Source organism: Nocardia sp. NPDC050435 (genome assembly GCF_040655395.1).
Lineage (GTDB): Bacteria > Actinomycetota > Actinomycetes > Mycobacteriales > Mycobacteriaceae > Nocardia.
Map to the genome: position 1 here is coordinate 1 of NZ_JBFAJW010000022.1, position 52,595 is coordinate 52,595.

Here is a 52,595-nt window from a genome sequence, read left to right on the forward strand (position 1 = left end):
GCGCCCGGCGGTCGCGAGCAAACGCGGCGGCACCGTGCGGGCTCGGGTCGGCGGCGGCGTCGGCGCCCGGATCCGCGACCTGGCCCCGGAACCGGCGCGCTTCGCGCGCCTGGGGTACGCCGCAAGCGGCGTACCGTGCGGGGTTGCTTCACGTTGCCGAGTTCCGACGCGCTAAAGCGCGTCTGCGCCAGCATGTTTGGTGCTACAGGCTTCGCCTGGCCCGTCACCCTGCGGGCGGCGGAGGCGGCACTACCCCGCTTCGCGGGGCGGGTTGCCTGATCATTGCTCATGCCTCCATAGTAGCATCCCGCTTCGCGGGATGCGCGCATATGGCGAATATGAAATCTGTTGCTGCGCAACAGATTGAGTTTCGGAACTATTACTAATCTCTTGTGGCACAACAGATCTAGTCGATGCGAATAAAATCCGTCGTGTACACGACGAATCGCCTTCCCCCTGGGGGCCACCCAACCGCCGGGCGGCCCCCAGGGGCACTGCCTACTGCTGTCCGGCATCCTCCGGCACGCAGTCCTCGCATTGGCAATGCATATCCCCGCAGTCGTCACTGGCCGCGTGACCTTCTATCCAGGCATCCGCGCCTGCCGCGCTGCCCAGGGCTCCCAGCAGGCCCGCCAGCGCTTCGGCTTCCAGGCAGGTGAGTGCGGGTCCCACCTCGAACGCCAGGGAACCGCAATCGAAGGTCTCCGTAAACACGGCCAGCGCGGACTCCCGGCCCTCGGGAAGCTGTGGCGTTGTCATCAACTACACCCCTTTCGTTGGGGCGGGTGCCGGGCATATATGAGATGCCCGAAACCCGCTGTGATGTGGGATTTCATCTCGCCGCCTCAACTCGGGGCGACATCGCCAACCTAACACGATTACACGATTTGTCGTATGAGCGTGTTAGCGTGTCGTCATCATCAATCCCGTTTGGCGACAGGAGACCCACCCCATGACTACTACTCACCCCATCCCCGAGGGCACCCGCGAATGGACCATCGACACCGACGCGACGGCCACCTACAAGGTGCGCCTGCCGCTGCATCGCTCTGCCGAGGACGCCCGCGCCGCGCTGGACGCCCATATGAACGGCGGCGCGCACGAATACCCCTGGGCCGAGGAAATCGACTCTCCTGTCGAGGAATCCGCCCACGTCGCGCTCAGCTGTGTGGCTCCCAAGCGCACCGGCCGCGCCGTCATCTCCGCGGATCCGGATGTCGATTTCGCCCCGTCCGCTGAGGACGGGTGCCTGATCGACCCCGAGTACGACGGCCGCCGCCTGGCCGATGCGTTGCGCCGCTACGACAGTGCCGCCAGCGACCACGCGCGGCTGGCAGCTGCCGAGGTGCTGGCCGAGGCGCTGCGCGTGTCCATGGTGGCCGAGCAGGCCGCCGCCGGCCTCACTACCGCCGGCGATTGGGCCCAAGCCCTGACCGAGGATGCCGACGCGTTCCACAACGCTGGGGACGGTGGGGACGCTGAGCACGAGGCCGCATGCGAGTTGGCCGCCACCGCCCGCGCGGCCGCCGAAGCGCTGGAGGCCCTGCCGGACCGCTATCTGGCGGCCGCGAATGCCGCCGTCGACCTGATCACCGACAGGTTCGATCTGGACTCCAACGCCGAGGATCTGCTGAACCTGCACGTCAACGCCATGGCGGTCCTGGTCGATCGGCCGGAGGCCACGCTGCCCGAGGTGATCACCGAGTCCTATCAGCCGATCGAAAACGCCGAGTCGTTCCTGGAGGACTTCATGCACTGACCCCGCCTACGACTCACCCCCGGAATGCATTGCGGGGGTGAGTCTTTCGATGTGAGTGTGCGGCACGGTGACCGTTCCGGAGCGCGGACCGACACGCCACCATGATCGTGTACACGATCTGTCGTACCGTCGTGTTATCGTTTCTTCGTAATCGAAACACTCCAGTTTGGCGACAGGAGACAGACATGAAGACCACCACGCTGACCCCCTCCGAGACCTGCGGGTTTAGCCATTACGCCGGGCCGGTGGAGGCCAGCCACCACCTGTACGGCCGCGATGGGATGTTCTTGCCCGCCTGCTACGCCCACACCGAGAAGTGGGGCAGCGCCTTCTGGCGGGTCACCGACCGCGCCCGCATGGTGACCAGCGAAACGGTCGGCACCGACGCGCTGCGCACCGGCGACATCGTGCAGTTCTACGGCGCGCGGCTGCTGCTGGATCGCGAGATCACGTCGTGGTCCGGGTCGATCGGCCAGCCCGTCTACGGCACGAGCGCCGCCGTGCAGAACTGGGATGAGCTGCTGGAGATCGCCCGGATCAACCCCGACTCCCCCGCCGCCTCCATCGTGCGCTGCGCGCCCGAGCGGCGCTGGGACATCCAGGGCAACGCCAGGGCGCGCTGGATCCGCGAGAAGGCCACCCAGCAGTAGCCCGGCCCCCTTCAGACCAGCCTTGCCGGGCGGTGGGCGACAGCGCCCGGCAAGGCCTCCCCGGGCGGCGGTGCCGCAACCGCGAACGCGGCACCGCCGCCCCACCAACCCGAAAGGACTACCCCCACACCATGAGCACCGAAACCACCTATCAGACCGGCGAGCACGTCGTGCTCGACTACCCCGGCATACCCGCCCACCTGCGCGGCGCGGTCTTCACCGTGACCAAGGTCCACAAGGTCAATATCGACCTGGCCCCGCTCAGCGCGGGCCAGTCGTGCCGGGCACCGAAGAACTACGTGCGGCGAGCCACCGAGGCCGAGCTGGCCACCGCCCGGACCGCCGCCACGTCCACGCCGCCGCTGCATCTGGGCTCGGTGGTCCGCAAGCGCGGCGCAGGCCAGCTCTTCGTCGTGATCGGCACCCCGGGCGGCAACAGCTCGCACTACCGAATCGTGGCCCTCGGTGGCGCGCTGAACGGCACCTACTACCGCAGCCCGCGCGCCCTGCTCGAGCTTGTGGAACTGAACCTCACCGACCCCGCCGCCGTCGCCTCGGTGTTCCCCCAGGCCGCCTGAAAACCTTCCGCCCACTACCCAGAGGAGATCATCATGAGCCGCTACGCCTACATCTATGAAGAGAGCGCCGAGGAGTTCTACGTCGTCGTGCTGGAGTCCAGGGCCGAGGCCGAGGAGTCGCGGGACGAGGCCGCCGTGAGCGAGATGCGCACCACGCCGATCGTGGAGTTTCGCGAAGACTGCGATTTCGAGGCGCTGGACGCCCTGGTGCGGGGAATCGCTGACCTGACCTGATTCATCGCGAAAGCCCCGGAAGCTCAAGGGCTTCCGGGGCCTTTCTAGGCGGGTTAGAGCACGTCCAGGTCCAGACCGGCCGCGAGGCCGGCATACGGGCCGGGGTTGTCGGTCAGCACCGGAAATCCCGTGATCTCGGCTTCCCAGGCCACCTGGGCGATATCGAGACCGACCGGGGCAGTAGCGGTTTGGGTGATCATGACCAGTCCGGCGACGATCGTGGCCGTGACCGGGGTGATCGCCCAGTCCGCGGCGTCGAAATCGGCCGGGTCGGCCCCGGCCAGGGCGGCGGTGTAGAGCGCGGCCGCAGGAATGATCAGCGGCCGGCCTTCGCGCACGCTGACATCGACAAGCGTGCGGGCGTAGAGACTGCGCGGCAGGGCGACCAGGGCGGAGGCGTCCAGGATGGTGCCTGCGGCGGTGGGCCTCACGCGGCGCCGGGGGCGCGGCGCTGGGCCAGGCGGGCATCGGCGCGGGCGAAGTGCTCACGCACCCGAGCCTCGGCGGCGGTTCGCTCGGCGGCGGTGCCGGTGCCGTGCTCGGCTCCCCAACGCTCGAGCATGGCGCTGATCGTGGTGCGGTGCTCGCCGCACCCGGCGGCGGCGGTGATGTAGGCGCTGACCGAGCGGGCCTGGCCGGCCTCCACGGCGGCCTCGGCGCGGTCCAGGAGATCGGCGGGCAGGGAGAGGCTGACCTTTCGAGTGCTCATAGCCGACTATCCTACCTTTGTCGCACCTCCGGATGGCAGGGAATCAAGGCCCCCTGACCAGGCTTTCCGCCTGACCGGCCGTGGTGTAGGTGTGGACATGAAATATTTCCCGGCCACTGCTACATGCTCGCGCAGCGCAGGTGCGCCGGCCTCGGACCGAGGGCAACGGAGGAGGTGCGATCGATGGCCCGATTCCAGGTGGAACAGCACGTCACCGTGCCCGGCTCGGGCGTCTTCGTCACCCGCCTGTCTTCCAACGATCTGGAGGAGCTGACCGAGGCGGCGCGCACTTGGGCGCTGAGCCTCGACCATCGGGCGCGCGTCGTGGTTCTGGATCGCTCGGTGGAGCTGTTCAGCGCGGAGGGCGAGCGCCGCCAGCTGGTCGACGCAATCGACCTGTGGGCGGCCGATCCGCCGCCGTTCTGTCCGGAGTGCGGGGAGATGATGCACGCGGCACGGATGCGTGGCGAATCGGTCTGGTGGTGCCACAGCTGCCATCACCGGGTGCAGATCGCGTAGAGCTTCGACTGCCGGATGGCGTGCGCGGCCGGGGGCCACACACGCCATCCGAATCCAGTGAACTGGACGCGCTATCCGGCCCAGATCGTGGCGCTGGTGGTCACCGTGCGGGACAGGATCACCGGCGTGTAGTCGGTGATTGCGCGGCGGTCCATCTCGGCGCGCAGCACCTTGACGGTTTCCTGGGCCTCTTCGATGGTGTCGTAGATCCGGTGCGGCATCCCCGCGTACACCGCGTCGCTGTCGCGGTAGAGCTGGCCGCCGGGCAACGCGATGGCCCATTCCTGGCGGCCCTCGGGGTGCGGCGCGGCGAAATCCGACGCGGGACCGCGACGCACGCAACGGTCGGGGAGGTCGGCCGGGCCGGTGACGCTGGCCAGATCGCCCAGGCGCGCGATCTGCCCGTGCCAGCCGATCAGGCCCAGCGCGGCCGTGTCCCGCTCGAGGCGCTCCAGATCGCGGGCGGCGTCGGACTGGCTGTAGAGCACCGGCCGCAGCAGCTCCAGGGAGTCCGCGGGCGCGTCGCCGTCGTCATAGAGGCGTCCACCGGGGCAGATGATGACGTAGCAGTCCAGCAGATAGGGCGCCTGCTCGCCGAGGGCGTGCAGGAGCTCGGCCACTTTGTCGCCGGTCAGGTTCGAACGGTCGACCAGTTCAGCCAGCGCGGTCTCCTGGTTGAGCAGCGTCGCGGTGTGATTTGCCATCGGGTGGTCCCTTCCTGAAAGGTTGGAAGGCGGGGACCGGGCATATATGAGATGCCCGGTCCCCCCTTCTGTTTCGGGTCCGCGTCCTCGGGGGTTCCGGTGACGCGAGACCCACCATACGCTTAATCGTGCAATCGTGTCTACGATTTAGCGTGTGTCGGTGTGTCGCGCCACGCGATCCGGCCGAGCGTGCGAGCCCCGCACCGCCGGGAACGGCCCGACCCCGTAGCATTCCCCCCGCAACACCCGACGTGCCTGCTACACAGCCCATCTCGCTGCCTGTAGCCCTCCCGGCACCACGCCCGCTATGCAGCCCTTTCGCTGCCTGGCCCAGGGCCGCCTCTCACCGCGCGCCGCTCCCTGGCCCACCTGCCACCGAGCCCCGATCGCGCACCCTCCGCACTTACTGCACCCGCCGCATCACCGCGCGCACTCCGGCGGGCCTGGCGGCGGTCGACCACTCGACACCACAGCCGATTACGCGACCTGGGAGGAACCATGAAAAAGCTGCTCGTGGCCACGGCCCTGACCCTGGCGGCGCTGAGCGCCACCACCGCCACCGCCGGAGCCTGGCCGTGGGACATCCTCAGCGACGACTGCAAGCAGCGCTGCGAAGATCTGCGCTACTGCTGCAAGCGCTGAGTTCCACTCGGCGCCGGCCTACCTTTCACCAACCTCGAACCGGCGGCAATCGTCGGTGGCCGGCGGCGTACGGATGACGTAGCCGCACTCGATGCAGGTATGCAGGCGATGGCTCCCATGCTCGGCTTGGCACGCCTGAGCGCCTACGAGAACCTGCCCCGGCCCCAGTTCGTGCCCGCGCGGGCACGCGGCCGGGGCAGGCTCGGCGTAGCCGCCCCGGACCCGGTACAGCCGGCCCGGCTGGACCTCTCGGCCGTCCAGGACGTACACCGGCCGCCAAGATTCATCGAACACAATTTCGATTTTTGCACGCCTGGTGGAGAAACCCCCTGCTACAGCGGCGGCGGTGAAATTCTGCCGGGCAACGGCCTGCGCCCAGCGTCATGGTGTGGCCTTAGGTTTCGGCCCATGAACCTGCCGCAGCCCCTCCGAACTCGGCGAGACCAGGGTGGAGAACCACCCTTTTATGGTCCCGACATGCAGAAATCGCACATCAGCGCCCCTGGGGGCGCGCTATGACCGCCCGCAACGGAATGCACGTGGTCCGCACCGATCAGCGTCCGGATCCGGCACCGAACTGGGTCGCCGAGATCGCCAGGGCGGCGGTGCTGATCACGATCCTGGTCCTGGTCGACCAGCACATCGATCCCGCAACGCCTGGGCACCAGGCGGCGGCCCTGCTGATCGCGGCGCTGGCCTCGGCGCGGATCGCACTCGCGCCGCTGCCCGCCGGCCTTCGTGGACGCGGCCGCGACGCCTTGGCTGGATGGCGGGGCGCCCCCGGGTCGCCGCGGCCTCCACTGGAGCCCTCGTGATCCATGGGCCGACTGAATTGCAAGGCAACCAGATCCACTTAGCTGCTGGACAACCACGCATCCAGGGTGGGCCGGGAGACCTTCGCCAAGGCTGCCAGGCGAGTCTTTGCGATCTCGCCCGCCGTCCAGCGCTGGCACACCGCCGCCCGCAGCCGCCCGCGCTCGAGCTCCTCGGCACTGGCAGGGCGGCCTGGCTTGGCTTCCGACCCCTCGGCCAGTTCGGCGATGAGCTGGTCACCGTGCATCACCCACCACGCTTGCCCCAGCTCAGGCTCGAACTGCGGCCACTGCATGCGCAACCAGCGCACGAGATGGCCGGAGCTCGCTTCGTCGCCCGGCTCAGCGGTCAGCCACTTCCCGATCAACCGGAACGGTTCGGCTTCTGCATGATCCAAGCCTGGCAGAAGACGCAACAGCAGCAGCCCCTCGGGAAATCGAATGTCGTTGTCACTGCTGGAAATCGCGTGCCCGATGCTGGGTTCACTCAGGGCCCACGCAGCCCGGTTGTCGCCGTGGCGGCGTTGATGCAGCCGAATCGCGTGAGCGGCCAAGCGCGCGGCCTCGGTCGGGCGGGGCCGCTGGAGGTTCGGGTACGGCTGACCGACGACATCGGGGTCCAGGCGACTGAGAGTCGCATTCAGCAGCGAGGTCCATTCGCCGCTGTAGAGCGGCGACACCGAAGCGGGCGCGGATTCGATCGCACAGGCCAAGCTGGTGCGCCGAGTGCTGGTCTCGGACATCGTGGCGATCTCCTAGACGTTCTGGATCTGCTGGTTCAGCGCGTAGAGCTGGCGCGCGCTGGTGCGCTCCCGAGGCTCGCTGTCCCCGTCGACGCCATCATCGGCACGCCACATCGCCAGCAGATCGCCCGCGAAACGCCGTGCGGCAACCCGGTTGCCTGGGTAGAGGACATCGGCCTGGGCCAGCGCATCCAGCTCGTCCTGGGCGCGGCGCTGGGTCAGGGCTGGCGGATTGCTGACCTCCACGGCGTAGCTGTCGCCCTGCGGGCCGATCGACCGATTTTCGGGGTCGTAGATCGCCACGACCTCCTGGCCGTCGCCGTCGAAGAACACTCGCCAGCCGCGGCTGTAGGTGTGCGCGGTGCGGACCATGCGCCGCGCAGGGGTGGTGATAGAGGGAAGGGTGATTGTCACGGGAAGCTCCCGAAAGTCGTAGCAGCCAAACCGAATACAGATAACATTACATCTCACATAGATGAGTGTAAAGTTTTTTGGGGTCTGCTCCGGCAGTCCCGACCGTGGCCGGTGGCAATTGCGCGCGACACCATTTCGGCGTCACACAGCTGAGGAAGACGATGGCACGCTGCCGCCCACCCGAGATTCGTCCAGCAGTGGAGCCCAGATCTGCCGGAGATGGTGCGCCCGGCGGGCCAGCCATTCCCGTACGGCGGGTTCGTCGTCTTCGGTCACCTCCACCGCCACCGACCAGTAGTCGCCCAGGCGTTGCAGCACATAGAACAGCGCCAGCTCGTCGGTCTCCCCTGGCTCGGCCCATTGGGGATCGGGCTTGAGCCAGTCCCAGCGCACCAGCAGGTTCTGGTCCAGGTCGTCACTGCGGCTCGATTCGGCGAACTCGGCCCACGAGGCGAATTTCTCGTGGTTGCCGCCCTTGGCTGGGGACACATGCCTGTGGCCCTGAAAGCTGTAGTACGGATGGTCGAACTCCCACAGATGCGTCACGGTATCCCCTTCAGGACCAGTCGATATCGAGTACGTCTACCTCAAGCATGTGCACCCCGGATTGGCTCTGCGCTCAGGGGCAGTGCGGATCACGCTACGTCCGAGCGTCGATGTAGGCCCTGACTGCGCGGCGCACCAGCTCGGCCCGGGAGATACCCTCTGCTTCTGCCGTGGCGTCAGCTCGGCTGGTCAGGTCCGTACCCAGCGCGATCGGCACTGTTTTGGTCCGGCCCGGCTCGCCGTCGACCGAGGGCCGGCCGCCGCGATCCAGAACGGCGCGAACCTCGAATTCGTGGGCTGTGGCCGCGCCGTCGATCCAGGTGTAGATCCCGACCAGATGCGCCCCACCGCCGAGGGCGCGGATGCTCGTGCCCGAATACGGTGTCGCGTTCGGTCGGTACTCGCCCGGCAGCAACCCCTGCTCGCGCAGGTGAGCAGCGTTTTCGAGCACCGCTTTCGCGGGATCGGTGGTGTGGCTGCGCATCTCGGCCTCCCCGCCCTCGGATCCGTGGCGCTTGATCGTCCAGGTCCGGCGGATCGGAGGCACGGTGTGCCTGCCCTCCAGGGTGGTGCGGCGCTGCCGACCGGGCTGCATATCGCCGAAGGTGCCCGTTTCCTCGGTGGTGATCACGACCCGCAGGTACCAGTCGGTGGCTTTGCCTTCATCGGTCACCGTGACATCGGTGACCGAGAATCCGCCGGGATGGCCCAGGGCGAGCTCGGAAGCGGTGAACCAGGGCGCCGCTTCTCGCACCGCGCTCTCGATAGTGTCGCCGGTCAATCTGCGCTCACACCACTGCCGATTGGCGTTCCTGCCCCGCACCCACAGATCCACTGCCTCGTTCATCGCCACACTCCCAATCGCTAATAGGTTTTCGATATCGCTTACCCTAGCCGCTGGCGCATAGGTAAGCAATATCGAAAACCTGACTCAGGGGAGCGCGTGCAGGTGTCTCTCAGGACCAGTCGATATCGAGCACGTCCACCTCAAGCAGGTGGACACCGGCGGCATCGGAGTAGTCGGCAAAGGTGCCGAAATCCGCAGTGAGGCCGGCCTCTACAAGTGCGGTGGCGCGCGGGTGGTCGCCGGTGCGCAGCGCCACGGCCAGATCCTCGGCGCCTGCGGCATCCAGGTGCAGCGAGAAGGTCCGCGAACCCCGGTACTCCTGGGAGACGATGCCCCCGCCACCGTAGGCACTGCGGTACTCCACCAGCGTGGACACCGAGATCCGCGCGCCGCGGATCGGGCGCTGCCCGGCGCGGTCGCGGGCGTCGTGCAGCTGGGCGCGCTGGAACGCACGGGTGGTAGTGCCCCGGAACCCTTCGGTCTTACCGCTCTGCCAGGACGAGACCGAGGCCGCCGAGGTACCCAGCGCGTCGGCGGCGTTCTTGACACCGCCGAGGCGGGCGACGAACGCGCGGCGCTGGGTCAACTCGTAGGTGCGGTCGTCGGGGATACGGCCCTGTTTGGACCAGCGGCTGACCGAGGACGCCGCGCGCGGGGCTCCGGCGTCGTGGGAGGCGGCCACGATGCCTTTACGGCCCAGCAGTTCCTGGGCCTCGCGCACGCTCACCTCGTCTTGGAGCGCGGCCAGCTCGGTCAGGCCCGCCGAGTCCGAGCCCTCCGCCGCCGAGGCCAGGGAGGCGGCGGCCTCGTCGGAGACGTGATGGCGCCAGCCGTCGATTTTCACCGGCACCGGCTTGGGAGAGGGTTCGTCCCCGGGTGCGGCTGGGCGGGGCCGGTATTGGGCCATCAGGCGCTCACCGCCGCGCGGGCCTGGGCCGTTTCGGTGAAGGCGGCGTCGACGGCGGCGGCGAACTCCTTGGCGGTGGTAGCGGCGAGCAGCGCGGCGCGGCCGGTTTCGGTGATGGGGATCTGGTGCTTGATGACGGTACGGCCCAGGTAGAACTTGCCGTCCGAATCGTCGTCGGCCAGCAGCGCGGCGTCCATTCCGGTCGGCACCAGGTACGTGCAGTCGTCGGTGTTGGCGCGCACCGGGTACACCGGCCCGTATCCGGCGGCCTCGGTGCGCGCGGCCGCGTCGGCGGCCTTGCGGCGCGTCCTGGCCGTGGTGAGCGCGTGAATCTGGTTGTACCAAATGCGCTGGCTGTGCCGGGCACGGTACTGACCCCATTGGTCTGGAGTCTGTGCCCAGCGACCGAAATAGCCCTTGTAGATGTCCCCGGTCAGCGCTTTCATCGCGCGGTCGCCCTCGGCGACGGCGGCGCGGTAGGCCGCCGACATCAGCGACTGCCACGGCTTGAGCGCCGGGCCGGCCTCGGGGTAGGTGATGCCCTCCAGGATCGGCACATGATCGCGGCACCACGCCAAGCCCAGCCCGCCCTTGTCCGGGTCGGCCGCCAAGGCGGCCAGGGTCTCGGTGGTCACCCACACCGCCGGATATGCCTGCGGGTCGGCTTGGCCTGTCTCCCACCAGGTTTGATGCAGCGGCGGCAGAACATCCCAGCCGGGCACCTCGGCCGGGGGCGGCAGCACCACCCGCCACAGCCCGCACGGCCAGCGCGCGGGCTTGTCCTCTCCGGAGAACCACAGCACCGCGTCCAAGTCCGCGGGCGCGACCGGGACCGGGTGCCCGAGCGCCAGTTTCGCGCCGCCACCGGCCAGGTGGGCGGCGCGCTGATCGGCGATCACGATCCGGTCGGCGCGCTCGATCTCCGCGTGGTCGGGCAGTCGCGCCCAGGACACCAGCGGTTCGATGTCGCCGGGGGGCGGCTCGGTCAGCGGAGGCAGGCCGCCGGGGCTGGTCGGGAACACCGAGGGCGCTTCCTTGGTGGTCTTGCCCGCGTCCAGCTTGGCCTGGATCTCGGCGTTGCGGTCCTCGGCGGCGCGCCAGATCCGTTCGGCGATCGCGGCACCGGTCGCGGAACCGGTCACCCCGGGCAGCATGCTCAGATGCTGCACACACCAGCTCATCCGGCGGCCGAGCTCCACCCGGGCGGCGTCCGGGTCGGTCTCGGTGTCGGGCAGGCCGGTGCCGTTGGCCTCTCCGCCGAGCAGGCCGAGCATTTCGCGCTCGTCGGCGTCGTGCACCGAGCCGCCGGTGGTCCAGGCGAAGGGCTCGAGCACCACGTCCACGCGCACCTTGCGCTCGGCGGGCGCGCCGCGGCCTCGCGGGCGTGAGCGCGGGCCGACCGGGAGCCGTTCCAGCCGTACGCGATAGCCGCCGGTCTCCCAGCCGCTGCGCAGCGTCCAGCCGCGCGCCTCGAGGGTGGGCAGCGCGGCCTGCACCGCCTCGGCCAGGCGCTCGCGGGTCTGGTCCTGGAGCTGGCGCATGGTCACGCCCTTGGCCTGCTGGCCGGGGTCGACCAGCCAGCCCAGCGCGTCCACCGCGTCCGTGCCCAGCACCCAGGCTTGGGCGATCGTGCCGTGAGTTTGCAGATAGCCGTGCTCGGTCAGCCAGGTCAGGCCCTGGCCGAGGTGATCGACCGAGGCGACCGGCCCCATCAGCGGCTCACCGCCGGCGCCGAACGGCGGACTGGAGGGCAGCCAGACACCGTGCGGGGCGATGATCACCGCGACCTGATCGGCCGGGGTTTGCGCGCGATGCGGTCGTGTCATCTATCCCGCCTCCTGTAGGTCGTGCCCACCATGCTGGCCTGGTCCGAGGTGCGCGGCGCGAGCGGGGCTCGGCAGCTCTCCGCGAGTATAACACGACCAGTCGTATTATCGCCTAGTCGTTCAGTCGTACTTCGGAGCCGTGGCCAGCAGCAGGCGCTAGCGCCGCCAGTCGGCTCCCGCGCCCTCCGGAAGAATCCGGGACAGCGCGTAATCGGCGGTGTCGCGGGTGTACAGCTCATAGGCCAGCGCGGCCAGCAGCGCGGGGAACTCGATACCCAGTTCCAGCGCGGTGCCGCAGGCCGGGCCCCACGTCGGGACGATGGGCTGACGAGTCAGCTCCTCCCATTCGGCCAGGCACGCGGCGGGATCTTCCAGATAGCGTTCCAGCGCAACGGAATCGGCGTACTTGCCGATCAATGCGCGGATCTGCTCGGCGGTGGGCTTGCTCATGTCGATCTCCGTCGTTCTGGTGGTGCTCGGGGTGGTGCGGCTTACGGCTTGACGCTGTAGGTGGTGATCTGCGCGGGGCGCGGTGTGCGGACCTGGACGCGGCCGGGCGTGGATTGGCGCACCACCACCTCCGCGACCTTCCAGGCGTTGGCGAGATGGGTGGCCTGGCGGCTGAAATCGTCGGCGCCGATGCCGAGCACGGTGGCGAATTCCATCGTGATTCCGGCCTGGTCGACGCGGATTCCGACCATCGGCGGAATGAGCACCTTCGTGGTGGCGGGCCCGCGCCCGCGCCGATCGGTGGTGGTGACGGTGTGGGCCAGGCCCAGGGCGTGGGCGGTGCGGGGCCAGGTGCGCCGGATGCGGGCGGCCTCGCGGATCGCGCTCCGGCGCAGCGGGTCTCGGGTCGCCCAGTAGGTGACGCCGAAACCCAGCCGGTCCACCACCACCCAGGCCAGGGCGCCGGCGAGTAGGCCCACCCATACCCAGATCGGAACGATGCTCATCTTGTTCTCCTTGGTCAGCCGGTCACGGTGTAGCTGGACAGCCGCCAGCCTTCGGGGGTTTCGGTCAGCGTGGCGGTGACGGTCAAGTCCCGCCAGGGCGTGCTGGTGGTGTTGTCGCGGTGCTGCACCAGCTGGCGCACCTGCGCGGCGGCGGTGGCCTGCCCGCCGGTCGGTGGGCTGGTGGCGGTGACGGTGACCAGCGCGGTCACGATGTCGCCGGCCGCGCGCCAGCCCGCCCATTCGGCCAGGGGCCGGATGCCGGTGGCCGGTGGTGCGGCGGCCTCGGCGGCCAGGTGCCCGGTCAGCCAGGGCGCGGCTCGGGTCAGGCCCGCGCCGGGGCTGGCGTCGGTGGCTGGCTGCCAGGAGAACATGGCGGTGAGCGCGTATTTCGCGGCCGCGCCCGCCTCGGCGCTCTCGGGTGTCGGTCCGAGGGGGCCGTGGTCGGTGCCGTGGGAATGCTCCTCGGAGCCGCCGGTGGTGAGCGCGAACGCCAGCACACCGGCCACGATGATCGCGGCCGCGCCGAGAGCCAGCCAGAGGCCGCGGGCTCGTGTGGTCTGCATAGGCTTGCTCCTCAGCTCAGGGTTTTCGAGAACGCGGCGGTGCCGGCAAGGATCTTGTCGACGTAGGGGCGGGTCTGGATCTCGTAATCGGGTGAGCCGGTGGGGAAGCCACCCGAGCGCAGCACCGCGCCCTCTCCGGCGTTGTAGGCGGCCAGGTACAGCTCGCGGCGGTCGCCGCTGTCGCGCACCGATCCGTCGCTGATCCAGCCGTCCACCGTGGCCGCGATCCGGCACATGTACTTGCCCTGGGCCATGATCGCGTCGCCTGGGTCGAACGGGCTGGTCCGGCCGTTGCCATCGGAGTCTTCGCCGTAGCCGGGCCAGGTGCCGGGCATGAACTGCGCGATCCCTTGCGCGCCGGCGGAACTGACCGCATCGGGGTTGAAGCCGCTCTCGGCTTTGCCCTGGGAGGCCAGCAGCGCCGCCGAGATCTGCGGGCACAGCTGACCGGCGCGGCGGTACCACTGCTCATACTCCGCGGGCACCGTGCCCTCGGCCAGGTCGTCCACCCCGCCACCGCCGGGTGTCATGGTGGTTCCCGGCAGGCAGGTGGCCGGGGGCGCGGCAACCGGCGGCGGACTGCTCGCGGTGGCGCCGGGGTCAGCGGCCGGGTCGGGGGCGGCGGTGACCGGCGGCGGTGTGGTGGTGGGCGCGGGGCCGCTCGGGGTGCCGGGCTGGCCGGCACCCTCGAGCCACCCCATCGGGTCGATCGGGCGCTGGCCGCCGTACCGGCCGCCGGGCCAGACCTCGAAATGCAAGTGCGTGCCGGTGGATTGACCGTTGGATCCGGCCAGGGCGATCTGCTGGCCCGCGCGCACGGCGTCACCGGCGGCCACCAGCACGCCGGAGGTGTACATGTGCCCGTAGACGGTGCCGACCACCTGGCCGTCGATGTTGTGGGCGAGCACGATCCACTGCCCGAATCCCGAGGCCGGGCCGGCCTCGGCGACGACGCCATCGGCGGCGGCATAGATCGGGGTGTCCTCGGCGGCGGCCATGTCCACGCCCTGGTGGTCCCCGCCGCGCGACCCGAAGACATCCGAGATCGTGAACGTTCCCGCCGCCATCGGCCACACCCGCGATCCGGCCGGAGCCGGTGACGCGGCCGGAGCGGCTGGGCCGGCGGGGGTGATCGGCGCGCACCGGATTTCGTCCTCGCCGAGCATCATGACGATCAGCAGGATCGGCAGGCCGAGCACCACCGAGGCCACAGCGGCCAAGGTGGTGCGCAGCGCGGCCGGGCTCACCTGCTCATCCCGCTTCCGGGGCGAGATTGTGCAGGCGGCTGGTCAGGCTCTGATTCAGTGCCTCGGCGGTCGCGAGGCGCTGGCGCAGCAGCGCGTTCTGGGCAGCCAAGTCGGCGACCTTGGGGATTCCCTCGGTGGGTAGGTCCTCGGCGTCGGCAAGCCAGTTCAGCACCGAATTATGGTGCACACCAAGGTTTCTGGCGACGGTCTTGGCGGCCGCGGTGCGCGAGAGTCCAGGATGTTCGCCCATGATGGCCAGCATCTGCTTGACGGCGGCCTCGCGGATCTCGGCGGTGACGACTCGGTAGCGACGAGACGACGACGACATTCAGGCCCTCCCAGAGGCGGCGGCGGTGTGGCGGCGTGTGCCGAATTCGCTGAACTTGCTTGATGTTTCGTGGATGCCGCTGGCCCGGTCGGTCGCGGTGAGCAGGAGAAGGAAGGGGATTCCGGGGGTCGCGTTCTCGGTGTACTTGAGTAGGAAATGCCCGGTGCCGGGCGCGACCGCCGCAGAGGCCGGCGGCGCGGCCTCGGCGTCCTCGTCCTCGAGGCGGGGCCGGCGGATCGGTTCCCCGGTCAGTGCTTGCGGGGCAGACCAGCCGGTGACCATGGTGGCCTCGGCGGCGGTCAGCTTGACCACGCGCGCCAAGGCGGCCAGCTCCTCCTCCGGCAGTGCGCCCAGGATTTTCACCCGCGCCCGCTCCAGGAAGCCGATCGCGCGATCCGCGGCCGCGCCGTGCAGCGATTTCAGGTCCCGGATGCTGTGGCTGATCAGGATCAGCGCCGCGCCGATGACGCGCTGGAGCCGGGTCAGCTCATCCACCCGGTCCACCATGAACTCCCCCAGCCCCAGCACCTGCCACAGCTCATCCATGACGACCTGGAAATTGCGTTGCCGCTCCAGGCCCACGGCGGCCAACGCGTTGGCGGCCTCGATGGAGGCGAACCCTGAATTCCAGGTCACGAGCATGACGGCGGCGCGCAGCTTGCGGTCGTCGGGCAGATGCGAGACATCCACGCACACCCCGACGCTGTCGATATCGATGCGGGTGGTGGTCTGGCCGTCGAACAGCGCGCCGTAGGGGCCTCGGGTCAGCGCGCGCAGCGAACGCAGCAGCGGGATCACCGCCGCCCGGTAGTCGGCCTCGGTGGCGGCCACCGCGTCCAGCATCAGATCCTCGGTGCCGGCGTCCAGGACGGCGGCCAGGTCCGACAGGATCGGCGCCTGGTCCTGGACGAACCCGTCGACGGCGCGTTCATCCAGCACCCGCAGCGCGGTCGCCACCAGGGTTTCCTCGTAGTCGGCGATGCGCTGCCCGCGCACCAGCTCGATCAGCCCACCCAAGATGTTGGTTTGGCGGGCGCGCAGCGCGATTCGCATCCGGGCGGCCTCTTCGGTGTGCCCGGCGTCCTCCAGGCGCGCGATCGCGGCACCCATCACGCCGGGGTCCAGCGGATTCCAGCGGCCGTGCCCGTATCCGAGGTCGATCACCTGACCGCCGCACCGGCCGATCAGATCTCGGTAGTCCGGTTTCACGTCGGCCAGGATCAGCGGGGTGACGCCCTGGGCGATGCCGCCCAGGACCAGTCGCCGCACCAGCGAGGATTTGCCGAACCCGTTGAGCGCCAGCACGAACAGGCTCGGCGCGGTGATGAACTTGCCGCGCGCGAACCAGTTGAGCGGGTCGAAACATACGGGTTCGCCGGTCTCGAGGTGCGGGCCCAGCGGGGTGCCCAGGATCGGCGCGCCCGCGCCGACGCACCAGGGCCACAGTCCCGCGACTTGGCTTGTGGTGCCGCGATATTCGGGCGGGACGGCGATCACACGGGAGCGCCCGCCGCCGGGCCCGGTGACGCCGGTGGGACTGACTTGCACCGCGCGCGCCACGGTGGCGGCCGTGGCGCCGGTGGCGCGTAAACCGGCGACGCGGCGGCGGTTGTCGTCGGTGCGCAGCCGGAAACGCGCCCACGCCGCGGCGAGCGGCCCGCCTGCGGCGGCGGTGGCGGCCAGGCGCTCGCGCTCGGCCTCGGTCAGCAGCGCGGTGCCGAACCCGCCCCCAGTGGCCGCAGTGTGTGCGGTATCGCGCCTGGTGGCAGCCTTCCCCGCGCGGGCCTTCGGTTTGGTGGTGGTCACGGGATCACCTTTCCGACGTGGGGGCCGGTGGCCATTTCGGGCAGCACGACGCCCGCGCCGAGGCCAGCGGCGAAGGTGGCCGACTGGTAGCGGTGACAGCGCCGGATCTTCAGCCGGGCCTGCACCGCCAGGTCGCGGGCGATCGCGTCGATAGAGGGCAGGTCGGCGGTCTCGCCGGCATGGTCGGGGGTGGTGATGGTGATCAGCACGCCGAACCGGGTGACGCCGTGCCCGCGCGCCTGCTCGTCGCGGGCCTGTTCGGCGGCGGCCACTCGCAGCGTGGCGTGCGCCGAGCCCAGGCCGTTGCGGCTGGCGTTCTGTCCGGTGAGCGCGTCGCGCAGATCGTCGTCCACGATCGCGGTGGCTTCACCAGCCGAGTGCGGCCGGTAGATCAGCGCGACCCGCTTGCGCGGCACGTCCGGGTTCGGTTCGAGCAGCCGCTGCAACACCCGCTCACGTACGGTGCCCATCGGGGCGGCCTTCATCTCCCATGTGACGCTGGCGGTTCCGTCGTGCCAGAGGTGATCGGCGGCCTCGCGGTAGGCGACCGGTCCGGCCTCGGCCCAGTCGATGCCGTGGGCCAGGCCGAGCTCGGCGGCGGTCTCCAGATCCGACTCGGCGGCCGGATCCCAGGCGCGGCGCAGCAGCGCGGTGATCTCGGCGGCGGTCATCGGCCGGGTGCGCACCCCGGCATCGGCCAGGGCCTTGCCGATGCCGGGCAGCCGGCGCCCGATCTCCACCGCTTGCTCCTCCGCGGATTTGCGGCGCGCCGGGGTCATGGCGCGGAAGGTGATCGAGATCCACGATTCCGAGCGCACCGAATCCGAGGGCAGCTCGGCGGCCAGCTCGTACATGATCTGGCGCGCCAGATCCGGCGCGGTCGGCACGGTCAGCCCTTCCACCTCGGCGGCCAAACGGTTGCCGGTTTCGGGCACAGTGTCGGTGACCGCAGCGATCTGCACGATGTCGGCCTGGCCGCCCAGGCTGGCGATGAATTGCCCCCAGGCCGCGACCCACTGATTGACCATCGGCTGATCCACCGCGCGAGCGCCCTGGGGCCAGGTGCGCAGCATCACCGTGTAGAGGTGCTGGCTCGGAATGTGGATCTGGCCGAAGCGCTCCCCCGCGCCGGTGACGAACTCCGAGAGTTCGGAGGCGGCCATGAGGCCGGGCAGCCGACAGGACCCCAGCCAGCTGAAAGCCCCGGAGCGGTACGTGGTTTCGCCACGGCGGCGTGCGCGCATCCAGGTGAGCACCATGGAAACCCTTTCGTAGGTGGTGCGGCCGTCGATGGAGATGGCGGCCGGGGCGAGCACCGCTATTTCGGTGATCGCCACGGTGATGCCGACAGTCGGGCCGGCCATGGCGAAACTCATGATGGCCAACACGATCGCGGCGAACCCGGCGAGCGTGACACCCCAGGTCAGGCCCCAGAGTCCTTCGCGGCGGGGCTTGGTCCACATGCCGTAGGTGCGGTCCTCCTCGGCCGCCAGGGGCGCACTCATCGCGGCACCGTCGATCGGCTACCGCCACGGCCGCCGCTCGGCGTCGACGGCGCGCCTTGGGGATTGGCGGCGGAATCGGTGGCCTGGTGCACCGTACGCACCCCGGCCCCGGCGGTATGGGCTGCCACGGCCGCGATGCCCAGGGCGGCGTTGCGGCCGCCGCCACCACGTGGGCCGGCACTTCCTCCGGGTCCGCGACCGCTGGCGCTTCCGGCGTGGGCGGCCTGACCGGGCACGGTGCGCGGGCGGTCGGCCTTGTGCATGGTGGACCCGCTCGGCGAAGGTGCGGCGGCGGCTCCGGTGGCGTTGGCGCCGGTGCGCACGGTGCCCGCGCCGCGGGCGTCGGTGGAGCCGGTGGCCACGCGGGCCCCGCCGCCGCGCATGGCGAGCGCGCCCATGACGGCGGCTCCGCCGCCGCCTCGGCTGGGGCTGGAGGTGGTGGTGATCGGGGAGGCCAGGCGCATGATCGCGGGCAGCAGAATGCCCGCGCAGCACAGCAGCACGATGCCGACCAGGGTGCGCTGGGCGCTGGCGGCGTCGGCGGGCATCTGCCCCACCGGTCCGCTGGTCTGGCCGGCCACGGTGAACGCGATCATGTAGACGATGGCCGCGATCGGCTTCCACAGCAGGAACGCGATCACCCAGGCCAGCAGCTTCTGATAGAACTGGCGGCCCATCCCGAACCCGGACCAGGCCGCCGCCAGCGGCAGCAGTCCGACCACCACGATCAGCAGGCCCTGGCGGATCACCGCGAATACCAGCTGTGCCAGCGCGCCGAGGATGCCGAGAATGGTGAGTATCAGTACCAGGCCGGGCGAAAACCCTTGCATCGCGGACACATTGATCATCGATTCCATGACGCCCTGGGCGTTGCCGCCGGTGGAGTCGTTGATCACCCACGCCGAGAACTCATCGCTGGCGCTGGTGGCCGCGACCAGGACCACGCTCAGCGCGGCGGTGGTGGCGGCCGCGCGCATGAGCACCTTGAACGACTCTTCGGCTTCCTCGGCGGCGGCCTGGCGGTGCGCGACCGCCAGGCGCACCCCGCACGCGATCACCGAGGCCATCAGCAGATACACCTGCGGTTCGTAGAGATAGTCTTTGACCTGGGCGAACAACGAGCCGCTGTCGGCCAAGGTCTCGTTGGGCAGCTTCAGCCAGAAGGTCAGCGACAGGATCAGCGCTTGGCCCAAACCCTTGACCAGCGAGTCCACCGCTTGGCCGAAGGTGGTGTCCCACGCGGCATCTTTGACCGCCGACCACGCCTCTCCGGGGTGGGAGGCGACGTTGCCGGCCTTGCACAGCGCGGCCGCGCCGTTGCCGATGTTGAACGGGCCCACGCCCAGATCCTCGAGCGCGTCGTGCAGCTGCTCGCAGGTGTCGTTGAATCCGTAGGTTCCGTCGTCCTGCTGGGCCAGGGCGGGAGCCGCGGAGGCGGTGAGCGCGAACAGGATCACCGCGACCGCACCCAGCAGCCGCCGCCACTGTGGGCGGGCGGGTCCGTGCGCCGCGCTCACCATGTCGTCCACCCGGACAGCGAGGCCAGCGCCTCCTGCGGCGGGTTTCCCCCGGCAGGCGGGCGCAGCTTCCAGGTGCCCTCGGTCCACACCATGGACACGGTGGTGCCCAGCCATCGCGCGGCCTGGGTGGCCTTGTCTGGTTCGTTGCGGGTGGCGAGCTTGAGCACGCACAGATCCGGTGCCCAGCTGACGATTTTGAACGCGTCGGAGGCCAGCAGCCAGCGCAGCAGCACCGCCGGGGCGCGGTCGGGGATCTTGCCCGCCGCCCGGTCGGCGTCGAATTTGGCCAGGTCGGCCGGGGTGGAGATCACCCCGCGCTCCCGGATCACCCGATCACCCATGCGCGCGTTGACTTCCCAGCTCAGGTAGGCCGCCGCGAGCGCGCAGCCCTGCGGGGTGTGCGCCCACCCGGTGGGCATGCCGTCGCGGATACCGGTGGGGCCGTCGGAGGTGGAGAACGGCACCACGGCACCGGTGACGCGCTGCCATCCGCCCTTGTCGCGGGTGCCCGCCGGCGCGGCGGTCAGCCATTCCGGATCCGCCGGGGTGCGCTGGGGTGCGGTCTGGGCCAGGGTTTGCCCGTACTCGGAATTCGGGATGTCGATGCGTCGGCCGAAATCGTCGGTCATCGGCAGGCTGAACCCCGGCGCGGCCGCGCCTGTGGAGGGCGCGGGCGCGGCGGTGGGCGAGCTCGGGGCGGGCCCGCTGCCGGCGGGCTGGTCGTCCTCGCGGGAGAGGAAGGCGGCGACGCCGCCGACCACGACCAGCCCGACCACGACCAGCGCCAGGATCAGGGTGGTGTGCCCGCGGCCGCCGCCGGGGCTCCCGGAATCGGTTGCGGGGGTATCGGTTCCGTGGTCGGTGCTCATCGGGGGGCCTCCAGGTGAACGGCGTTGGCGGGAACGGTGGCGATCGCGGAGTGGGCGACGGTTCCGGCGGCCGGGTCGGGCAGCACCAGCCGCCAGTCCCCGTAGGTCCAGGACACCGTGGTCAGGGTGGACAACAGCGAGTTGTCGGGATAGCTGGTGTAGACCGCGATTTCGGCGCGGTCGGGGGTCCAGGCGGTGATGGAGTAGCCGAGCACGCGCGGGGTGGCGGCGGCGTCCACGGGCCGGGTGATGGAGATCAGCGTGCGGTTGGTGACCCAGAAGTCTTTGCCCGGCCCCTCGGTCAGGGTGGTGCGCGCGATCACCGGCCAGGACGTATCCGGGGCGGTCGACAGGCGGATGCTGTGCTGGATCGCGGCCAGCGCCGCGCCTTGGGGGGTGCGCGTGTAGCCGGTGGCCGCGCCGGTGGAGGTCTTGGTGGGTCCGTCCGCGCCCGAGTGTGGCAGCTTGATGCCCTGCCAGGTTTCCCACCGCACGCCCGCTGGGGGACGGCTGGGATCGGGTGCGGCGGTGCTGGTGGCCGGCGTGGCTGATTCGTCGCGGTCGCTGCCGCAGCCCGCTCCCAGCCACACCACGACCGGCACCAGCGCCAGGGCCAGGCCGCCGCGCAGGTGACCGGATGCGCTGTTGGTGTTCATCGAATCCCTTTCCTGGGCAGCAATTTTCAGGATGTGGCCATGACCGCGACCGCGATCACGGTGCAGCTGGAGGCGATGATCGCGCCCCCCAGGACGCGGAACACTCCGGCGGCGGAGTCGGCGATGTCGCCGCCATCGCGGCGCGCGGTCCAGAAGTTGGTGGCGGCGATGATCAGCCAGATCAGGGAGATGATCATGGCCAGGCCCAGCCCCCAGCGCAGCAGCTGGGTGACCGGCTCGGTGACCGAGCTCGGCATTGTCTTGCCTTGGGCGAGAAGGTTTGTCAGCATCGGCGCGGCCCCGCTCAGGTCGGGATCACGGCGTTGAGGATGGCCGCGGAGCTGGAGGCGATGATGCCGCCGATCAGGGCGCCGGAGATCATGCGCGTGGAGGTGACCATGCCGCCGTTCCACTTCTCCCACGCGAACACCCCGCCTCCGAACACGATGGCGACCGCGCCGCCGAACAGCGAGAACCACAAGCCCCAGCGGGCCAGCTTGTACAGCGATTCGGAGATGGGCGGGTTCTCCGGGGTGATGGAGTCCACGGCCAGCCAGGTGTCATACAGGGTGCTGGTGATCATCGGAGGGTTCCTTTCGAGGTGGGTGCGGGTTGGGGTCCGTATTCGATGGCGCGTACCGCCGCGATCAGGGCGTCGCCGAGCTCGCGGACCGCGCCCATCGGGTCCGGGCCTTTGGACGGGGCAACATGATCGGGGGTCCAGGTGGGCAGATCCTCGAGCTGGGTGATGGGCCAATCGGCTTGCCATCCGATCCGCCAGCGCGCCGGGGCCAGAGTTTCGATCACCTCGAGGTAGCGGGTGATCGGCTTGGGCGCGGTCTTGGGCTGATGCGCGCAGGTGACCAGCCCGAGCAGATGCGCCCGGTGCCCGGCCTGGCCGCAATGCCATTGACGCAACAGATCGTGAGCGCGCGCGAGACCGTCGACGGTTTCGCGGGCCACCACCACGACGTAGGGGCTTTCGCCCTCCAGGACCGCCGGCCACCGCCGGTGGCAGTCCGCGGCCGGGGCCATGAGCTGGGCCAGGGTGGATACGCCCGCGCCGCCGTGCGCGCCGAGCAGCCACACCAGCGGCGGCGGGGTGCGCTCGTGCGGGACCGGGATGTGCCAGATCGGTGCGCGCCGTGCCGGATCCGGGGCGACGGCGGTGGCGTCCTGGGCGGCGGTGCGCAGGCTATCCAGGCGTGCCGCGCGCTGGCGGTCGCCGGGCCGCCAGCCCGGTGCGGGGTGGGGTGCGGCCGTGACGACGGCGCGGGCGGGGGCGCTGGGGGAATCCAACATTGCCATGGCCGCCTCCTTTCTTCGGGGCGAATCTGTGCGGGGTTACGCAGGGTTGGGGGTGGTGGTGATCGGGCGCGAGCTGCTGGGCGGGGTCACGGTGACCGAACTCGGAGCCGGGGCCGGGGTGGTGGTGCGCGGAGCGTTGGTGCTGGGCCGGGCCGGGCTGGTGGTGGCCTTGCCGGTCGCGGTGGCGGGGCGCGCGGCGGGAGTGGCGGCCACGTCGCGGGCGGCGGCGGTGAACCAGTCGGCCACCCAGGTCACCGCCGATCCCCCGGCCGGGGTCACCGGGTCGCTGACGTAGGAGCCGTGGCGGTTGATCACGTCGCTGTACTTCACCCAGGTCGTGGCGTTGAACATGTCCTGGTTGTCGGTGAGGTTCGTCGTGAACGCCGTGAAAACCTCTTGGACCCAGCGGATTCCGGTGGTCAGCGGGATCAGCTGAGCGAGGGAGGCCAGAAGCTTGCCGCCGAACACGGCCAGGCCCGCGATCGGGTCGGCCAGCCCCGCCACCCCGATCTCGGCGATATTGGCCGGGGTCAGCACCGAACGGCCCACGGTGATCGCGGCGTTCAGGCCGATGGTGCCGAGCTTGGCCAGCGCCGCGACCACCTGACCGGGGTTGACCGGAGTGGCCGGATCGGAGGCGTCGGCGATGCGCTGGCTGATCGATTTCTTCGGCGCCAGCGACAGCGAGGACAGGCTGGTGCCGCTCACATCCTGGGTCAGCACCGTGGAGGCGGTTTTGATGCTGGTGGTGGCCAGCGCGGTCGCGATCGCGCCGAGCGCTTGCAGCGGATCACCCGGGTTCTGCACCGTGGAGGCGACATTCGCCACGGCCTGGAGCAGCGGGGCGTGCGCGGGAGCGTCGCAGGACAGGTCACCGGCGGTGCAGAAGCTCGCGACCCGGCCCACCAGCTTGCCGAACTCGGCGGAGCGGGTGGAGGTGATGCCGGTGCCGGCGGGCGGGATCGGCACCAGCTCGTCGATGCCGGCCACCGCCTCGGCGGCCAGGCCCGGCGCGGCGGCCGGGCGCTGCGCGTTCGGTGCGCCGGGGAAGGTGGTCGCGCCGGTCGTGCGGGTCGGATCCCCGAACAGCGCGACACCAACCACCCGATCCGCGGCGATCGGCGCGCCGGTCTGCCCGATGCTCTGGGCCACCTGCGAGACCACGTGCGCGCCCTGGGAATAGCCGACAAGGGCGATCCGGGTGGTTCGGCATTCGCGGGCGATGTCGGAGATCCGGGTACGCAGCCGCTGCGCGCCGCCGGTCACCGAATCGGCGTAGCTGGTTTTCGAGGCCGACGCGATCGTGGACGCTGCGGCCTCGTATGGGATGTATTCGCGTTTGACCGCGACTTTCGCGGCGTCGGCGGCGGCCTGCAGCGGCACGAACACCGTGGACAGAAACCCGGTGTCGTCGGTGGTGGACGCACCAGGCGAGGACTGGCCGGTGCCCTGCACGCCGAGCGCGTACACGATCGGGCAGTCCGCCGAATCCGCCTGGGCGACAGCGGTTCCGGCAGTGAGGTAGGTGGCTGCCGCGAGCGCGGCGGCGGTGGCGCCGGACAGGACGCGCAGGGTGGTCATCGCAGGTCTCCCCACAGGAGTCGGTAGGCGGTGCGGGTCGCGCCGTCCAGGTCGCGCCAGCTGACGTGTCGGCCTCGGGCCAGGTGCGGATCGTGCGGGATCAGCGCGACCGCGCGCAGGTGCGCGCCGAGCCAGGCGCTGAGGTGTTGTACGGCGGCCGCGCCGGTGCCGGGGATCTGCTCGGTCACCACCAGCACCGCACGGCTGAGCAGGAATTCGCCGTGCGCGGTGTCCAGCGCGGCCAGCGCCGGTTGCAGCCGGTTGATCAGGTCCGGGCGCGCGCCGGTGACCAGCACCAGCGCCACCCGGGGATCGGCCAGCAAAGGGGCGGCCAGGCGCGAGCTGACCGGGGCTCCGCCGTCGTAGATCGGCAGGTGCCCGGCCTCGATCAGGTGGGAGTGGATCGAGAGCGCGGTTTCGCGGCGCGGCAACGGCTCCGGGCCGCGCGCCAAAATGCGGGCACCGGCCGAGCTGGCCCCGGTGCAGGACGCGACCGCCGAGGGCAGCGCGGGCCGCTCGGCTTCCAGCCAGGTCTGGGCGGTGCCGACCGGGGCCTGGGCATCGGCGCCGCGTTTGGCCAAATCGCCGCCGTAGGCGGTGATGTCCACGCAGACCGGGCGCAGGTCGGTGTCGTAGTCGGTGGCCGCCGCGCCTGCCAGTCCGAGCGCGGTGGTGCTCACCCCGGAGCCGCCGCACGCGCCGAGCACCAGCACCGGCGGGGCCGCCACCCAGCGCGCCGGACCGGCCGAGTTGAGCGAGGGCACCTCGGTGGGCGAGCCGGGCGCGGGCGCGGCGGTCAGGGCCGCATCCTCGGATTCGGTTGCGGAGCCGTCGATTTCACTCAGATCGAAAATCGTCATGTCAGTTGCTCCCTGCGGTGATCGCGGAAATGAGCACCTGGCCCTCGGGCCCGGTCGTGGTGGTGACGGTCTGCTGCCAGGTCGGGCTGGCACCGTCGGGGCGCTGCTCGCTGATCTGCACCGACCAGCGCGCGGGCCCGGCCGGGGTGATGGTCACGCAGTGCCGGGTGCCGGCCGGAATAGCGGCGATCGCGGCGCGGGTGGCCTCTTCGCTGGCGGCCAGGGCGTCGGGGGCGAACACGGAGCGCACCGCGGCTACGTCGCGCAGGACGTAGAGGGCGTGCTGTTGCAGCAGGATCACCCCGGGCCCGGAGGTGTGGTTGCCGGGGTCGGAGCCGACGACGAGTGTGTCGGTCGCGGTCGGTGCGCACCAGGCGGGCAGGCTGGGCGTGGCCACCGCCGCCGCCGGCACCATTGCCGGGGTCGGTGATGCTGTGGCCACGCCCGCCGCCGTGCTGGGGCTGTCACCGTTGACCGCCACCAGCGCGCCCCCACCCCCGGCCACGGCCACGAGCGCGGCGGCCACGCCGAGGACACGGCGGCTGCTCAGGCGGTGTCGCCGTGCCGCCTGCCGCCTGCGCATGTCCTCGACAATCGGCGCCATCGGATCGTCGTCCACGATCGGCGCGGGGGTGGGGGTAGTCGCCTCGGCCGTAGCCGAGATCGGTTCGGGGAGTGCGAGTTCGGGAGCTTCGCCCAGCCACTGACGCCACACCTCGGCGGGCGCGGGTCGCGGACGGGCCTGCGGTTCGGTGCGGGCGTCGGACTGGCTGGGCATCGCTACCTCCTCTTAGTTCGCCGGTGCCAGGACCGCGCCGACCAGATCGGCGGGCATCGGCGGCATGGCCGCGATCGCGTCGTGCAGCGTCGAGACCGCTTGGGTGACAACCGGATCGGCGGCCACGTACTCGGCGGCCTGGGTCACGGCGGCGCTCACCTGCGCGACGACCGGGGCGGCCGCCTCGGCCAGGGCCGCGACGCTGGGCATTTCGACCACCGGCGGCGGCAGTGCCGGCAGTTCGACAGCGGGCAGCGCGAGCGCGGGAGCCGCGGGCGCGACGGCGGGCACGTCCACCAGGGCGGGCAGCTCTTCGGAGGGCGGGGCCGTCATCGTGCCGCCGCCGAGCGCGTTGGCGGCCGCGCCGGCCAGCAGGCCACCGGCGGCCGCACCGGCCACGGCGGCGGGCACACCGGCGATCAGACCGCCGGCCGCGCATCCGACGATGCCGCCGACCACCGCGCCGCCCGGGGCGAGCGCACCGGCGGAAGGGATTCCGGCGATCGCGGCACCGGCGACACCGCCGACCACCGCGCCGACACCGCAGCCCACCAGCATCGGGATCGGGGTGGCCACCAGCGTGCCGGTGTAGGCCCCGGCCCCGGCCGCCACGATCGTGGAGGCCGCGCGCCGGTCGGACTCCTCACGGCTGAACCCGGCGCGGTCGTAGCCGTCGGCGATCCACCATTCCGCCCAATCGGTGTATGACTGCGCCTTGCGCACCAACACGGGATCGATCCAGTCGGGCACGTCGGCGCGGGTGTTGCCGAATCGGAAGGTGTCCGGGCGCACCGGCGCGGTGGGCTCCTGGGCCACTGCGGGCAGGGCTTCGGTGGCGGACTCGTCCGGGTCGGGTTGGGTGGCGCGTGGCTGGATGACGGTCTGGGCCGGGGGTTTCTGCTGCTGGGGCCGGGGCCGTGAGGGCTGGGGCAGCTGGGCGGGTTCGGGAATCCAGTCCGCGGCACTGGGCGGGGCCGGTGGTTTCGGCGGCGCGGTGAGTGCGGGCTGGCCGGACTCGGGGGCGGCCAGGCCGGGCTGGCCGGGTGCGGCGTGCGCGGTGCCGGTGGCCACCGCGACCAGGGTGGGCAGGGCGGCCAGCGAAATGAGCGCGCGGCGACGGGGATTGGTCATGATGCTGCCTCCTCGGGCACGACGAAACCCGCCACCGCAGCGACAGTGATCGTTGCGGGGGCGGGTTTCGGATGGGGTGAGTTGCGGCCGTTTCGCTTGTGCGGCACCAACAATCGGTGAAGCTGCGAAAAGTGGGCACACGGGTGCCGCAGGCCGAGAGCTATTCGGTGGGATTGTCCGAATGGTGAACGAGTGCATCACGAACCGCCTCACAGACAGGCTCGAACAGAGCCTTGAATGGAGCGCGGGTGATGCCCCCGGTGGGCGTCACAACCTCGAAAGGTGCGCCTAGCTTGTGGTTCAGGGACCTGGGAGATCAGCCGAGGGGCTGGACCTCGAGGACGGTCCCTGTACCGATGCCACGGATTCTAGATCATTTTCCTATCACTGAGGCAACCATTAGCTACTGCGTGTCGCGGACTCCTCGGTCAGCGGCAGCGGCAAATGCCCTGGCGGCTGGGCCGTGGCCTCGGTGTGGCCGGGGGTGAACAGCACCAGCCCGACCGTGGGCGCGGTCACCGGGTCGACCTGGCGGGCAACGACTTCCGACCAGATCCAGCCGCCGGCGGGGTTGCGGGTGCGTACCTTGTCCACCACGGTCTCGCCCTGGAGCGCGGGCCCGATCAGTTCGGGGATGCGCGCCATGTCCTCCGGGTGCAGGCCGGGGGCCTGCCCGGTGGAGACGCCGTGGCCGGCGCCCTCCATGAGCGGGGTCAGCCACTTGAGCACCACCGGCCAGGTGCCCCGGAAGTCGACCAGGGCGCCGAATTGTCCGGTGGCGGTGATCGCGGTGGAGGTGATGCCGGCGTCCACCAGGTCCAGGGCCAGCTCGGCGGTGTCGATCTGGTCGGTGACGTCCTGGACGATGCCGCGAAGCCGCGGGCCCACATCGGTGTCGACGTAGCGGTGCGCGTATTGCAGCGCGACCAGCTTCCCGCCTGCCCCCCGCAGGACGAACTGGCCGACTTCGGCGGATCCCGGTGCGGCCGAGGCGATCTGTTCCCAGGTCAGCAGCAGGTCCCGGGTGCGCACGATCGGCCCGCAGAAGTCGAAGGGGCCGTAGATGCTGCGGTCGCGGTACTCCAGGGGCGTGCCCATGATGTCGAGAATCTCGGTGCTCAGGTGCAGGCGTGGCACCTCGGTGGGCGTGGCCAGCTCCCAGTAGCTCGCACCCACTCTCGGGGGCTCCGGGCGCGGGCCCGTTCCGAGGGTGATGTGCACGCCCGCGACCGCGCCGTCGGGGCTGATGATCGGAAATGCGGCGTGCCCTGGGCCCTGTTCGGGGGCGCGGGATTTGCGCACCCGGTCCACCACGCCGATCGCGGTGGACAAGTCATTGCCCCGCAATTCATTGCGCAGTTTCCGGAATTCACGCACTCGGCCATTCCTGGATACCACGAGCGGGTCCGCGCCGATTGTTTCTATCAGCAACGAATCCGGGCCGCGCTCACTTGCTTCTGTCACCGTGTACGCCCTCCCTGTACTGGCTTCAACTGATCTCGAGAGTAACCGGCAATCGTATCAGCTACAGTCGCAAGCGCCAGAAAGTAAAAAGGGGAAGGTTCGCATGGCTGACTGGATCGCGCTCGCAGAAGACATCACCTCAAAAGTCCTGGCCCCCAACGCGGCCGAGGTCGACCGCACCGGCCACATACCTAACGCCCACTTCGCCGAGCTGGCCGCCCGCGGCTTCTACGGCTTCCCCGGCGCCGGGTTCACATTGGAGGAGGCATTCGAGGCCGGAACCGCGCTGATTTCCGGATGCTTGGCTACCGGATTCGTGTGGGCACAACACGTGGGGGCATTGCGTGCGGTCGCCGCGTCGGACAATGAGGAATTGAAAGCGGAATACCTTCCGAGAATGGCGGCTGGTGAATTCCGATGTCCGGTTTCCTACGCGGGCACTCTCGCCAAGCCGACGCTGTTCCTGGAGGAGACCGAGGGTGGCTACGTCCTGGACGGCATCGCGCCGTTCGTCTCCGGCTGGGACTACACCCAGGGCCTGGTGGCCACCGCGCTGCTGCGTGGTGGTGACGGCGACCGCCTGGGCACCGTGCTGGTGACCGACCGTGACGCGCGGCGACTACGCGCGCATCCCTTGCCGCTGATCGCGGCCGACGCCAGCCACACCGTCCGCCTGGCCGTGGACGCTCTGCCGATCCCGGCCGCCCACGTCGTCAATATCGGCACCACCACGGGCTTTCGGGAGGTGCGGATGGTCGCGGACTGGATCAACGGCGCGCTGGCCTTCGGTGTCGTGCGGGACTGCCTGCGCGAGCTCGAGCGTCTGGACGCCGATCCTGCGCCGTTCCGCGACCGCTACGAGCAACTGCGGGCCCGCTACACCGGCGCGGCCGGGGATCTCGCGGCGGTCCACCAGCTGCGCGCGCAGGCCGGCCTGCTCGCCGTGCACACGGCCACTGCGGCCGTCGTCGCGACCGGCAGCCGCGCTGTGCTCGCCGGTGCGACCGCCGAACGGCTCACGCGCGCGGCGCAGTTCGTGCTGGTGGCCACCACCCGCGACCCGATCAAACAGGCCCTGACCGAGGCCCTGGCCGCGCACGCGCCGGACTAGACACACCCCCAGCGCCAGGCCGAGGCGGTCAGTCGGTCTCGGTCTCGCGGCGCTTACGGAGTTCGTCCCAGGCGATACTGGGATTGCCGCCGAAGATGGCCGCGTGCATTTCCGGCGGCAGATCCTTCATGGCCTCGGCCAGCTCGGCGTCGGAATGAGGCCGATCCTGTTCGGGTGATGCGTGGTTCTCGGATTCCATGTGCATCTCCTCTGTCTCGCCCGGCCTGCGGTGTGACCACGACTGTAGCCACGATTTCGGCGCCAGCGAGTCGCCTTGCCACTGATCCCTGTCGGTGCCAGAGGGGAGGATCAGGGTATGGCGACGCATGGCGACCAGGTCGGCTCTGCCCGTGAGATGTGTGAAGGTGACGAGGTCGACGCGATGGTGTGGGACCACGACCAGACTCTCGCCGTTGTCGGTGACCTCGCCGACGACGGTGCGTTCCCCCTTACAGACACCGAGGACTGGGATTGGGGCTCGATCGGCATCGAGGTCGCCGAGCGTGCCCGAAAGCGCCTGGTGGAATACGGGATTCGGTGGGATCCTGACCTTGAGTGGATGACCGGCGGCCGGATCAGTGTCCCCAGCGCCCTGTCCGATGCGGAAGTCACCGCGATCTGGAACCTAGTCAGCGACGAGCAGCGGGCTTGGCTGGGCGAGATCGTAGAAGAAGCACGGTCGGGTAAGCCGCCGACCGCTGGCCACCGCACCAATGGCTGGGCCTGGGTCAATCCCTCAACTGATTGACTGCTGTTACGAGGCGCTCAGGGGGCAGTGCCGAGATTCGTGAACACGAAAGCCAGCCTGGTCTGGTGGTGTCGAGATTCGCGCGCCCAGCCGCTGCCCACATTGACGCTCAGAACCAACCGCAGGGCGTGGTGCGCGCACTCGGTGAGCGATCAGCGGAAACGCCGGGGGTGCGAGCGCGGCGGAGGCAGGCAGACGCCCACCTCGAGCACTTCGACCAGCCAGCGCATGGCGCGTGCGCGCGCCGGCAGGTCCAAGGGTGCCAGCGCGGCGTGCGCGGCGGCCATGGCGGCCAGTTCCGGATTGTGGAAATCGCCTGTCAGCGTGAGGGTTTCGAGGAAGTCTGTCTCGCTCATCGCGGGTTCTCCTGGTCTCGGTTCGTGCAGGTGAGCCCACCCTGGCACGGCGATGTCGCAGCTATGTCGCACAGCGGGCCCGGAGGCGATATGAGCGCCTCCGGGCCCGCTGCCCGAACTCTGTGGTCAGGCCGCCGCGACCAGCGCCCCCACCCCGATCCAGACCCAGTGCCAGGACTGATCCAGATACGCCGCGCCCGAGGCCAATCCGGTGCCGCGCGCGTAGAACCCGCCGTGCCCGGCCCAGCCCGCCAGGCGTCGCAGCGGCGTGCGCCGGTCCGCGATGTAGTGCGTGCCCGCCGAGATCGCTAGGCCGGCGGCGACCTGGAGCGGATCCAGCGCCAGGCCGAGCACCCAGGCCACCAGCGCCAGCGCGCCGGCCTGGGTCGCGGTGTAGGTCGCCACGTGGGCCGCGCACGCGCGCCGACCGGCCCAGCCCGGCCCGCCCTTGTGGGCGGCTTGGTGATCGGACTGCACCCAGTAGTCCCCTGCCTGGTGGGCGACCAGCCATGTGATCGCCACCGCCGCGAAGATCGCGGCCTGATCCGCGCCCATCACAGGCCCTTTCGCGTCGGCTCGGAGATCTCGGCGGACCCGTCGAACGGCAGGCCCAGCAGCCAATTGCGGCGCAGTGCCTGTTTGCCGGCGGTGATGTTCTTCAGCCGGTCGTTGATTGTGGTGTGGTGGCGGCCGAACGCCTCGGCCAGTGCCCGCAGCGATAGCAGCGGGTTCTCCTGGCGTGCCATCACCAGCAGCTCGTCATCGAGGGCGGCCAGGGCCTCGGCCAAGCGCCGCGAGTCGGCCAGGGCCTGCTCGATCCGCGGAGCGGGCAGCGTTTCCCCGCGCCGCAGCGCGGCGGCGGTGGCCATTACGGTGTCGGTCCAGTCCGCGATCTCCCATCCGATATGACCCAGCGGGGCCGTGTTCAGGGTGTATGTGCCCGTTTTGCTGTCGAAGCTCATCCGCTTCTCTCCCTTCTGTAGTGGTGGGTTTCCCTACAGCCCTAGTGTAGGGAAACCCACCACGGTAGACAAGGAGGAAGCATCATTAATTGTCAGCAAACATATTGCAGCACAGGAGAATTGAACGAACGCGTAACGGCGGCCCCGGAATCCGGGGGCCGCCGTTGCCTGCCAGACCTGGGGGGGATAGGCCCGGCATCGCGAACCACGCTATCCCTCGCACCCTCTCGGCGCACCCGAATCGGCCGCTATTCGCTGCGGCGCCATCGCGGGCTGCGCCGGCCTCTAGGCGGGCCGGATATGCAACGTCACGTCGCGCGTGAAGGCGACGATCGCCTCGGCCTCACTCAGTGGTCCGGTATGGCCGAACGCGCCGATCTGATAGCCGGCCGCCAGCAGCGGCGGAACCACCTTCTCTCCGAGGCTTCGGGCCGACTCGGCCCACTCGGCCTCGGCATAGGCCAGCGCGCGCGCCACGTAATCATCCCGGGACTCGTCTTCTCCTCGGGTCGGATAAGGGATCGGGGCGAGACGCCGAGCGGGCGACAGCGCCAGGCCTACCTGCCTGATCCGCGCGGCCGGGAGTAGATACACGTCGTCGGTCGCGGTTTTGCCCAGCGCCACCCCGGCCGCGGTGAGCGTGTCGTGCACGCCTTGACTCCACGCGGCGATGTCGAGCACGTCCAGCGCGGTCACGCGGGACCAGATTCCCTCCACGCGGCGGGCGATCTCGTTGCTGCTCACCCCTTGCTGCTTGGCCTCCCACATCGCTGCAACCAGCGCCCGCTCGGCGTCCCGGCATCCCTCGGCACTGGCGGAGACCAATTCCGCTGCGGCCCTTTGGTTTTCATCCATACAATCATCATGCGGTATAAAACTATACCAGTCAAGAACTATACCGATGCGAATTCAGTAGTCGCCGAGGGGGAATGCGGCACAAGGCCGCGGGATTCCAGCGTTCGCGGCGGCCGCGCCGTTGCGACCTGGGCGCGCCGTTGCGCCTGCGATGCCGGAGGGTTCGGCGATTCTGGCCGACTACCGGCGCGGCTTGCTCGTGGCCGTGGTCCAGGACTTGGCCACCGCGCGCGAGTCGGCGAAATGGACCTGATGCGGCCCGGCGTGACCGCGCGGGCGGTCGCAGACCCAGGGCAGGCCATTGGCATGGGTGTGGGCGCGGCACGGAGCGGGCATTGTGGCGGTGGCCATCGAAATCTCCTCTGCGTGAGTGGGATTCAGGCGAATCGGGGGGCGGAGGGAAGCACGCGCGCCAGGAGGTCGGCCACCTGCTCGAGGGCATAGCGGCTGGCGCCGTGCTCGTCGTCCAGGCAACGCTCGGCGATCGCCCGGGCGGCGAAGGCGATGGCCTCCAGGTCGGCATCGGTGGGCCTCAGCGCACTGGCGGGCCGGGCGCTGTTCCAGCGGCGCGCGGGGTCGGTGATGATCGCGGCGGCCTCTCCCCCGGTCAGACACCCACTCACCGCGCGGATCATGGTTTCGGGGTCGGCGCCGGCGGCGACGGCACGCGCGAAATGCCAGTCCGCCAGGCCCCAGTAGCCGGTGGGGGCGTCCAGGTAGTCCGCGGCGACGATGCCGCGCAGGCGTTCGGACAGTGGTGCGGTGGGATGCTCGGCCACGATGCTCCTGCCGGTCGGTGGTGGAAGTCCCATCACCGTACACGATCAATCGTTTACACGGAAGCACGACTAATCGTTGACACGATCTACTTGAGGGTTCTACGCTTCTAATTGTCAATCTGACTTAATGCGAATTCCCTTGGGGGACATCATGGAAATCGACATCGAGCACACCGTGGCTACCATCCACGCCATGGCCGACCTGGACGACCTGATCACGATGGACGAGCACCTGGAGGCCGCGCGCGTGGCGGTGCTGGCCGCCGGCCGGACCATGCTCGCGCTCGGCGACACCCGCCCGCGCCCGGAAATCGAGGCGGCGGTCGATGCTGTGGAGGCCGCGGCCGTCCGCGTGGACGAACTCCGCCGCGCCTACTCCGGCGCGTTCCGCGAACTGCGGCTGGCCGGCGGTGGGAAATGAGCGCCCCCGCACAGCGATTCCGGCCCGCGCTCACCGTGGATCTGGTGGCGCTCACCGTGCGCGAGGCCGCGTTGCAAGTCCTGCTGATCGAGCGCGGGACAGCCCCGTGGCGTGGTTCGTGGGCACTGCCCGGCGGTCACCTGGAGGAGAATGACGAGGATCTGGACCAGGCCGCCGTGCGCGAGCTGCGCGAGGAGACCGGCATGGGTCTCGGCACCGCCCACCTCGAGCAGCTGCACACCTACGGCGCGGCGGGTCGCGATCTGCGGGAACGGGTGATCACCGTGGCCTATCTCGCGGTGATACCCGATCCCGCCGCCCACGTCCTGGCCGCCGGCGACGACGCGCGCGCGGCCGCCTGGATGCCGGTGGCGCCGATCCTGGCCGGGGAGGCCGCGCTGGCGTTCGATCACGGCAAGATCGTGCGCGCGGCGGTGGAGCGGGTGCGATCCAAACTGGAGCGCACCATGCTCGCGACGGTGTTCGCCGGCCCGGAGTTCACGATCACCGAGCTGCGGCAGGTGTATGAGATCGTCTGGGGCGCACCGCTGGACCAAGCCAATTTCAACCGCAAGCTCCAGCACACCGGCGTCCTGGTGCCGACCGGTGAGTACACCACGCGCCAGGGTGGCCGACCTGCCGCGCTCTACCGCTGCGACAGCGCCGTCAACCTGCATCCACCCATCCCCCAGCCTGTTCAGTGATCCTGAGCCGCTTCCAGCTCGGCGCTGACAGGCAACCTGAACCCGGACCAATTCGTCACAGTGACCGTGCCCCCGAGGGCAAAGATGGCCTCCCGCAGTTTTGCGGGAGGCCATCTTTTAGAGGCGGCTCGCTAGGACTTGCTGGACTTGGGTAGCGCCTTCTCGATTCGCCGCGCGTGCTGGACGAGCGCGGCGGCGAACGCTTTAGCCTCCTCCGGATGGGCGTGGGCGCGCTGGGCCACCTTGTCGGCTGAGCTCGCCACCTTGCTGCCCTCGGCCTGAAACCACGAGGGAGACTCACCCAGCGACTGACCTTCTACGGGCTCGCCGGGCAGCAAGCCAAGCACGACACGCACAGTGTGAATCACGGTGTCGTGATCCCAATCGCCCCCAGGCGGCAAGGCTTTGATCGCTGCGGTCGCTGTCCTTCGCACGAGATCGGCCGTCACCTTGACCTTGACGCCCTGCTGGTTCGCGGCGGCGACCTCTTGGGCCAGAGACGTATACAGCTGCGCTGCGGCCTGAGCGTTGTGCCCTTTGGCGATAGGCAGCAGCTCCCGAGTCTGGCGTTCGTTGATTTTGTCGCCCATGGGCGACAAAATCAGCGGCTCGGCGATCTCCGCCGCGTCCATCAGCCGATAGGCATGGGTGCGGTCCATCTGCCAGCGGTCGCCGACGTAGTCCTCGAATGTCGCATGCGTTTCCCGATAGAGCCGGGCGCTGGAGATCACCCGCAACGCTTTGCCGGCTCGCCAGAACGCCACCCGCAGGACGTTCAGGACCGCTTCGCAAGTCTCCAGGTGGTCCCGTTCTCGCGTGGTGAGTTCACCGGCGTCGGCGGGCCGCTCGTAGGGCTCGGGCAGATCACTGATCGCGGCGGATGCCTTTACCGTCTCGGCGACAGGCTGGCCGGGCACATCCATCGGATCGCGCTCCAGGTCCGGCGAAGGCTTCGGTCCTCGGCGCGGCCGCGGCTCCGGACGCTCCTCCATCTCCATTTCAGTCAGGGTCATGCGAATACCTTCCTGGCCAGTGCCCCGTATGCCTGGTGCACGGGCTGCCCCTTCGAATAGAACCCGTAGTACTGGCCCGCTGCACGGCTCTCTTTGACGATGACACGATGGGGCACGTACGGCTCCAGAAGCAGGTTGCCGTAGGCGTTGATGAACTCCTGCTCGGCGCGCTTGGCGTCACGAGTGGGCACGGTGTCACCCCAGGCGCCGATCACAATCCCTGCCTCGGTCAGACGATCCGTCGCCCCCAGCATCTCCCGGTGCTTCTTGAATCGCCGCACCGATTTGTAAGCCCCTTCGACGCCGTCCAGCCCATCCTCATCGAACTTGCCCGCATAGAGCACCTTGGTGGAGGCAGTCATCGCGTTCTGAATCAAGGGCCCGCCCTGCCTGTTCGGGCAGTCGATCACGACCCGGCGGGCTTTCAAGCCCCGCAGTGAGACCGCTAGCCGGATGTCGGACAGCTCTTCGGTGCTGGTCTCCCGATTCGAGAGTGTGCGCCCGCTGGGGACCACCCGCAGATTGGGCACCTGCCGCCAGCGCGCCGGCACCGCGATGTCTTCGGCCCAGCCATCAGGATCGGGATCGGCGAGAATCGCCGCGACATCCAGACCGCGCTCCCGCGGCTCCACATCGAACCATTTGGTGCCGGCGGCGCGCGGATCCAGGTCGATATAGACCGTGTCCTCACCCTCCAGCGCCGAGGCCACGGCAAGGCTCACCGCTGTGGTGGTTTTCGTTGCGCCCCCCGTCTCGCTGTAGACGGAAAGAACCTCTTCCGGGCTAGTCATGGTCAGGACTGTACCGCCGGTGGCGGCTGGATTCGTGGCCTAGATGCCTGCATGACGGCGCGTTTCCCGGCGGCGCGCCACTTTCGTCACTCGATCCAACCCCTGGAAACCAGTTTGTCGCCCATGGGCGACAAACCGACCCTGCCGCGACAGGTGCGCAGAGCGTGTAACTACTACAAAATCGTGTACACGGGTTATCGTGTAAACGTAAAGGCGTTTATCTGGGGGCTCCGTTCCCCGGCGCCGAGGTTCCCCCACGACAGAGAGGACACGACACCGATGAACGCCACCGCCGGCGACGAGCAGGCCACCGCAGACACGAAGCCGAAGTTCAAGCGCATGACCCTGGACACCCCGCCGGACCTGCACGGCATTTTCAAGAAGGCGACCGTGGACGCCGGCACGCTCATGAAGGACGAAGTGCTCATGATGCTCGAGGCGCGCTACCGCGGCGGTCGCTGGCCCGAGGATGTGGTGCAGCAGGTGCTGGCCCAGGTGCAGCGCGATGCCGACAACGCCGCGGCGCCGGCGAAATCGCGAGGCAAAGGGAAGGGATGACCCATGATGACGCGCGCGACCGCACTCGGTGATCACACCCGTCACAGCGTGACCGATACCGACGATCACACCGGCATGGACACCGCCGACGCATGGTCACATCCGATCACCGCCGACCCTGTGACCGTCACAACCGAAAGTGAGCCCACTCCCCCGCCGGTCACCCTGCAAAAAGTGACCATCACACCCGAAGATCACACCCCATCCGATCCGATCACCGAGGCGATCGAGGCCGGCGACGGAGTGATCAAGGCAATGGTGGCCGCGATCTGCGACGTACTGGACGACGTCACGGTGAAGCCGGCGCGCGTGCTGGGCCTGCTCAGAGATCGCGGAGTCGACACCAGCCGAGAGACCGTGACGCGGGCGATCAAGTCCTGGCGCGAAGCGCGCGCGACCGCCGACCCGAGTGACGGTCACACCTCCACCATCTACGCGTTCCCCCTGACCCGAGAGCGAGCCGAGCGCGTGACCAGCGACGACACCACACCGGCCGATTTGCCGCCGGTGAATCTGGATCCGTCCGAGCGCACCGCAGACCTGCCGCGCCTGACCCCCGAGCAGGAGGCGCGCCTGGAGGCCGAGTTGACCGCGCTCACCGCCGCCGCCTACAGCACACAGCCGCAGGCCGTGACCGTCACGCCCTGGAACACCTCACCCGTGACCGCCCCTGCGGCCGCAAAGGCGGTCACACCCGCACTTGGTGATCACCACGACCGAGGCGACGTGACGATCACACTCCACCCCGCCGTCACATCCGCGCGCCCCATGGTCGCCTCCACCGATCACGCAGCAGCAGCGGTGACGGTCACACCGCCCTCTCCGGCGGTCACACCGGGCTCCGCCGGCGCAACCGTGACCGATGACGCGGTATCGCGTGACGATCGTCCCTCCTGGGTCGCGGCGGCCTGTTATGCGGTGGCGGCCGTGGCCCTGCTCGTGCAGCTGGATGCGAGCTGGCGATTCTTCGGTGAGGTGCTGCACGTCAGCACCCGGTACCAGGAGCGCTACATCATGTTCGCCGTGGCCGAGCTGGCGCTACTGGTCTCGGGCGCGGGTATGGCCTACAACATCACCAAGCACGGTCGACCGGGTGCCTTCCGGGCCATGGTGTGGGCCGGGGTCGGCGCGTCCAGCTATATCGCCTGGGCCATGTCCGACACCCCGAAGGAAGCACTGGGCCGGATCATCCTCGGTCCGCTGCTGTCGGCGGCGATGCTGCACCTGGGTCTGGGGATCAAACTTCGCGAGCGCCACCAGCAGAGCACCGGGACCATGGCCCGAATTGGTCGTGAACTGCGCGAACGCTGGCTCTCGCGCCTGGGCCTGGCCGACGATGCCCGCGACGCCGCCCAGCGCACCCGCGACCGCGCCGCCGCACGCGCCGCTGTCCTGTCGCGACCGCGCCGGATTCCCTTCAGCCGCGCCGCGCGCCTGGAACGGGCGCTTATGGCGGCCGCGGTGGCCGATGATCCGCAGATGCGAGACAAGATGCTGGCCCGGCTGGCGGTGATCCGGCATGCCCAGGAACTCACCGCGCTGGACCAGGCTTCCCCCTGGGCGACCACGGAATCCAGGTAGGGCACCCCTGCGATTTACCGCCCGTCGAATCGCAGGGATCGGATTCACCAGCGGTAATCGGAAGGCCGCAGATGGATAACCCGCACGAAGCGAGGCCCCGGACCTGCTGTTCAGGTCCGGGGCCTCGCTCGGAGTCACATCCGGCGCCGGTGGCTTGCGCCGCCGCCTGTCGCCCATCGGCGCGCGAGCCGTGCCCCACAGGCGGGGGAGGCACGATGCCGGCAACCGGATGTGTCTCCATTTCCCCACATAGACACGGCGTTTCGCCACGTGCGGCCATACTCACGGTGCGTGCACGCACACGCACACCCAACCTGATCAGGAGTGATGCAGATGACCGATGACACAGCTCCGGTCGTCAATGTGAACGTGTTCGCGGCCGAATTCGCGCGGTGGCGCGACGTTCGCATGCTCTCCCGCACAGCTCTGAGCCGCCGAATGGGCTACTCGCGGCCCTACGTGTCGAAAGTGCTGTCCGGCACCGAATATCCCTCCGAGCAGTTCGCGAGCCGCGCGGAAACAGCGCTCCAGGCCGGCGGCGCCCTGCGGCGCGCCTACGCCGAGTTCACCGCGAACCGCTCCGCGGCGGTGGTTCGTCCGCCGGCGGAGGTGACGCCGGCGGACCGAACCGACATGAGCGCCTTGGTGGTGGAACACGACGACGCCCGGCTGTCCTACGACGGGCACCGCTACCGGCTGACCCAGCGCCGCCGGCTGATCAACGCCTCATCCGAGCCCATCACCCGCTACCTGATCCGCATCTCGGTGGACCGGTACCCCGGCGACCCGGAGCGTTCGAACGCGCTCTACAGCGCCTATCCGCTGACCTGGGAAGAGATCGACCTCCACGCCTGGCACGGTGACGGCCGGACCCAAGCCATGGACTGGGTGCCCCACCACGACCGCGACGCCTTCAAAGAGGTGTGGCTCCAATTCTCCAGCAGCGGACGCCATTACCCCCTCTACCCAGGAGAATCCACCTGGATCGAATACGAGTACTCGGCCAGCGATGCGCACTGGGGCCGGTGGTTCCAGCGGGCGGTACGGCTGCCGACCAATCTGCTCTCGGTCGAACTCGAGTTCCCGGCCGCCATGCAAGCGGCGGTCTGGGGCCTTCAGACCTCCATGACCGCTGAATCCGTCGCGTTCCGCACGCCTATCCAGCACCACCGTCGCGAGGAGATGGACGTGTTCACCTGGTCGACCACCAGCCCGCCACTGCATGCCCGATACCGGCTCGAATGGGATCTCCGGGGCCGCGAGGACGCCGAAGACGACCGCACGCCGCCGAGCCAGATCATGGCCGGCCTCGGCGTGCTCCAGGAAGGGGATCCGCTGCTGCGCACAACGGCGCGGCCCTTCGACCTTCCACGCGAGGCCGAGGACGCCCGGCGGGTGGTGGCCGAGCTGCGATCCGCAGCCGCCCGAGTCGAGCAGGCCCACGTCTTCAGCAAGGGCATGGGCCTGGCCGCCCCCCAGATCGGGATCAGCCGCGCGGCCGCGATCATCCGCACGCCGGCGGGGGACTGGATCACGCTGTTCAATCCGCGGATCGTGGAATCGAGCGCCGAGACCGACGACCAGTATGAGGGGTGCCTGTCGTTCTTCGACTTGCGCGGCAAGGTTCCGCGGCCGCTGTCGATCGCGGTCGAGCACGTCGATATCGAGGGCCGAACTCGGATCACTCAGTACGCGCAAGGGATCGCCCGCCTGATCGCTCACGAGGTCGATCACCTGCACGGCGCGCTGTACCTAGACCGCATGGCGCCCGGCACCGAACCGATCCCTGTCGAGCAGTACAAGGGCACCGGGTCGAGCTGGGCGTACGGCACCACGCCACGACCGTGATTTACCGGCGGTAAATCACGGGTCGCCAGGCGAGTCAGCGGCAACCCCCACAGCGCATCGAGACGTGTGGATCTCGCCTCGAAACGGGCGCGGTTCGCACGCCGCTGTGGCCGCTCTCCGAGGCGCTGTTTCGAGCGCTGTTCAGAGCGCCGGAATCACCGTGCGTCCGAGCGCAATTCCTGACAGTCGGCCCTACCCCTTAAGGGGTAGGGCCGCCCCCGACAGGGGGACCAACTTCCCACACCCCGCTGTGCAGCGGGTGATTTCGAGCGCTCACTACCGCCCGATTGGGGCGCCCTGGATAGCGCTCGCCGACCGGCGCGGCGCCAGCCTGCCTTCGCGGTTCAGATCCACGGCAGCGGCTCGGCCTGGCCGGGGTCGGTGCAGTGGCATCGAATCGCGGGTTCGATCGGCACCCCGCCATGGCCGAAGGCCCACCCATCGCCCCCGCAGTCGCGACAATCGGGGGCGGGTCGGCGGCGGGTGGCGGGTGCGTCGGGCAAGCCGCGGGCCGGCGCGCGGCGGGGCTCGGGTCGTCTACCCAATCGAGAACTCCGGATTCACTCGGTCAGATGGCCGCTGAACACCCATTTCTCGCCACGAGTCTGCGGCGGGCGCGCCAGGTGGACCACGTGGTTGTTATCGAGCACCAGAGCGCCTTTCGAGTGCAGCTCGTGGATGTAGAGCCCCACCTCATCGAGTGGGACGGACGCAGTGGAGTCGCCGATCTCGGGATGCCGGAGGCGCAGTTGCTGCATGGCCTCGGATTCGGGGTCCATGCTCGCGGCCATCTCCGCCACCGAGATCGTGGTGGCCCGCTCGGGGTCCCCGGTCACCGCGAGCATCAGGGTGCCGGCCTCGATCTGTCGATCCAGGTATAGCGCCGCCTCGGGCACGGTGTTGCGGTAGCGCGGGCCGAGCTTGATCAAGGTGTCCATCATCGACTTCGCGCCATCGCTGAGCAGCCCTGGCGGAGCGGGGTATTCGAACCATTCGCCGGCTACTTCGGGCACGTTGAACCAGTTGGCGTAGGTGTCGAACGGCGGGGGTGAGTTGTAGAGCGGATAGTCCTGTGCCTGGGCCTCTCGGCGTGCTCGCATCCGAGCGCGTTGCTTGTCGCGTGGCGCGCGGTTCTTCCTCGGCCGTTTGCTCATCGTGGATCAAACCTCCTGGGTGGTGTGGCAAGTAGCGAACCAGCGCGGATGGTCGGTGAAACTCTGAGTGGCAACGATGATCCCAGATGCCCCGCTTTGGGGCCTGTGCGGTCCTGTGAGCCACCGAAAGCCCTTCCCTAGGGGTGCTGGACCCCTGAAACCGCCAGAGAGGCGCTGGGGGCTTCGGCGGGCTTGCTCCAGGTCGACCTGGAGCGCACTCGCTTCGGGTACTTCGCCTGGATCTCGGCCATGATGTCCTCGCGAGTTCGCTGGCTAGCCGGCGAAGGCGCGGGGGTGGCTTCGGCGAACACCACCACCTCCGGCTGCTGCTCCGGATCGGGCTGACTGGGCGCGGTCACGCTGGCGGCCACCGCAGACGCGGGACGGCTGCCGGTGGAGGCCGGTTCGGTTTTGGTGGGCGCACCGGCGTCCAGCCAAGCCTGGGCCGCGCGCACCTGCTCGAGGGCGGAGTGGAAATCAGCGTCCGAGCGGAAGTCCTCGCGCCGGAACGGCACCAAGGCGTCCTTGATCGTGTCGGCGTATTCGGTGAGCGCGGTCAGCAGGAATTTCACGGTCGCGGCCTGGCGGGCCTTGTCGGTGAGGTACGCGGCCACCTGGTCGGCGGGAAAGCGCAGCAGCGCACGGTCCACGGCGTCGATGAGCTGAACGCGCTGACTGGGTTTCATGTCGATGCGCACCAAGTGGGCACGAAGTCCGGCGGCGTCGACGAGCGCGGTGGCGGTGTCGTCCTGATCGCCCTCGGCGTGCTGTTCCCCGGGGAGATCCCCTCCGTCCGTCCGTCCGTCCTGCTGGCCGGTCTCACGCGCGCTCGCGCGTTCGGAACGGACGGACGGAGAGTTCCCCTCGTTGGTCTTCTTATTGGTCTTCTCGTTGGTCTTCTTCTTTGTCTTCTTATTGACACCTGGGTTTCCGAGACCCGGTGAACCGGGACTTGGTTCACCGGGTCCCGGATCACCGAGACCCGGAAACCCAGGACTCGGTTCCACCTGGGCTTTTGTGGAATCGGTGGGGTGAGTAGCGCCCTTGAGAACCCAACTGTCCGAGACAGTCACATGTTTTCCCTCGAACGACGTGATTTCCGCCCACTGGATCGTCACGATCTTGGGCACCCGGCGGCCGTTCTTGTCCGTGATGGTGATCGTGAGCTGGCTACCGGGGGCGTATCGGTCCATCAGCTCGGCGATATCGTCGGCGTCGTGCGGCTCGGCGGCACGGAACATGTCGGTGCAGAACCAGCCGCGGTAGTCGTGGCGGAACTTCACCTGGATCAGGTGCCCGTGCTGGATCAGGGTCGTGCGCGCCCTGGAAGTGGCCAGCTCGCCGACGCCCGGCTTGGATCGCAGCAGCTGCTGCATGTCGAACTCGAAATCGTCGCTGTGGCGCATGATCGCGGCCAGCAGGCCGATGGAGTTCCAGTCCGGCAGCCGATCGATCGCGTCATTCGGGACCTGGGTGTACCGGACCTTGTTCGGCAGGCTCCGTATGCGTTGCATCAGCACGCCCCCGACACGGCGGTGTGGACACGCCGAATGTGGCGAATATCGTTTCGGACTCGGTGAACGCCCTGGATGCGGGCAGCGGGGGAGGTGGGCAGTTGGCGCTGACCGGGGAGAACGAAACTGTTCATATGTCACCCCATTCGGGACGGGGGCGACGGTCGCGGTGTGACGTTCTGGTGAGTCGATCGACATGTGTCGGTCGGTCCCTGTATCGTCACGACAGCAAACGTCACCGTTCGCGGCCCCGCCTCATCCTGTGTCTCCTGTCGCCAAACAAGAACAGGTTGAGGCGGGTTTTTTTATGTCTGTCTGCCCACCCTTCCCCATGTGACCCCAGTCAGTGGGACGACACGCGGACAGGTAGCGGTCAGGAGGCTCCGAGCGATTTACCAGCGGTAAATCGCGTTTGCCTCGGGGCTTCCCGTTGGGAGCCGAGCCTAGGCTCAATTCCGTTGCGGCGGTACCGCATCACCCACACCGAGTGCGGGGTTTGCGGTCTTCTGGATGTTGATCTCGATAGTGGTGATCACACTACCTCGAGCGAACGCGTTTACGACGGAACGACTAGTCGTATGTGCAGAAGTAACCCCGCCTGCGCTGGTCAGGCGGGGTTACCAGGTGTCGGACGCGCGCGGCGAAAGCGGCGCGCTAGTCCTCTTCGGCAGCCTCGGAGATGTCGGAGTCCGCTGTCGCGCAGGGCAATGCCAGCGGTCCGGCAGGCGGCACCGGATCCGCGGGCACGTGGTCGGTGGCGGGCAGAACCCAGTGCGACCCGTGGATCTGGTCCCAGGCCAAGGTCAGGCGAGCGCGATCCATCACCGAAGCGGTGCTGTCGCCGCTCCAGCGCCGGCGGTCGCATTCCGCCCGCAGCGATTCCAGCTGATCGGTCCAGATCCGGCGAGCCGGGAACGCTTCCGACGATGGCATCGCCCAGGTGTTCTGGATGATGGCCTGCACGGCCCGAATCTCGAGCAGCAGCTGGCCCACGGTGAACTGGTCCAAGCGGATGACCGTGCGGATGGTCAGCACCAGGCGGGGCTCGAATTTGGCCAGCCGCGCGGCCTTGTCGTCGCGACGGTCCCGCTGGGCCTTCTCGAACCAGGCGGCCTCGTACGCCTTGGCGTCGCGCACTTGCTTGCGCTCGGCGGGGGAGAGCCGCCGAGATTCGAGGTACCCGCGGGCCCGGCCGGGCGGGTCCAGCTCCGACCAGGCCAGCAGGCCCGCCAGTACGGCGAACATGGCCCCGGCGCCGGCGACGGCCGGACGCCAGTTCTGGCGGGTGATCACGCGCCGGCCTTCTTGCCTGCGCAGCCACACCCGCCGTTGAGCAGGTTCACCCGCGCGACGGCGTCCTCCCTGTTGCCGTGATCGGATTCGGGGTTCCAGTCGCCGTTCGGCTCGTAGAAACCGACCGTGAACAGGCGTTCGCTGCGCTGGCGGATGTAGACGTAGGACATGGGAATCTCCTTGCGGTAGTGGTGATTTCGAGAGTTCAGGCCAGGGCGTGCAGGAGGGCCTGGAGGCGGTTGTGCTCGGCGTAGGCCAGGCGGTTGATCTGGGTGGGGTCGGCCTCGGTCAGCGGCTGGATTCGCACGCTGGGCTGGGTGGGGTCGGTCGCCATGGCGGTGATGACACGCGCCCAATGGGCCAGCTGCTCGGATTGCCCGGCGGTCAGCGACAGACAGGCGTAGGTGTTGGCCACCGGGCCGGTCAGGGTGACCAGGTACTGCGTGGTGGGTGTGCCGCTCACGACGGCCCACCCGGGCAGAACATGGTGCAGGTCCCGCGCGGCGGTGGCGGCGGGATCTCGCGACGACCGCTGTCGTCGTGGCGGCCGGCGGTGAGCACGACGACCAGGCCGAACAGCGCGAGCACCGCGCCCACGGCCAGCAGCGTCCACAGCGCTGGCATCTGCCTGCTGGCGTGGCCGATCCGGCGCAGCACCCGGCGCTGTTCACGGATCATCACCGGCGCCGTCCCTTTGCCGGGGCGGCGTCGCCGAGGTCGGCGGCGTCGCGGTCGCGCCAGGCCTGCGCGTGCAGGTTGCACAGCCGCAGCACGGTGCCCGGCTCCCGGACGAACGCGCGCCGGTGCCGCGGCTGCATCCGCATGGTGGTGAACCCGCTGGCACCGCCGGCAGCGTGGGTCTCGTGCTGCATGGCCGCGCACTCGTCGCAGCAGGAGCCGGCGCTGGGCTTGGGCGTCGTCCACTTGGGACGGTGGAAGGGCTCGGCCCGGTAGCTCTGGTCCTGGCCGTAGCGGCTCGATAGGGGAGCGGTGTGCTGCTCGGCGAGTTCCAGCGGCAGCGGGCTGGTTTCGGATTCCTGCATCTGCCTGGTCCTTTCGGGAGAAGTGAAAGGCGGGCCGGGCCTATATGAGAGGCCCGGCCCGCCGGGGTCGGTCAGTGCGCCGGTCGCCGTCCGGGGGCGCGGCGCGGGCTGTAGTTCGTCCCGGCTTTGACCTGGCACCCGGACTCCTCCAGCACGACCAGAGCGCGCCGCTTGACCGGGCAGTTCTCGGCGGGGTGCTCGCGGTGCTCCTGGGTGACCCGGTGCGCCTCGGCCACGCTCATCGGCAGGGCCGGGACGTTGCAGTCGAATTCCAGGGGCATCCAGTCGCCGGACTCGGCGGTGAACCCGTTGCCCGACAGCGCGCCCTTGAGCAGCCGCGCCCAAGCAGCCTCGACTTCGGCGGCGTTCATCGGTGCTGCTCCGCGTCCGCGATGACGGCGGCCGCGGCCTTGATCACGTCGCCGGGCATCGTGGCGGCCAGCCGCGAGATCAGCACATCGGCCGAAACGACGGGCGCGTTGTGCCAGTCCCACACCGCCGCGTACACATCGGCGGTGGTGCCGTGGAACTCGTGCACCGGGCTCACCGCCACGATGCGCACGCTGACCGGGGTGTCGTTGTCCAGGCCGAGCGCGGCCAGCTCGGTGCGCGCGAGCTCGTACGCCTCGGCGCGGGTGCCCGCGCGCACCTGGTGGATGCCGGGCTGCGCCCACGCCTGGGTGCCGGTGGCCGAGCCGCTGCCGGTGATTTCGACCAAATACCTGGTGTCGGTGGGGTTTTCGGTGGTCGTCATTCTCTGATCCCTCCTGGTTGTGATCTCATGGACGACGGGAGGGCCGAGCCAGCTAGCGCCCGGCTCGGCCCTCCCGTTCGCTAGGCGTCGAACTGCGCGCCGACCTTGACCCGCACGGTCGGCGCGTCGATCAGCCGCGCCAGCGTCTTCTTGGCGGTCTTGCTGACCGCGCAATCACCCCAGTGGGTGCTGTGGTCGCTGCGCACCTGCCGCGCCTGGGTCACGGTCAGCGCGCCGGTGTCGTTGCAGTCCCACGGGCTGACGGCATCGGCGGGCGTGATCGGGTGGCGATAGGTGGACACGGTGCGATCGGCCTTGCGCGCCTTGGGGTTCCGCTTCTTGGTCAACATCACGACAGAGCTTCTTTCTCGGTGTTCTCGGGCTTGGATACGAACAGGAAATTGCGGCTGAGCAGGCGATCCACGCCCATCCGGGTGACGCGATCGGGGCGGGTCATGCCCTCGTCGCTGTCCGCGTGGGGGCGGACCTCGAGCACGGTGCACTCGACCTGAAGGCCGCCCATCGTGAAGCGATCCACGCGCAGCCACCGGGTGTTGGTGTCGCGACGGTCGCGGTAGATCGCGCCCAGGGCGGGCTTTTCAGGGGTGTGCAGCGCCGGGCTCATCGGGTCGCCGCCTCGCCGTTGATCCACCGGACCAGCCGGGGCTCGAACTCGGTGGGGTCGTAGGTCTCGATGACGGCGCGGCGCAGGTTCTCCAGGGCCTCCTGGGCCCGGTCCTGGGTCGGCCACACGTCCGGGCCCCGCTGGGCCGGGTTGGACGCCAGGCTGACCGGCTCGGCCCACATCCGCCCGCCCGGCAGCAGGATCGCCCAGCCGCTGCGCTGGTCGACGTTCTCGGGCTGGGGCGCGGTGCGGCCATGAATTTCGGTGTTCACGGGATGTGTCCTCCATTCGATAGGTGGTGTTACCATGGTAACAAGGTAACACCGAGGAGGACGGAAATGGAAGACCATCGCTATGAGACTCAGGGACCATCCGTCAGAGCGGCTCTTATCAAGGTCGCATGGGACCATGGGACCTGTGACCACGCCCGAATCGCGCCGAAACACCTGGCCGCAGCGTCAAGTGCGCATGGACGACCAGACGATGAAAAAGGTGCGCGACAAGCTGAACAACGACGGCGAGCGATGGCAGGGCGTCGTGGAAACGATGGTGCGCGACTGGCTGGCCGGCCACTACGACCTCACTGCACGCCGTGCTGCGCTGAAGGAGGCCGGCATACTGCCGGACTGAGCGCCGGCGCCTGCGGCTACCTCTACGGCGGTGCGCGATGAGCGGCACCCCGAAACTCGATCCGCCGGAATGGCCCAAGCACCTGGCGATGGGTGCCGGCATGCTCGCGATGCTCGCCCTGACTCCGCTGGTGTTCGACCCGCACGCCACCCCCGACCCGGACGCCCCGATCGGCGGCACCCTGGGCAACTCCCCGCTGGACCGCCTGATCGACCTCGGTGTCACGGTCAAGACGACCGCGCTCGCTTGGGTTCCGGTGGTGCTGATCGCGGTGGCCGGCGCGGCCGCGCTCGCCGGCATCCTGCTGCTCTCCGCCCGCCAGGGCCGCACCCTGGCTCATTTCACGCTGCGCGCGTGGTGGACCTACCGCCGCCGCTGGGCCACGGTGCTGGACGAGCACGGCCTGCTGGTCAAACACGGCAAGCGCATCCGGGTGCCCAAGCTGGGCAAGATCCGCGCCCTGGACGCCATGGACGTGATGCAGGTCCACATGCCCCAGGGCCAGGACCTGGACGACTGGGCCCAGGCCGCCCAGCCGCTCGCGCTCGCGTTCGGGGCCTCGGCCGGATTCGTCCAGCCCGACACCACCCGCAACCCGTATCGCGACATCGTGGTGGCCTTCGCCCGCGACGGCGGCGACCACCTCACCCCGCGCGCGCTGCCCTCGGCGTCCGAGCTGGCCGTGCCCGCGATCCCCGGCTACACCCGCCGTCCGGTCACGATCAGGCTCACCGCGTGGGCGGTGATCCTAGGCTGGGGGTCACTGCGGATAGATGATGGACAGACCATCCGAAACGTGCGTATTTGGGGAAGGCGGTGGAATCAGTGCTTGGTAATTCCGGCGAGCTGACAGCGGCGGTCTACGCCGCCGCCGAGTCGCAGGCACTGGCACCGCCCGCCTGGGTCGGCCCCGGCATCGGCATCGGCGCGTTCATGCTGATCGGCGGCGCCATCTGGATGAAAGTCCGCGGAGCCAGCGACGACTTGGCCACCGAGGCCGCCCGCGAGGCCGCCTTTCGGGCGCGGTTGCAGGACTTCCATCCGCGCCTGCATCACGCCGTCACCGTGCTGCACGACGACTGGAAGGCCCGCACGCTCTGGGTGGATGACCTGAAAATCGTGCGTAGCACCGCCGGGCGTATCAGTGCGTGGCCACAGCTGGCCCCATCCCGCCCCGGCGCCGAGGACCCTGACGACGGGATTCGCCCGCTCGGTGAGCTGGGTATGCAGGTGCGACTGTCCATGCCGCCGGGCTGTGAGCCCGACAGTTTCATCAAGCGCACCGACGCGATCACCTCGGCCCTGGATGTCAAGGGCACCCGCTATGTCAGCAACGACGGCAAGCACGTGCTGCTCGAGCTGCGCGGCGACGTTCCGACCCCGGACCCCGCGCTGCTGGCCAAGCTCCCCGAACGGCTCCACCCGGCGGTGGCCACCCTGTCCGACCCGTGGGAGGCCGCCAAGCTGTGGGTTTCCAAGATGGGCATGGGCACCGACGCCACCCCCACCTCCCCGGCCGACTGGCCGAACCTGATTCCCTCCCCGCCCGAGCTCGACCCACCCGACAACGGCATCCGACCCATGCCGGTCGGCGCGCACATCCGCGCCAAAATCCCACACGGCTGGTCTGCGGCGGACTTCGCGAACAAGGCCGAGGATCTCAAAGCCGTGTTCGACGCCAAGGACGTCACCGTCGTCTACAACGACGGCGAGACGGTATGCCTGGAGCTACGGGTATGCAACCCCCTCGGCGACACCGTGGACCTGCCCGAGGACGTGGAGACCCCGGTCAACCTCGAGGCGCTGCGCGTCGGCATGCAGGAAGACGGCAATTTCTATCGGATCGCGATCCGCGGCAACCACATCCTGCTGGCCGGCCTCACCGGCTCCGGCAAGTCCTCGGGCCTGTGGTCGATCATCGGCGCCCTGTGCCCGGCGATCCTGACCGGCCACGTGCAGGTCCACATGATCGACCTCAAGCGCGGCACCGAGATGTCGGCCGGACACCGGCTCTACCAGTCGTGGGCGACCAAACCCACCGAGGCCATCCGCCTCCTGGAGGACATGGTCACGTTGATGCGCGAGCGCGCCGACGCCTACACCGCAGTGTCCATGGAGTCCGGCAAGCCCCTGCGCAAGCACATCCCCACCGCCGACAACCCACATCACGTGATCATGCTCGATGAGCTGATCGCGCTGCTGAAGCTGCCCGGCAAGACGACGGTGATACCGGAAATCCCGAATGCCGACGGCGACATCGTGCTCGACAAGAAGGGCGGCCCCGCCGAATTCCCGCTCACCGCCTACGCGACGCTGCTGCTGCTGGAACTGCTCTCCCAGGCCCGCGCGCTCGGCATCACGGTGATCATGGCCACCCAGAACGCGGCCAAGGAGATCATGGATCTGGTCAGGGACATGATCCCCACCCTGGTCGGCCTGCGCCAGGCGTCGGTGGAACAGGAGCGCATGGTGTTCGGCCCCGGCGCCAAGGACCGCGGCGTGCGCACCACCGAGATCTCCCCCGACGAGGCCGGCATGGTGTTCGTGGATCAGACCGAATCCGGTCGCTCCGCGACCAGGGCCCGGTTCTTCTACGTCAGCGACGACAAGATCGAACGCATGGTCGCCACCTACGGCCGCAAACGCACCCTGGCTCTGCCGGCAGCACCCGGTGCGCCGGCGAATGTCTTGCCCATGGCCACGCACCGGCCGGATCCGGCAGCCCCGCCGAAGCCGCGGATCTGCCAGGGCCCGAAGTGCACGGTAGTGCTGGACCAATCACCTGTTGGCCGCACCAAGCTCTACCACTCCGAGGCGTGCCGCAAGGCCGCCGAGCGCGCCCGTGCCAAGAAGGCCGCAGCAGATGGTCACGCCGGAGCGACAGTGAACTGATCGCCGAAAAACCTACCCCCACCTGCTCGAATGATTTCGGACGTTTCCGGACGAACCTTGTCCGGGAACGGCTGAGACCGTCACGGAACACCCTCATGATCACCGCCCGATTTGGGTGATCTATCCGCGTCGACGCCAGCGCCTGCTCCCCCGAGGCGACCCGCGAAACACGATTAATCGTGCCTAGGAGGCCCCCTGTGTGCGCCACTCCCTACCCTGATGCCCCCACTCGGCAGGCGATCCAGTACCGCCATCAGATCCCCACCTGTGACCATTTCGTATGGACCCTCCCGCCCGATCCGGAGACCGGGCGCGGCGGGGCAGGCCACACCTGCGGGGGCCGTGCGACGCATCGCATCCGGATCGATCGCTACAGCGGCGGCCGTGGCTCCCGCGTGTTCGGCGTCTGCCGCGCCCACATCGGCCAGGAGCTCGACGCCGCCCACGCCGACGCCGCATATCCAGGCTGGCCCGGCTACACCCCGCCGGCCGCGCCCGTGCTGACCGTTCTCGATCTGACGCTGGACCGCCGAGCCTGGGCCCACGGCCGGCGCCGCTACTGGCTGACCGAGCGCCCCGACGACGGCGCGCCCATCACCCTGGAGCTGTTCGCCTCCGCTCCGCACCTCGAGGAACCCGGGCCCCACCGCCCACGCCCCGCGCCGGTACCGCGCGCCGAGGTACAACCTCCGTTAACGCTGTTCGGTGAAGGCGCACAGCAATGAGCGCTCAGCCCGCCGCCTCGGCCGCCGAGTGGCGGCGGCTCGGCGCACGCCTGGGCGTGCTGCGCCGGGAAGCGCGCAAGAGTCAGCACGACATCGCCGCGGCCCTCTCGATCCCACGCAGCGCGGTGTCCGAACTCGAGCGCGGCAACCGCAAGCTCGACAGCCTCGAACTCGCCCAGCTCGCCCGCGTCTACGGCATCTCCGCCGACGAAATTCTCGGTCTTCGCATCGACGCGGGGGTTCGGCTCGGGGTCGACCTGTGTCCCGCCGACTACCGGGCGGTGCTGGCCTACGCCGAATTCCTGCATCACAGGGAATCGGTCGCGACGGCGGAATTCGTATCCGAAGCCCCACCTATTTCGCACGATTAATCGTGTAGTCGTGTTACTCTGGGTGGAGCAACTATCCCCAAAGGGAGGCAATTCATGCGCATCGGACACCCCCATCCGCCCTGGCACATCGAACGCTGGGAGGTCGGCACCATCAGCGGCCGCCACCTCGTGGAGTGGGCAGTGGTGCCCGCCCCCTGTCCGGCCTGCGCGCACTGCCACGGCACCGGCACTCAGGTGATCGGCACCGGCCCCGAAGGCTTCGATGCCGAATTCGCTGAATGCGGCTGCACCTGGCCGCTGATCTGGCTGCGGGTGCCGCCCTGGCTGGCCCGAATGCTGCCCGGCCCGGCTCGGCGCACCACCCGATCCATCACCCCCGGCCTTCCGATCACCGACGAACCACCCTTCTAGCCACCGGCACCCGACAAGGAGTGAAACCCATGAACGACAACATCGGATGGAGAGAGCGTCTCAACGTACGCGGCAGCTGGGAGAGCTGGGACGGCTACCGGTGGCCGCTGCGGTGGGGAATCAGCCTCCGCGCCGTCTATGGTGGCCGGCGCGCGGAGCTCTCACTGTTCACCCCCCGCGGAGCGCTCCTCACCCTGCCTTTGCCCGCCAGTTGGCCGACCACGGGCGGTTACGACCACACCAAGCACTGAGTGACCCATAAGAATCGAGAGCCCGGAGGCGTGAAGCCTCCGGGCTTTTTGGCGCTAGAACCTCCCGGCCGGCCGGGAACGCGCGCTGTGTCGTCATCGGCCACGGCGGGCTACCGCTCGCCGAGCCATTTCAGCAAGGCCATGCGGTCCACCCCCAGCGCGGCCGCAGTGCCGGCCTTGGAGCCTCCGCTCCGCACGGCGAGCACGCCGGCGATGCGCGCCGCCGCGCGTGCGGCGGCCTCGGCGCGGCGGGCCTCGGCCAGGCGTGCGCCGATCTGCTCGAGGCTGAGTTCGCCGCGGCGGTAGCGCTCGGCGGCCTCGGCGGCGGCCTGGCGCAGCGGTGCGTCCTCGGGTGCTGGGAACATGGCCGCCACCAGCTCGGTGTCGGTGGCGGGGGTGGCATTCGTCATGGGAAGGGGCCTTCCGGGTCGCTGTGGAGGGTCAGTGAGTGGCGAACGGGGTGAGTTCGGCGGCGATGACGGCGACGCGCTGGGCGGCGGTGATCAGGCGCGGGTCGGTCTCGGCGCCGGCGACCTCGGTGGCGACCTCGGCCAGGGTCTGGCAGCTCTGGGTGCTCCAGGTGGCGATGCCGGCGACGCGGTAGCCGGCATCGCGGATCCGGTCCCAGTGCACGCTCATCTCGGCGGGGTCGGTGTCCTCGATCAGGCCGAACAGTTCGGTGCGGAGGGCTTCGCGCTGGGGGTTGCGGTCGCTGATCATTGGTCTGGCCTTTCCTCGTCGTCTGTAGATTACTCTACAGCATTGAGTGTAGATCTGTCTAC

At 69.4% G+C, this 52,595-nt stretch carries 72 protein-coding genes; 21 read left to right on the top strand and 51 right to left on the bottom strand.

The window, feature by feature from the left end; translation table 11 throughout:
- Positions 1–498: 498 nt before the first annotated feature.
- The gene (locus AB0I43_RS40065) at positions 499–759 is read right to left on the bottom strand and encodes a hypothetical protein (protein ID WP_357434069.1); all 261 of its coding nucleotides are present in this window, start codon (positions 757–759) and stop codon (positions 499–501) included.
- Between the two features lie 193 nt (positions 760–952).
- Here AB0I43_RS40065 and AB0I43_RS40070 point away from each other — a divergent pair, with 193 nt between their 5' ends.
- From AB0I43_RS40070 to AB0I43_RS40085, 4 genes are all read left to right on the top strand, one after another.
- Positions 953–1,759: a hypothetical protein gene (locus tag AB0I43_RS40070; RefSeq protein WP_357434071.1), complete on the top strand. Its 807-nt coding sequence runs from the start codon at positions 953–955 to the stop codon at positions 1,757–1,759.
- 185 nt (positions 1,760–1,944) lie between these two features.
- The gene (locus AB0I43_RS40075; protein ID WP_357434073.1) at positions 1,945–2,409 is read left to right on the top strand and encodes a hypothetical protein; all 465 of its coding nucleotides are present in this window, start codon (positions 1,945–1,947) and stop codon (positions 2,407–2,409) included.
- A 131-nt stretch (positions 2,410–2,540) separates the two neighbouring features.
- Entirely contained in the window at positions 2,541–2,987 is a 447-nt protein-coding gene (locus tag AB0I43_RS40080) for a hypothetical protein (protein WP_357434075.1), read from the top strand.
- Positions 2,988–3,020: 33 nt separating this feature from the next.
- The gene (locus AB0I43_RS40085) at positions 3,021–3,221 is read left to right on the top strand and encodes a hypothetical protein (RefSeq protein WP_357434077.1); all 201 of its coding nucleotides are present in this window, start codon (positions 3,021–3,023) and stop codon (positions 3,219–3,221) included.
- Positions 3,222–3,274: 53 nt separating this feature from the next.
- Here the strand turns inward: AB0I43_RS40085 and AB0I43_RS40090 are convergent, their stop codons facing one another.
- Positions 3,275–3,652 carry a hypothetical protein gene (locus AB0I43_RS40090; protein ID WP_357434078.1) on the bottom strand — a complete coding sequence of 126 codons (378 nt, stop codon included), beginning with the start codon at positions 3,650–3,652 and terminating at the stop codon, positions 3,275–3,277.
- Positions 3,649–3,930, bottom strand: coding sequence for a hypothetical protein (locus AB0I43_RS40095; protein ID WP_357434080.1), 282 nt, complete (start codon positions 3,928–3,930; stop codon positions 3,649–3,651). Before AB0I43_RS40095 ends, AB0I43_RS40090 begins: the two co-directional genes overlap by 4 nt.
- A gap of 183 nt (positions 3,931–4,113) precedes the next feature.
- Between AB0I43_RS40095 and AB0I43_RS40100 the strand changes: the two genes are divergently transcribed.
- Positions 4,114–4,449 carry a hypothetical protein gene (locus AB0I43_RS40100; RefSeq protein ID WP_357434082.1) on the top strand — a complete coding sequence of 112 codons (336 nt, stop codon included), beginning with the start codon at positions 4,114–4,116 and terminating at the stop codon, positions 4,447–4,449.
- Between the two features lie 71 nt (positions 4,450–4,520).
- Here AB0I43_RS40100 and AB0I43_RS40105 read toward each other — a convergent pair whose 3' ends face one another.
- A complete protein-coding gene (locus AB0I43_RS40105) occupies positions 4,521–5,153 on the bottom strand; it encodes a hypothetical protein (RefSeq protein ID WP_357434084.1) in 633 nt (210 codons plus the stop codon).
- A gap of 498 nt (positions 5,154–5,651) precedes the next feature.
- Between AB0I43_RS40105 and AB0I43_RS40110 the strand changes: the two genes are divergently transcribed.
- Positions 5,652–5,795 (top strand): hypothetical protein, encoded by a 144-nt coding sequence (locus AB0I43_RS40110; RefSeq protein WP_357434086.1) that lies wholly within the window; start codon positions 5,652–5,654, stop codon positions 5,793–5,795.
- Positions 5,796–6,310: 515 nt separating this feature from the next.
- Positions 6,311–6,610: a hypothetical protein gene (locus AB0I43_RS40115; RefSeq protein ID WP_357434088.1), complete on the top strand. Its 300-nt coding sequence runs from the start codon at positions 6,311–6,313 to the stop codon at positions 6,608–6,610.
- Between the two features lie 38 nt (positions 6,611–6,648).
- On the opposite strand, the gene AB0I43_RS40120 is transcribed toward AB0I43_RS40115, so the two are convergent.
- The 24 genes from AB0I43_RS40120 to AB0I43_RS40235 form a co-directional block, all read right to left on the bottom strand.
- A complete protein-coding gene (locus tag AB0I43_RS40120; RefSeq protein ID WP_357434090.1) occupies positions 6,649–7,350 on the bottom strand; it encodes a hypothetical protein in 702 nt (233 codons plus the stop codon).
- Positions 7,351–7,362: 12 nt separating this feature from the next.
- A complete protein-coding gene (locus AB0I43_RS40125) occupies positions 7,363–7,764 on the bottom strand; it encodes a hypothetical protein (protein ID WP_357434091.1) in 402 nt (133 codons plus the stop codon).
- A 141-nt stretch (positions 7,765–7,905) separates the two neighbouring features.
- Entirely contained in the window at positions 7,906–8,310 is a 405-nt protein-coding gene (locus tag AB0I43_RS40130) for a hypothetical protein (RefSeq protein ID WP_357434093.1), read from the bottom strand.
- Between the two features lie 94 nt (positions 8,311–8,404).
- Complete coding sequence (locus AB0I43_RS40135) at positions 8,405–9,226, bottom strand: CopG family transcriptional regulator (RefSeq protein WP_357434095.1); 822 nt, start codon at positions 9,224–9,226, stop codon at positions 8,405–8,407.
- 40 nt (positions 9,227–9,266) lie between these two features.
- Complete coding sequence (locus AB0I43_RS40140) at positions 9,267–10,001, bottom strand: hypothetical protein (protein ID WP_357434097.1); 735 nt, start codon at positions 9,999–10,001, stop codon at positions 9,267–9,269.
- 62 nt (positions 10,002–10,063) lie between these two features.
- The gene (locus AB0I43_RS40145) at positions 10,064–11,890 is read right to left on the bottom strand and encodes a hypothetical protein (RefSeq protein ID WP_357434099.1); all 1,827 of its coding nucleotides are present in this window, start codon (positions 11,888–11,890) and stop codon (positions 10,064–10,066) included.
- Between the two features lie 156 nt (positions 11,891–12,046).
- Positions 12,047–12,340 carry a hypothetical protein gene (locus AB0I43_RS40150; protein WP_357434100.1) on the bottom strand — a complete coding sequence of 98 codons (294 nt, stop codon included), beginning with the start codon at positions 12,338–12,340 and terminating at the stop codon, positions 12,047–12,049.
- 41 nt (positions 12,341–12,381) lie between these two features.
- Positions 12,382–12,846 carry a hypothetical protein gene (locus tag AB0I43_RS40155; RefSeq protein WP_357434102.1) on the bottom strand — a complete coding sequence of 155 codons (465 nt, stop codon included), beginning with the start codon at positions 12,844–12,846 and terminating at the stop codon, positions 12,382–12,384.
- A 14-nt stretch (positions 12,847–12,860) separates the two neighbouring features.
- Positions 12,861–13,409: a hypothetical protein gene (locus tag AB0I43_RS40160; RefSeq protein ID WP_357434104.1), complete on the bottom strand. Its 549-nt coding sequence runs from the start codon at positions 13,407–13,409 to the stop codon at positions 12,861–12,863.
- 11 nt (positions 13,410–13,420) lie between these two features.
- The gene (locus AB0I43_RS40165) at positions 13,421–14,656 is read right to left on the bottom strand and encodes a M23 family metallopeptidase (protein ID WP_357434106.1); all 1,236 of its coding nucleotides are present in this window, start codon (positions 14,654–14,656) and stop codon (positions 13,421–13,423) included.
- Positions 14,657–14,660: 4 nt separating this feature from the next.
- Complete coding sequence (locus tag AB0I43_RS40170) at positions 14,661–14,984, bottom strand: transposase (RefSeq protein WP_357434108.1); 324 nt, start codon at positions 14,982–14,984, stop codon at positions 14,661–14,663.
- Positions 14,985–16,790, bottom strand: coding sequence for a hypothetical protein (locus tag AB0I43_RS40175; protein ID WP_357434110.1), 1,806 nt, complete (start codon positions 16,788–16,790; stop codon positions 14,985–14,987). It lies immediately after the preceding gene.
- The gene (locus AB0I43_RS40180) at positions 16,787–18,295 is read right to left on the bottom strand and encodes an SCO6880 family protein (protein WP_357434112.1); all 1,509 of its coding nucleotides are present in this window, start codon (positions 18,293–18,295) and stop codon (positions 16,787–16,789) included. The genes AB0I43_RS40175 and AB0I43_RS40180 overlap by 4 nt, the downstream gene beginning before the upstream one ends.
- Positions 18,292–19,824, bottom strand: coding sequence for a hypothetical protein (locus tag AB0I43_RS40185; RefSeq protein WP_357434114.1), 1,533 nt, complete (start codon positions 19,822–19,824; stop codon positions 18,292–18,294). Before AB0I43_RS40185 ends, AB0I43_RS40180 begins: the two co-directional genes overlap by 4 nt.
- The gene (locus AB0I43_RS40190) at positions 19,809–20,684 is read right to left on the bottom strand and encodes a hypothetical protein (protein WP_357434116.1); all 876 of its coding nucleotides are present in this window, start codon (positions 20,682–20,684) and stop codon (positions 19,809–19,811) included. Before AB0I43_RS40190 ends, AB0I43_RS40185 begins: the two co-directional genes overlap by 16 nt.
- Positions 20,681–21,340, bottom strand: coding sequence for a hypothetical protein (locus tag AB0I43_RS40195; protein WP_357434118.1), 660 nt, complete (start codon positions 21,338–21,340; stop codon positions 20,681–20,683). The genes AB0I43_RS40190 and AB0I43_RS40195 overlap by 4 nt, the downstream gene beginning before the upstream one ends.
- Positions 21,341–21,366: 26 nt before the next feature.
- Positions 21,367–21,597, bottom strand: a complete 231-nt coding sequence (locus tag AB0I43_RS40200; RefSeq protein WP_357434120.1) for a hypothetical protein — start codon at positions 21,595–21,597, stop codon at positions 21,367–21,369.
- Between the two features lie 47 nt (positions 21,598–21,644).
- Positions 21,645–21,923, bottom strand: coding sequence for a hypothetical protein (locus AB0I43_RS40205; RefSeq protein ID WP_357434122.1), 279 nt, complete (start codon positions 21,921–21,923; stop codon positions 21,645–21,647).
- Positions 21,920–22,648 (bottom strand): hypothetical protein, encoded by a 729-nt coding sequence (locus AB0I43_RS40210; protein ID WP_357434124.1) that lies wholly within the window; start codon positions 22,646–22,648, stop codon positions 21,920–21,922. Before AB0I43_RS40210 ends, AB0I43_RS40205 begins: the two co-directional genes overlap by 4 nt.
- Before the next feature lie 36 nt (positions 22,649–22,684).
- Complete coding sequence (locus tag AB0I43_RS40215) at positions 22,685–24,229, bottom strand: cutinase family protein (protein ID WP_357434126.1); 1,545 nt, start codon at positions 24,227–24,229, stop codon at positions 22,685–22,687.
- A complete protein-coding gene (locus AB0I43_RS40220) occupies positions 24,226–25,089 on the bottom strand; it encodes a hypothetical protein (RefSeq protein ID WP_357434128.1) in 864 nt (287 codons plus the stop codon). The genes AB0I43_RS40215 and AB0I43_RS40220 overlap by 4 nt, the downstream gene beginning before the upstream one ends.
- A gap of 1 nt (position 25,090) precedes the next feature.
- A complete protein-coding gene (locus AB0I43_RS40225; protein ID WP_357434129.1) occupies positions 25,091–25,867 on the bottom strand; it encodes a hypothetical protein in 777 nt (258 codons plus the stop codon).
- A 12-nt stretch (positions 25,868–25,879) separates the two neighbouring features.
- On the bottom strand, positions 25,880–26,998 hold the full coding sequence (locus AB0I43_RS40230; RefSeq protein ID WP_357434131.1) for a hypothetical protein: 1,119 nt from the start codon (positions 26,996–26,998) through the stop codon (positions 25,880–25,882).
- Positions 26,999–27,397: 399 nt separating this feature from the next.
- On the bottom strand, positions 27,398–28,462 hold the full coding sequence (locus AB0I43_RS40235; protein WP_357434133.1) for a GAF domain-containing protein: 1,065 nt from the start codon (positions 28,460–28,462) through the stop codon (positions 27,398–27,400).
- A gap of 103 nt (positions 28,463–28,565) precedes the next feature.
- Here AB0I43_RS40235 and AB0I43_RS40240 point away from each other — a divergent pair, with 103 nt between their 5' ends.
- Positions 28,566–29,573 (top strand): acyl-CoA dehydrogenase family protein, encoded by a 1,008-nt coding sequence (locus AB0I43_RS40240; RefSeq protein ID WP_357434135.1) that lies wholly within the window; start codon positions 28,566–28,568, stop codon positions 29,571–29,573.
- Between the two features lie 28 nt (positions 29,574–29,601).
- On the opposite strand, the gene AB0I43_RS40245 is transcribed toward AB0I43_RS40240, so the two are convergent.
- The gene (locus AB0I43_RS40245; protein ID WP_357434137.1) at positions 29,602–29,772 is read right to left on the bottom strand and encodes a hypothetical protein; all 171 of its coding nucleotides are present in this window, start codon (positions 29,770–29,772) and stop codon (positions 29,602–29,604) included.
- Positions 29,773–29,889: 117 nt separating this feature from the next.
- On the opposite strand from AB0I43_RS40245, the gene AB0I43_RS40250 reads away from it, so the two are divergent.
- Positions 29,890–30,321, top strand: coding sequence for a hypothetical protein (locus AB0I43_RS40250; RefSeq protein WP_357434139.1), 432 nt, complete (start codon positions 29,890–29,892; stop codon positions 30,319–30,321).
- 152 nt (positions 30,322–30,473) lie between these two features.
- Here the strand turns inward: AB0I43_RS40250 and AB0I43_RS40255 are convergent, their stop codons facing one another.
- From AB0I43_RS40255 to AB0I43_RS40280, 6 genes are all read right to left on the bottom strand, one after another.
- On the bottom strand, positions 30,474–30,677 hold the full coding sequence (locus AB0I43_RS40255) for a hypothetical protein (protein WP_357434141.1): 204 nt from the start codon (positions 30,675–30,677) through the stop codon (positions 30,474–30,476).
- Positions 30,678–30,803: 126 nt separating this feature from the next.
- The gene (locus AB0I43_RS40260) at positions 30,804–31,232 is read right to left on the bottom strand and encodes a transcriptional regulator (RefSeq protein WP_357434143.1); all 429 of its coding nucleotides are present in this window, start codon (positions 31,230–31,232) and stop codon (positions 30,804–30,806) included.
- Positions 31,232–31,639 (bottom strand): hypothetical protein, encoded by a 408-nt coding sequence (locus AB0I43_RS40265; protein ID WP_357434145.1) that lies wholly within the window; start codon positions 31,637–31,639, stop codon positions 31,232–31,234. The genes AB0I43_RS40260 and AB0I43_RS40265 overlap by 1 nt, the downstream gene beginning before the upstream one ends.
- Positions 31,640–31,924: 285 nt before the next feature.
- Positions 31,925–32,494: a hypothetical protein gene (locus tag AB0I43_RS40270; RefSeq protein ID WP_357434147.1), complete on the bottom strand. Its 570-nt coding sequence runs from the start codon at positions 32,492–32,494 to the stop codon at positions 31,925–31,927.
- Between the two features lie 180 nt (positions 32,495–32,674).
- The gene (locus AB0I43_RS40275) at positions 32,675–32,845 is read right to left on the bottom strand and encodes a hypothetical protein (RefSeq protein WP_357434149.1); all 171 of its coding nucleotides are present in this window, start codon (positions 32,843–32,845) and stop codon (positions 32,675–32,677) included.
- A 26-nt stretch (positions 32,846–32,871) separates the two neighbouring features.
- On the bottom strand, positions 32,872–33,273 hold the full coding sequence (locus AB0I43_RS40280) for a hypothetical protein (protein ID WP_357434151.1): 402 nt from the start codon (positions 33,271–33,273) through the stop codon (positions 32,872–32,874).
- Positions 33,274–33,400: 127 nt separating this feature from the next.
- Here AB0I43_RS40280 and AB0I43_RS40285 point away from each other — a divergent pair, with 127 nt between their 5' ends.
- Together AB0I43_RS40285 and AB0I43_RS40290 are read left to right on the top strand one after the other, a co-directional pair.
- Positions 33,401–33,694, top strand: a complete 294-nt coding sequence (locus AB0I43_RS40285; protein WP_357434153.1) for a hypothetical protein — start codon at positions 33,401–33,403, stop codon at positions 33,692–33,694.
- Positions 33,691–34,398 (top strand): NUDIX domain-containing protein, encoded by a 708-nt coding sequence (locus tag AB0I43_RS40290; protein ID WP_357434155.1) that lies wholly within the window; start codon positions 33,691–33,693, stop codon positions 34,396–34,398. Before AB0I43_RS40285 ends, AB0I43_RS40290 begins: the two co-directional genes overlap by 4 nt.
- A gap of 131 nt (positions 34,399–34,529) precedes the next feature.
- Here AB0I43_RS40290 and AB0I43_RS40295 read toward each other — a convergent pair whose 3' ends face one another.
- Together AB0I43_RS40295 and AB0I43_RS40300 are read right to left on the bottom strand one after the other, a co-directional pair.
- Complete coding sequence (locus AB0I43_RS40295; RefSeq protein ID WP_357434157.1) at positions 34,530–35,411, bottom strand: hypothetical protein; 882 nt, start codon at positions 35,409–35,411, stop codon at positions 34,530–34,532.
- The gene (locus AB0I43_RS40300) at positions 35,408–36,202 is read right to left on the bottom strand and encodes a ParA family protein (protein ID WP_357434159.1); all 795 of its coding nucleotides are present in this window, start codon (positions 36,200–36,202) and stop codon (positions 35,408–35,410) included. The genes AB0I43_RS40295 and AB0I43_RS40300 overlap by 4 nt, the downstream gene beginning before the upstream one ends.
- 279 nt (positions 36,203–36,481) lie before the next feature.
- On the opposite strand from AB0I43_RS40300, the gene AB0I43_RS40305 reads away from it, so the two are divergent.
- From AB0I43_RS40305 to AB0I43_RS40315, 3 genes are all read left to right on the top strand, one after another.
- Positions 36,482–36,760 carry a hypothetical protein gene (locus tag AB0I43_RS40305; RefSeq protein WP_357434161.1) on the top strand — a complete coding sequence of 93 codons (279 nt, stop codon included), beginning with the start codon at positions 36,482–36,484 and terminating at the stop codon, positions 36,758–36,760.
- Positions 36,761–36,763: 3 nt separating this feature from the next.
- On the top strand, positions 36,764–38,341 hold the full coding sequence (locus AB0I43_RS40310) for a hypothetical protein (RefSeq protein ID WP_357434163.1): 1,578 nt from the start codon (positions 36,764–36,766) through the stop codon (positions 38,339–38,341).
- Between the two features lie 333 nt (positions 38,342–38,674).
- Positions 38,675–40,189: a peptide deformylase gene (locus AB0I43_RS40315; protein WP_357434165.1), complete on the top strand. Its 1,515-nt coding sequence runs from the start codon at positions 38,675–38,677 to the stop codon at positions 40,187–40,189.
- A 560-nt stretch (positions 40,190–40,749) separates the two neighbouring features.
- On the opposite strand, the gene AB0I43_RS40320 is transcribed toward AB0I43_RS40315, so the two are convergent.
- From AB0I43_RS40320 to AB0I43_RS40375, 12 genes are all read right to left on the bottom strand, one after another.
- Positions 40,750–41,289, bottom strand: a complete 540-nt coding sequence (locus tag AB0I43_RS40320; RefSeq protein WP_357434167.1) for a hypothetical protein — start codon at positions 41,287–41,289, stop codon at positions 40,750–40,752.
- Positions 41,290–41,480: 191 nt separating this feature from the next.
- Positions 41,481–43,055, bottom strand: a complete 1,575-nt coding sequence (locus tag AB0I43_RS40325) for a hypothetical protein (RefSeq protein WP_357434169.1) — start codon at positions 43,053–43,055, stop codon at positions 41,481–41,483.
- Between the two features lie 456 nt (positions 43,056–43,511).
- A complete protein-coding gene (locus AB0I43_RS40330) occupies positions 43,512–44,150 on the bottom strand; it encodes a hypothetical protein (protein WP_357434171.1) in 639 nt (212 codons plus the stop codon).
- A complete protein-coding gene (locus AB0I43_RS40335) occupies positions 44,147–44,320 on the bottom strand; it encodes a hypothetical protein (RefSeq protein WP_357434173.1) in 174 nt (57 codons plus the stop codon). Before AB0I43_RS40335 ends, AB0I43_RS40330 begins: the two co-directional genes overlap by 4 nt.
- 35 nt (positions 44,321–44,355) lie before the next feature.
- Positions 44,356–44,613, bottom strand: coding sequence for a hypothetical protein (locus tag AB0I43_RS40340; RefSeq protein ID WP_357434175.1), 258 nt, complete (start codon positions 44,611–44,613; stop codon positions 44,356–44,358).
- Positions 44,610–44,828 (bottom strand): hypothetical protein, encoded by a 219-nt coding sequence (locus AB0I43_RS40345; RefSeq protein ID WP_357434177.1) that lies wholly within the window; start codon positions 44,826–44,828, stop codon positions 44,610–44,612. Before AB0I43_RS40345 ends, AB0I43_RS40340 begins: the two co-directional genes overlap by 4 nt.
- Positions 44,828–45,193: a hypothetical protein gene (locus tag AB0I43_RS40350; protein WP_357434179.1), complete on the bottom strand. Its 366-nt coding sequence runs from the start codon at positions 45,191–45,193 to the stop codon at positions 44,828–44,830. Before AB0I43_RS40350 ends, AB0I43_RS40345 begins: the two co-directional genes overlap by 1 nt.
- Before the next feature lie 71 nt (positions 45,194–45,264).
- Entirely contained in the window at positions 45,265–45,564 is a 300-nt protein-coding gene (locus AB0I43_RS40355; RefSeq protein ID WP_357434181.1) for a hypothetical protein, read from the bottom strand.
- Positions 45,561–45,947 (bottom strand): hypothetical protein, encoded by a 387-nt coding sequence (locus tag AB0I43_RS40360; RefSeq protein ID WP_357434182.1) that lies wholly within the window; start codon positions 45,945–45,947, stop codon positions 45,561–45,563. The genes AB0I43_RS40355 and AB0I43_RS40360 overlap by 4 nt, the downstream gene beginning before the upstream one ends.
- An 80-nt stretch (positions 45,948–46,027) precedes the next feature.
- Positions 46,028–46,300, bottom strand: coding sequence for a hypothetical protein (locus AB0I43_RS40365; RefSeq protein WP_357434184.1), 273 nt, complete (start codon positions 46,298–46,300; stop codon positions 46,028–46,030).
- Entirely contained in the window at positions 46,297–46,572 is a 276-nt protein-coding gene (locus AB0I43_RS40370) for a hypothetical protein (protein WP_357434186.1), read from the bottom strand. The genes AB0I43_RS40365 and AB0I43_RS40370 overlap by 4 nt, the downstream gene beginning before the upstream one ends.
- Entirely contained in the window at positions 46,569–46,844 is a 276-nt protein-coding gene (locus AB0I43_RS40375; protein WP_357434188.1) for a hypothetical protein, read from the bottom strand. Before AB0I43_RS40375 ends, AB0I43_RS40370 begins: the two co-directional genes overlap by 4 nt.
- A gap of 145 nt (positions 46,845–46,989) precedes the next feature.
- Here AB0I43_RS40375 and AB0I43_RS40380 point away from each other — a divergent pair, with 145 nt between their 5' ends.
- The 7 genes from AB0I43_RS40380 to AB0I43_RS40410 all read left to right on the top strand — a co-directional run bounded on the left by AB0I43_RS40380 (position 46,990) and on the right by AB0I43_RS40410 (position 51,813).
- Complete coding sequence (locus AB0I43_RS40380) at positions 46,990–47,202, top strand: hypothetical protein (RefSeq protein ID WP_357434190.1); 213 nt, start codon at positions 46,990–46,992, stop codon at positions 47,200–47,202.
- Positions 47,203–47,239: 37 nt separating this feature from the next.
- Positions 47,240–48,052 carry a hypothetical protein gene (locus tag AB0I43_RS40385; protein WP_357434192.1) on the top strand — a complete coding sequence of 271 codons (813 nt, stop codon included), beginning with the start codon at positions 47,240–47,242 and terminating at the stop codon, positions 48,050–48,052.
- Positions 48,019–50,094, top strand: a complete 2,076-nt coding sequence (locus tag AB0I43_RS40390) for an FtsK/SpoIIIE domain-containing protein (RefSeq protein ID WP_357434194.1) — start codon at positions 48,019–48,021, stop codon at positions 50,092–50,094. Before AB0I43_RS40385 ends, AB0I43_RS40390 begins: the two co-directional genes overlap by 34 nt.
- Positions 50,095–50,291: 197 nt before the next feature.
- A complete protein-coding gene (locus AB0I43_RS40395) occupies positions 50,292–50,819 on the top strand; it encodes a hypothetical protein (RefSeq protein ID WP_357434196.1) in 528 nt (175 codons plus the stop codon).
- Positions 50,816–51,190: a helix-turn-helix transcriptional regulator gene (locus AB0I43_RS40400; protein WP_357434198.1), complete on the top strand. Its 375-nt coding sequence runs from the start codon at positions 50,816–50,818 to the stop codon at positions 51,188–51,190. The genes AB0I43_RS40395 and AB0I43_RS40400 overlap by 4 nt, the downstream gene beginning before the upstream one ends.
- A 54-nt stretch (positions 51,191–51,244) precedes the next feature.
- Entirely contained in the window at positions 51,245–51,562 is a 318-nt protein-coding gene (locus AB0I43_RS40405) for a hypothetical protein (RefSeq protein ID WP_357434200.1), read from the top strand.
- Between the two features lie 29 nt (positions 51,563–51,591).
- On the top strand, positions 51,592–51,813 hold the full coding sequence (locus AB0I43_RS40410) for a hypothetical protein (RefSeq protein WP_357434202.1): 222 nt from the start codon (positions 51,592–51,594) through the stop codon (positions 51,811–51,813).
- Positions 51,814–51,923: 110 nt separating this feature from the next.
- Here AB0I43_RS40410 and AB0I43_RS40415 read toward each other — a convergent pair whose 3' ends face one another.
- On the bottom strand, positions 51,924–52,223 hold the full coding sequence (locus AB0I43_RS40415) for a hypothetical protein (RefSeq protein ID WP_357434204.1): 300 nt from the start codon (positions 52,221–52,223) through the stop codon (positions 51,924–51,926).
- 31 nt (positions 52,224–52,254) lie between these two features.
- On the bottom strand, positions 52,255–52,533 hold the full coding sequence (locus AB0I43_RS40420) for a hypothetical protein (RefSeq protein WP_357434206.1): 279 nt from the start codon (positions 52,531–52,533) through the stop codon (positions 52,255–52,257).
- Positions 52,534–52,595: the final 62 nt, after the last annotated feature.

Coding starts and splice junctions, on each gene's coding strand:
- AB0I43_RS40065 (WP_357434069.1), bottom strand. CDS start 759: ATGACAACGCCACAGCTTCCCGAGGGCCGGGAGTCCGCGCTGGCCGTG.
- AB0I43_RS40070 (WP_357434071.1), top strand. CDS start 953: ATGACTACTACTCACCCCATCCCCGAGGGCACCCGCGAATGGACCATC.
- AB0I43_RS40075 (WP_357434073.1), top strand. CDS start 1,945: ATGAAGACCACCACGCTGACCCCCTCCGAGACCTGCGGGTTTAGCCAT.
- AB0I43_RS40080 (WP_357434075.1), top strand. CDS start 2,541: ATGAGCACCGAAACCACCTATCAGACCGGCGAGCACGTCGTGCTCGAC.
- AB0I43_RS40085 (WP_357434077.1), top strand. CDS start 3,021: ATGAGCCGCTACGCCTACATCTATGAAGAGAGCGCCGAGGAGTTCTAC.
- AB0I43_RS40095 (WP_357434080.1), bottom strand. CDS start 3,930: ATGAGCACTCGAAAGGTCAGCCTCTCCCTGCCCGCCGATCTCCTGGAC.
- AB0I43_RS40100 (WP_357434082.1), top strand. CDS start 4,114: ATGGCCCGATTCCAGGTGGAACAGCACGTCACCGTGCCCGGCTCGGGC.
- AB0I43_RS40105 (WP_357434084.1), bottom strand. CDS start 5,153: ATGGCAAATCACACCGCGACGCTGCTCAACCAGGAGACCGCGCTGGCT.
- AB0I43_RS40110 (WP_357434086.1), top strand. CDS start 5,652: ATGAAAAAGCTGCTCGTGGCCACGGCCCTGACCCTGGCGGCGCTGAGC.
- AB0I43_RS40115 (WP_357434088.1), top strand. CDS start 6,311: ATGACCGCCCGCAACGGAATGCACGTGGTCCGCACCGATCAGCGTCCG.
- AB0I43_RS40120 (WP_357434090.1), bottom strand. CDS start 7,350: ATGTCCGAGACCAGCACTCGGCGCACCAGCTTGGCCTGTGCGATCGAA.
- AB0I43_RS40145 (WP_357434099.1), bottom strand. CDS start 11,890: ATGACACGACCGCATCGCGCGCAAACCCCGGCCGATCAGGTCGCGGTG.
- AB0I43_RS40150 (WP_357434100.1), bottom strand. CDS start 12,340: ATGAGCAAGCCCACCGCCGAGCAGATCCGCGCATTGATCGGCAAGTAC.
- AB0I43_RS40155 (WP_357434102.1), bottom strand. CDS start 12,846: ATGAGCATCGTTCCGATCTGGGTATGGGTGGGCCTACTCGCCGGCGCC.
- AB0I43_RS40160 (WP_357434104.1), bottom strand. CDS start 13,409: ATGCAGACCACACGAGCCCGCGGCCTCTGGCTGGCTCTCGGCGCGGCC.
- AB0I43_RS40170 (WP_357434108.1), bottom strand. CDS start 14,984: ATGTCGTCGTCGTCTCGTCGCTACCGAGTCGTCACCGCCGAGATCCGC.
- AB0I43_RS40180 (WP_357434112.1), bottom strand. CDS start 18,295: ATGAGTGCGCCCCTGGCGGCCGAGGAGGACCGCACCTACGGCATGTGG.
- AB0I43_RS40190 (WP_357434116.1), bottom strand. CDS start 20,684: ATGAGCACCGACCACGGAACCGATACCCCCGCAACCGATTCCGGGAGC.
- AB0I43_RS40195 (WP_357434118.1), bottom strand. CDS start 21,340: ATGAACACCAACAGCGCATCCGGTCACCTGCGCGGCGGCCTGGCCCTG.
- AB0I43_RS40200 (WP_357434120.1), bottom strand. CDS start 21,597: ATGCCGAGCTCGGTCACCGAGCCGGTCACCCAGCTGCTGCGCTGGGGG.
- AB0I43_RS40205 (WP_357434122.1), bottom strand. CDS start 21,923: ATGATCACCAGCACCCTGTATGACACCTGGCTGGCCGTGGACTCCATC.
- AB0I43_RS40210 (WP_357434124.1), bottom strand. CDS start 22,648: ATGGCAATGTTGGATTCCCCCAGCGCCCCCGCCCGCGCCGTCGTCACG.
- AB0I43_RS40215 (WP_357434126.1), bottom strand. CDS start 24,229: ATGACCACCCTGCGCGTCCTGTCCGGCGCCACCGCCGCCGCGCTCGCG.
- AB0I43_RS40220 (WP_357434128.1), bottom strand. CDS start 25,089: ATGACGATTTTCGATCTGAGTGAAATCGACGGCTCCGCAACCGAATCC.
- AB0I43_RS40225 (WP_357434129.1), bottom strand. CDS start 25,867: ATGCCCAGCCAGTCCGACGCCCGCACCGAACCGCAGGCCCGTCCGCGA.
- AB0I43_RS40230 (WP_357434131.1), bottom strand. CDS start 26,998: ATGACCAATCCCCGTCGCCGCGCGCTCATTTCGCTGGCCGCCCTGCCC.
- AB0I43_RS40240 (WP_357434135.1), top strand. CDS start 28,566: ATGGCTGACTGGATCGCGCTCGCAGAAGACATCACCTCAAAAGTCCTG.
- AB0I43_RS40245 (WP_357434137.1), bottom strand. CDS start 29,772: ATGGAATCCGAGAACCACGCATCACCCGAACAGGATCGGCCTCATTCC.
- AB0I43_RS40250 (WP_357434139.1), top strand. CDS start 29,890: ATGGCGACGCATGGCGACCAGGTCGGCTCTGCCCGTGAGATGTGTGAA.
- AB0I43_RS40255 (WP_357434141.1), bottom strand. CDS start 30,677: ATGAGCGAGACAGACTTCCTCGAAACCCTCACGCTGACAGGCGATTTC.
- AB0I43_RS40260 (WP_357434143.1), bottom strand. CDS start 31,232: ATGGGCGCGGATCAGGCCGCGATCTTCGCGGCGGTGGCGATCACATGG.
- AB0I43_RS40265 (WP_357434145.1), bottom strand. CDS start 31,639: ATGAGCTTCGACAGCAAAACGGGCACATACACCCTGAACACGGCCCCG.
- AB0I43_RS40270 (WP_357434147.1), bottom strand. CDS start 32,494: ATGGATGAAAACCAAAGGGCCGCAGCGGAATTGGTCTCCGCCAGTGCC.
- AB0I43_RS40275 (WP_357434149.1), bottom strand. CDS start 32,845: ATGGCCACCGCCACAATGCCCGCTCCGTGCCGCGCCCACACCCATGCC.
- AB0I43_RS40285 (WP_357434153.1), top strand. CDS start 33,401: ATGCGAATTCCCTTGGGGGACATCATGGAAATCGACATCGAGCACACC.
- AB0I43_RS40290 (WP_357434155.1), top strand. CDS start 33,691: ATGAGCGCCCCCGCACAGCGATTCCGGCCCGCGCTCACCGTGGATCTG.
- AB0I43_RS40295 (WP_357434157.1), bottom strand. CDS start 35,411: ATGACCCTGACTGAAATGGAGATGGAGGAGCGTCCGGAGCCGCGGCCG.
- AB0I43_RS40300 (WP_357434159.1), bottom strand. CDS start 36,202: ATGACTAGCCCGGAAGAGGTTCTTTCCGTCTACAGCGAGACGGGGGGC.
- AB0I43_RS40305 (WP_357434161.1), top strand. CDS start 36,482: ATGAACGCCACCGCCGGCGACGAGCAGGCCACCGCAGACACGAAGCCG.
- AB0I43_RS40310 (WP_357434163.1), top strand. CDS start 36,764: ATGATGACGCGCGCGACCGCACTCGGTGATCACACCCGTCACAGCGTG.
- AB0I43_RS40315 (WP_357434165.1), top strand. CDS start 38,675: ATGACCGATGACACAGCTCCGGTCGTCAATGTGAACGTGTTCGCGGCC.
- AB0I43_RS40320 (WP_357434167.1), bottom strand. CDS start 41,289: ATGCGAGCACGCCGAGAGGCCCAGGCACAGGACTATCCGCTCTACAAC.
- AB0I43_RS40325 (WP_357434169.1), bottom strand. CDS start 43,055: ATGTCGATCGACTCACCAGAACGTCACACCGCGACCGTCGCCCCCGTC.
- AB0I43_RS40335 (WP_357434173.1), bottom strand. CDS start 44,320: ATGTCCTACGTCTACATCCGCCAGCGCAGCGAACGCCTGTTCACGGTC.
- AB0I43_RS40345 (WP_357434177.1), bottom strand. CDS start 44,828: ATGATCCGTGAACAGCGCCGGGTGCTGCGCCGGATCGGCCACGCCAGC.
- AB0I43_RS40350 (WP_357434179.1), bottom strand. CDS start 45,193: ATGCAGGAATCCGAAACCAGCCCGCTGCCGCTGGAACTCGCCGAGCAG.
- AB0I43_RS40355 (WP_357434181.1), bottom strand. CDS start 45,564: ATGAACGCCGCCGAAGTCGAGGCTGCTTGGGCGCGGCTGCTCAAGGGC.
- AB0I43_RS40360 (WP_357434182.1), bottom strand. CDS start 45,947: ATGACGACCACCGAAAACCCCACCGACACCAGGTATTTGGTCGAAATC.
- AB0I43_RS40370 (WP_357434186.1), bottom strand. CDS start 46,572: ATGAGCCCGGCGCTGCACACCCCTGAAAAGCCCGCCCTGGGCGCGATC.
- AB0I43_RS40385 (WP_357434192.1), top strand. CDS start 47,240: ATGAGCGGCACCCCGAAACTCGATCCGCCGGAATGGCCCAAGCACCTG.
- AB0I43_RS40400 (WP_357434198.1), top strand. CDS start 50,816: ATGAGCGCTCAGCCCGCCGCCTCGGCCGCCGAGTGGCGGCGGCTCGGC.
- AB0I43_RS40405 (WP_357434200.1), top strand. CDS start 51,245: ATGCGCATCGGACACCCCCATCCGCCCTGGCACATCGAACGCTGGGAG.
- AB0I43_RS40410 (WP_357434202.1), top strand. CDS start 51,592: ATGAACGACAACATCGGATGGAGAGAGCGTCTCAACGTACGCGGCAGC.
- AB0I43_RS40415 (WP_357434204.1), bottom strand. CDS start 52,223: ATGACGAATGCCACCCCCGCCACCGACACCGAGCTGGTGGCGGCCATG.
- AB0I43_RS40420 (WP_357434206.1), bottom strand. CDS start 52,533: ATGATCAGCGACCGCAACCCCCAGCGCGAAGCCCTCCGCACCGAACTG.